The organism is Pseudomonas sp. MF6394 (assembly GCF_002018845.1).
GTDB classification, from domain to species: domain Bacteria; phylum Pseudomonadota; class Gammaproteobacteria; order Pseudomonadales; family Pseudomonadaceae; genus Aquipseudomonas; species Aquipseudomonas lactis.
The window spans coordinates 1-57,436 of record NZ_MVOJ01000004.1 but is presented as its reverse complement, the minus strand read 5'-3'; the positions used below and the strand labels follow the sequence as shown (position 1 = coordinate 57,436).

The window sequence follows — 57,436 nt, the reverse complement described above, 5'->3', positions numbered from 1 at the left end:
GTCCCACGCCCCAGCATCATTGCCTACAATTGAGCCCTTCGGGGCTCAATTGCGTTTTCAGGCAGTCAGTCGAGCCTTATCGCCGCACAACAGGAGAAAGTAGATGGATTTGAACGCTGAAATGGATCACCTGATCAAGACCTCCCAGTCTTGGATCCCCATGATCATGGAATACGGCAGCCGCGTATTGCTGGCGTTGGTCACCCTGGCCATCGGCTGGTGGCTGATCAATGTCTTGACGCAACGCGTGGGCCGCCTGCTGGCCATGCGTAACGCGGACATGGCGTTGCAACACTTCATCACCAGCCTTGCCAACATCGCGCTCAAAGTCATGCTGGTGGTCAACGTGGCCTCGATGATCGGTGTGGCCACCACCTCGTTCGTGGCGGCGATCGGTGCCGCTACCCTGGCTATCGGCCTGGCCTTGCAAGGCAGCCTGGCGAACTTTGCCGGCGGCGTGCTGATCCTGTTGTTCCGCCCGTTCCGCATCGGTGACTGGATCGAAGCCCAGGGCACCTCGGGTACCGTCGACAGCATCCAGATCTTCCACACCGTATTGCGCACCGGCGACAACAAGACGGTGATCATTCCCAACGGCAGCCTGTCCAACGGCCTTATCACCAACACCAACCGCCAGCCGACCCGCAAGGTCGTGTTTGATGTGGGTGTGGACTATGAGGCGGACCTGCAGAAGGCCCGTGAAGTATTGCTGGCTCTGGCCGAAGACCCGCGCGTACTGAAGGACCCTGCCGCCGTGGCGGTGGTGTCGACCTTGGGCGACAGTTCCATCACCGTCTCCCTGCGTTGCTGGACCAACACCCCGGATTATTGGGACGTGGTGTTTATGCTCAATGAACTGGCGCGTGACCGTTTGAAAGCGGCCGGGATTGATATTCCGTTTCCACAACGGGTTATTCGGGTGATGCAGGAAAGTGCGCCGAAATAACTTGGCGTGATGCTATCGAACTTGGCCGATAGGTCAGCTTTGATAAACTAGTTACTTAGCTTGCTAGTTGTTTTGTTGATTGAAATAAAACTGCAATAAAAAAGCCGCTCCCTGTTGAACACAGGAGCGGCTTTTTATTTAAGGCCTAAGCCTCAAGTCATCGTTGTAATTGAACCAGCAATTACAAGATGTTCAGCGGGTAGTTAGCGATCAGACGCAGTTCATCGATCGACGGCGAGCCGTAGTACACGCCATCACCGGAACGGTAAGTCGCTTGACGCAGACGCAGGCTCAGGTTTTTCGCCGGGCCGCTCTGGATCACGTACTTGGCTTCGATGTCGCGTTCCCACTCTTTGCCGTTGCTGGTGGTGCCCGTGTTGGCGCCGCTACCGGTGACATAACGGGTCATGAAGCTCAGGCCCGGAATGCCGAAGGTTGCCATGTTGATGTCATAACGCGCCTGGTAGGACTTTTCGCCTTCGGCGTTGAAGTCGGAACGGGCGATGGAGTTGGCCAGGAACACCGTGCCGCCGCCGTCTACGCCGTAACCGTAGTCGCCGTCACCGGTGACTTTCTGGGCTGCCAGGGTGAAGGTGTGAGCGCCGATGGTGTACGCGCCCTGCAAGCTGAAGGCACGGTTGTCGAGCTTGGTCACGCCGTCTTTCTCTGCACGTTGCAGGCCGGCGCCGTCGCTCTTGGTGTCGTAGATGTTGAAGTCCAGGGCAAACGATTGGTCATCGCTCAGGGCGTGGGTCCAGTTCAGGTTGCTGTAGTACTTGCGGAAGTAATCTTCGGTTTTCGCGTAGTACAGGCTGCCGGTGAATTCCGGAGTGAAGGCATACACGCCGCCGACAAAGTCGGTTTTGGTCAGGCCCAGGCTGTCATGGTAGGTCTGGTTCTGCGCGACGCTGGAAGTGAAGTGACCGCCTTCAAGCTTTAGACCCTTGATCTCGTTGCTGGTGATCGAGATACCTTGTGGCAGCTCTGGCAGCAAGCGGCTGTCGTCGGAGGCAAACACTGGAGCTGTGGTGTATTGGTCACCCACCTTCAGCACAGTGTTGGAGATGCGGAACTTGACCGCGCCGCCGCCTTTGGAATAGTCATCTTGCGAGCGACCGTCGGAACCAGTAGGGAACAGGCCGGTGCCGGCGCGGCCCTTGCCGCTGTCGAGCTTGAGGCCCATCAGGCCGATCACGTCCACACCGACACCAATGGTGCCCTGGGTGAAGCCCGATTCGTACAGGGCATTGAAGCCCAGGCCGGTTTCTTCAGCACGGCTCTTACGCTTGCCGTTGACGGTGCTGTAACCGCCGCCTGGCTCATTACGGAAGTCACGGCTGAAGTACAGCGCGCGAGTATTGATGCTGAACGTACTGTCTTCAACAAAGCCCTTGGAATCGTCCTGGGCGGACGCCATTGCGAACTGCGAGGTGCCTGCTGAAACAGCCAGGGCGATCATGCTCCACTTCATCACGCGCATCGTGATTTGCTCCTTTGGTTTTAGGAAGAGTACTGCCGTCCCACCTGTATTTTTATCTGGGCGGCTCTTTCTTTTTGTGTCGGCGCAAAGTTAGCTCACGCAGACCCTATTGACGATACTTACTCAACTATCCTTTCAGCTTCTTTACGAGGCTGTCGTAAATCGCTAGATCCATGTCGCAAATTCACAGCCTGAAATGTATCCAGGCTGACAACTTCAATGCTGTTTTCAGACTTCTTTCAAAGTTTGAACACATCCCTGATACACATTGAAACGCCACTATTTTTATCGCGAAACACCTGTGTCCAAACGGGTGCCGTTGCCGACGATAGAGGGGTGAATGCAACAAGCGTGCTCAAACCGCCGACCGAATGTCATTTTTTCGTGAAAAGTGTGATGAACCTGTAAAAACCGCATAAGCACGGGGGTTTTACGCCATTTGGGTTGGGCTTGACGCCAGGGTGTTACCCAGGTTCGGTGGCACCTGAATCCTTTACCTGGGTAAAACGTTACCGGTTGACCCTTATCGGTGGGTAATCGGCGGATCCCTTTGAGGCACAGATGGGTCATTTTGGTGCATCCCGTTGAGGCCCGGCCCAGCGTTGCTCCTCTGGGTTACTGCCTCTAAAGGGTGCATTTTTTTGCCCGACTGCCTCAAGGCCGCCAGCATTGCCCGTGAAGCCTTGGGCATTCGAAGGTATGCTGGGCACCTGTTACCGACCTGCCGAACGGAGTGCCACGTGTTCGCCTTAGATCAACGCCTGCAACAAGATACCTTGGCCATTGGGGACTTCCCGCTCTGTCGCCTGCTGCTGTCCAATGACGCGAATTACCCCTGGTTCATCCTGGTGCCACGCGTTAACGGTATCAGCGAAGTGTTTCAACTGGATGTCGCAGATCAACAAATCTTGTGGCAAGAAACGACGGCCTTGGCGCAGTTGCTCAACGAGGGCTTGGCGGCCGACAAGATGAACATCGGCGCGCTGGGTAACGTGGTCAGCCAGTTGCATGTGCATGTGATTGTGCGCAAGCGCGACGACGCCGCCTGGCCAGCCCCCGTGTGGGGCAAGCATCCAGCCCAGCCCTACACCGAAGAGCAGGTGGCCGCGATTCTCAGCCGATTGCGCGAGCTATTACCTGCCGACTTCATCTTTACCCAGGACTGAACCATGGACCTGCAAGAACGCGTTACCGACCTGGAAAGCCGCCTGGCCTTCCAGGACGACACCATTGAAACCCTCAACGACATCCTGGTTGCCCAGCAGCGGGCCGTCGAACGCCTGCAATTGCAGATGACTGCACTGCTCAAGCGCCAGGAAGAAATGGGCGGGCAGTTCGAGTCATCCGAAGAAGAAGCGCCGCCGCCCCACTATTGAATGTGCACGCAATAAAAAACCGCGACCCAGCCAAGGCTGGATCGCGGTTTTTTTTGCTGCGAAGGCTAGGAATCAGCGACGCGGCAGGGCAGCGATGACGTCTTCGGCTTGCAGGCCCTTGTCACGGTTCATCACCGAGAACTCCACGCGCTGGCCTTCGACCAGGACGCGATGGCCTTCGCCACGAATGGCTCGGAAGTGGACGAAGATATCGTCGCCCGAATCGCGGGAAATGAAGCCAAAGCCCTTGGAGGTGTTGAACCACTTGACGGTCCCGGTATCCCGGTTGGTCATGTCATAGTTTTGCGACGCGGCCGCTGGAGACGAGCGGTAGAAGCTGATGGCCAGGTGAAGAACGATGGCGACCACAGCAATCACCAGGCTGAGCAGGATGGCCGGATGGCCCCCGACTTCAGGCATGGGCGCCAGGAGGGTGAGGGTTTGTACGACAACAGTCAGCACCAGCAGCGCACTGACCAGGTTTTGCAGTTGATGACGCGTGCCTTTGTTCCAGTAAGGGATTACCGGTGCGAGCGTCAGGTTAAGAAGGCCGAACAAGGCCAGGTACAGGGCGTCGTGTTGTTCCAGATAGGGCAGGCTTTCAGGCTGCAGGCTCGGAATAAAGGACAGCAGCAACGCTGCAACGCCCGTTAGCAGGTGGACGATTTTCAACATTTTGGTTAACTCACGTTAAGACGGATCACAAGGAAGAGCTGACTGGCACGGTTCGCTTCTGAACAATGGGAGGCGTTGAGCACGTGCGCGGGTATCAGCCTATGTGACGTGCCGCAGGAATAAACGGCAGCCACACCGCGTCTATTTAACAGCAAAGGCTGTGCCTACTCAAATCAAGCATTTCGGGGTGTTGCCACGGCCAGGGCATTTCTGCGTCAAACGCTTGTCCTAGACAGGTGCGGGATTTTTCATTGGCATGCCGAGACTCTTCCCACAGGTAAACAGGCTTGCCAAGTCAGATCCCGTAGGCGGTGCGGGGCGATTTGCCGCATGTCGCTCGGGTGTGTCGGGCTGCACATGGCGCACTCTCTTGCTAGAGTGGAGCTGCACCTGATCAATGAATGCTCGTCAATTGAAGGGGAAACACATGGCAATCGATATTGGTATCAGTGAAGAAGACCGTAAATCCATCGTCGACGGACTTTCCCGCCTGCTTTCCGATACCTATGTTCTGTATCTGAAGACCCACAATTTCCATTGGAACGTCACAGGCCCCATGTTTCGTACGCTGCACCTGATGTTCGAGGAGCAGTACAACGAGCTGGCGCTGGCAGTGGACTCCATTGCCGAGCGTATCCGTGCCCTGGGCTTCCCGGCGCCGGGTGCCTATTCGATTTACGCGCGCCTGTCTTCCATCAAGGAAGAAGAGGGTGTGCCGAGCGCCGAAGAGATGATCAAGCAGTTGGTGGCCGGACAGGAAGCGGTCACGCGTACTGCGCGAGGTATCTTCCCATTGCTCGACAAAGTCAGTGATGAGCCGACGGCGGACCTCTTGACCCAGCGTATGCAGGTTCACGAGAAAACCGCGTGGATGCTGCGCTCCCTGCTCGAAAACCAGTAACGGTTAAACCCAGGCGGCGCCTTGGGCGCTGCCTGCTGGTTTCCCTGCGCTTCCTGGCGTTGTCCTACGACTAACTACTCCCCGTCTTCTGGCTGCTCTGCGCTGGCTGCTGTTTTATAGGCCCATCGTCCAATGGGAGAAACCTGTTGGCTGCTGTTTGGCAATGGAGTGTCAGGTGTATGTCACGTGGAGTGGGTAAGGGAGTGATGGAAGCCTGTGGTTTTCACAAGATAAAAGTTGACCCTTTTTCGAAGGGGTTTGATATGGGACTGGCCAAGCCACTGTCCCGGTCGGTCAGGCTCAATGGGTTTTCTACCTGCCTGCGGCTTGAACAGATCTATTGGAACATCCTGACGGAAATCGCCAGGCTCAATACCTGTTCGGTCAGTGCGTTGTTGTCCTATGTCGACCGGGAAGTGCATTTGCGTTACGGAGGCGTGAAGAACTTCAGTGGGCTGGTGAGGGTGGTGTGCGTGGTCCACGTGCTCAAAGGCCGGGGCGCCCTCACGTCCGAGGACACGCTCGCGCAGTAGTCCCGTGGTCGGCCCGTCATCCTGGCGGGCCGGGCCCTGGGCACAAAGCCGGCTGCGCTGTGTTGATTTACCAGATATAATCCCGCGCTTTGCTGCGCATGCCGGGGCTTTATGCACAGGGCAGGGCGTGGCGCTGTAACGATCTGATCGCCGAGACATCTCCATGCCCATGTACGACTATCAATGCGCTTCCTGTGGTCATCAGTTGGAAGCCATTCAGAAGATCAGCGCCGCGCCGCTGGTCGATTGCCCTGCCTGCCAGGCACCTGAGTTGAAGAAGATGTTGTCCATGCCGGGCTTCCGCCTGAGCGGCAGCGGCTGGTACGAGACCGATTTCAAGACCGGCGCCAAGAAGAACCTGGCGGGCGGCGACAAAGCAGACTGAGTTGAACTCTACGCGCAGGCTCCTGCATTATCCGTCCCCTGCTTAACTGTACGGTGACGAGGCAGGCCTGCCACCGAATTTCGAATTACGAGAAGTGAAACCACGACCATGATGCGCAGCCACTATTGCGGCCAACTGAACGAGACCCTGGAAGGTCAGGAAATCACCCTTTGCGGATGGGTTCACCGTCGCCGCGACCACGGCGGGGTGATCTTCCTCGATATCCGTGACCGTGATGGTCTGGCCCAGGTGGTGTTCGACCCGGACCGCGCCGAGAGTTTTGCCGCCGCCGACCGCGTGCGCAGCGAATACGTGGTGAAGATCACCGGCAAGGTACGCCTGCGTCCGGCCGGTGCCGTGAACAAGAACATGGCGTCCGGCGGCATCGAAGTGCTGGGCTATGAGCTGGAAGTGCTGAACGAGTCGGAAACCCCGCCGTTCCCACTCAACGAATACTCCGATGTGGGCGAAGAAACCCGCCTGCGCTACCGCTTCCTGGACCTGCGTCGTCCGGAAATGGCCGAGAAGCTGCGCCTGCGTTCGCGCATGACCACCAGCATCCGCCGCTTCCTTGACGAAAACGGCTTCCTGGACGTCGAAACGCCGATCCTCACCCGGGCCACCCCGGAAGGCGCGCGTGACTACCTGGTACCGAGCCGTACCCACGCCGGCAGCTTCTTCGCCTTGCCGCAATCGCCACAGCTGTTCAAGCAACTGCTGATGGTGGCCGGCTTCGACCGTTACTACCAGATCGCCAAGTGCTTCCGTGACGAAGACCTGCGCGCTGACCGTCAGCCGGAATTCACCCAGATCGACATCGAGACCAGCTTCCTCGATGAAACAGAGATCATGGGCCTGACCGAACAAATGATCCGCAACCTGTTCAAGGAAGTGCTGGGCCTGGAGTTCGGCGAATTCCCGCACATGACCTTCGAAGAAGCCATGCGCCGCTACGGTTCCGACAAGCCAGACCTGCGTAACCCGCTGGAACTGGTGGACGTGGCCGACCAGCTCAAGGACGTCGACTTCAAGGTGTTCAGCGGCCCGGCCAACGACCCTAAATGCCGTATCGCCGCCCTGCGCGTGCCTGGCGGCGCGAGCATGCCGCGCAAGCAGATCGACGACTACACCAAGTTCGTCGGCATCTACGGTGCCAAGGGCCTGGCGTACATCAAGGTCAACGAGCGCGCCAACGGCGTCGACGGCCTGCAATCGCCGATCGTGAAAAACATCCCTGAAGCCAACCTGAACACGATCCTTGATCGCGTCGGTGCGGTTGACGGCGACATCGTGTTCTTCGGCGCCGACAAGGCCAAGATCGTCAGCGAAGCCCTGGGCGCGCTGCGTATCAAGCTCGGTCACGACCTGAACCTGCTGACCTGCGAATGGGCACCGATGTGGGTTGTGGACTTCCCGATGTTCGAAGAGAACGACGACGGCAGCTTCAGCGCCTTGCACCACCCGTTCACCGCTCCGAAGTGCTCCCCGCAGGAGCTGGAAGCCAACCCTGCCGGCGCGCTGTCCCGTGCCTACGACATGGTGCTCAACGGTACTGAGCTGGGTGGCGGTTCGATCCGTATCCACCGCAAAGAGATGCAGCAAGCGGTATTCCGCCTGCTGGGCATCAACGAAGCGGAACAGGAAGAGAAATTCGGCTTCCTGCTCGACGCCCTGAAATACGGCGCACCGCCGCACGGTGGTTTGGCGTTCGGCCTGGACCGTCTGGTAATGCTGATGACCGGCGCCCAGTCGATCCGTGAAGTGATCGCCTTCCCGAAAACCCAGAGCGCTGCGGACGTCATGACCCAGGCGCCAGGTGTGGTGGATGCCAAGGCCTTGCGCGAGTTGCACATCCGCCTGCGTGAGACGCCGAAGGCTGAGTAAGGCTGCTGCGTGAAAGCGCGATAAAGTGGTAGGCAGTCAACAAGGCGCATCTTCGGATGCGCCTTTGCGTTTAAAAGAGGGAAATCTCGCCTGGGGCGTAATGGCGTTCAGTTAAGGCTTTTTGTAGGAGCGAGCTTGCTCGCGAAAAACTCACAGGCGCCGCGTTCAATCAGGAAGCACGCGTTATCATTGACGTTTTTCGCGAGCAAGCTCGCTCCTACAGAGGGCGATATACGCTTAACTGAACGGCATTACGCCGGGAGGCGGGATTGATAAGGTTTCTAGAGAATTCGGAGTTGTGTTATGGCTGGCCATTCCAAGTGGGCGAACATCAAGCACCGCAAAGAGCGTCAGGATGCCAAGAAGGGCAAGATCTTCACCAAGTGGATTCGCGAACTGACCGTCGCTGCCCGTCAGGGCGGCGGTGACCCAGGCTCCAACCCGCGTCTGCGCCTGGCGCTGGACAAGGCGTTGGGCGCGAACATGAGCCGCGACATTATTGACCGCGCCGTGGCCCGTGGTGCCGGTGCGGCCGATACTGACGACATGGTCGAGCTGACCTACGAAGGCTACGGCCCGGGCGGCGTGGCGGTGATGGTCGAATGCATGACCGACAACCGCAACCGTACCGCGGCAGCCGTACGCCATGCGTTCAGCAAATGCGGTGGCAACCTCGGCACGGATGGTTCGGTGGCCTACCTGTTTGAACGCAAGGGGCAGATCACCTTCGCACCGGGCACCGATGAAGACGCGCTGATGGAAGCTGCGATGGAAGCGGACGCCGACGACGTGGTCACCAATGAAGACGGCTCCATCGACGTGTTTACCTCGTTCGCCAGCTTCTATGCCGTGCGTAATGCCCTGGAAGCCGCTGGTTTCAACGGCACCGACGCGGAAATCGTGATGCTGCCGACCACCAGTGCCGAGCTGGACCTGGAGGGGGCGCAGAAGGTGCTGAAGCTGCTGGACATGCTTGAAGACCTGGATGATGTGCAGAATGTGTATTCGAATGCCGACATCCCTGAGTCTGTGGCCGAACAGCTCACTTAAGAACGATGAATATCCACTGTGGGAGCTGGCTTGCCTGCGATAGCATCACCTCGATTTGACAGAAGCACCGAGGTGCCCGCATCGCAGGCAAGCCAGCTCCCACAGGGGTTCTGTGCTGTTACACAAATGTGTGCCTGGCACATACCGTTGTAAATCCAACCCGCAGGCGTTATGACTTTAATCCTAGGTATCGACCCCGGTTCGCGCATCACCGGTTTTGGCGTGGTGCAGCAAACCCCACGCGGCTGTGTGTACGTCGCCTCGGGCTGCATCCGCACCGGTGCCGGCGAGTTGGCCGAGCGGCTGCAGATCGTTTATCGCGGCGTGCGTGAAGTCATCCAGACCTACGGCCCGGTCACCATGGGCATCGAAAAAGTGTTCATGGCCAAGAATGCCGACTCGGCGTTGAAGCTTGGCCAAGCCCGTGGCGCCGCTATCGTGGCGGGTGCCGAGGAGGGCATGGAGATCGCTGAATACACCGCGACCCAGGTCAAGCAGGCCGTGGTCGGTACCGGTGGTGCCAATAAGGAGCAGGTGCAGATGATGGTGATGCACATGCTCAAGCTCACTTCAAAGCCGCAGATCGACGCCTCGGACGCCCTGGCCATCGCCATTTGCCATGCGCACACCCGTTCCAGCCTGCTGCCTCACGGCTTGGGCGCAGCACGTAGTCGTGGCGGGCGCCTGCGTCTCTGATAGCATCAGCGCAATCGTTATTTTTGCGGTCAGGCCTTGAACTGACCCCCAAGCTTTAAGGATCTGAACCGTGATTGGACGCTTGCGCGGCACCCTGGCTGAGAAACAGCCGCCGCACCTGATTCTGGATGTGAATGGGTTGGGTTATGAGCTGGAAGTGCCCATGACCACCCTGTATCGCCTGCCGTCGGTCGGCGAGCCGATAACCTTGCACACGCATTTGGTGGTGCGTGAAGACGCGCAACTACTCTATGGTTTCATCGGCAAGCGCGACCGCGATTTCTTCCGCGAGCTGATTCGTCTCAATGGCGTGGGGCCCAAATTGGCCCTGGCCTTGATGTCGAGCCTGGAAGTGGATGAATTGGTGCGTGCCGTATCCGCCCAGGACACCTCGGCCCTGACCAAGGTGCCGGGAGTGGGCAAGAAGACCGCCGAGCGCTTGCTGGTCGAGCTCAAGGACCGCTTCAAAGCCTGGGAGGTGGTACCGAGCATGTTCGCCCTGGTACCGAACCAGCCGGATATGCCGGCGGCCCAGGTTGCCAGCGCCGAAAGCGATGCGGTCAATGCGCTGATCTCCCTGGGCTACAAGCCCCAGGAAGCCAGCAAGGCCGTATCGGCCATCAAGGACAAGAACCTGAGCGCTGAAGACATGATTCGCCGTGCCCTGAAGGGAATGATTTAAGTGATTGAAGCCGATCGTCTGATCGCGGCCACCGGCCCGCGTGACCGTGAAGAAGTCCAGGACCGGGCCATCCGCCCGCTGAGCCTGGCCGAATACATCGGCCAGCCCACCGTGCGCGAGCAGATGGAGCTGTTTATCCAGGCCGCGCGCGGGCGCAGTGAGTCTTTGGACCACACCTTGATCTTCGGCCCGCCGGGGTTGGGCAAGACCACCCTGGCCAATATTATCGCCCAGGAAATGGGCGTGTCGATCAAGTCCACCTCCGGCCCGGTGCTGGAACGGCCGGGTGACCTGGCAGCGCTGCTGACCAATCTTGAACCCCATGACGTGCTGTTTATCGACGAAATCCATCGCTTGTCGCCGATTGTCGAGGAAGTGCTGTACCCGGCCATGGAAGACTTCCAGCTCGACATCATGATTGGCGAAGGCCCGGCAGCCCGCTCGATCAAGCTCGACCTGCCGCCATTCACCCTGGTGGGCGCGACCACCCGTGCGGGCATGCTGACCAACCCGCTGCGAGACCGTTTCGGTATTGTTCAACGTCTAGAGTTCTATAGCACCGCCGATCTGGCGACCATTGTCAGCCGTTCGGCGAGTATCCTTGGCTTGCCCCTGGACCCGGAAGGCGCCTTTGAAATCGCTCGACGTGCTCGTGGCACGCCGCGAATCGCCAACCGCCTGCTGCGCCGCGTGCGCGACTTTGCCGAGGTGCGCGCCAAGGGCCACATCACCAAGGCCGTGGCGGACTTGGCCTTGAACCTGCTGGATGTGGACGAGCATGGCTTCGATCACCAGGATCGACGCCTACTTTTGACCATGATCGAGAAATTCGACGGTGGCCCGGTCGGCGTGGACAGCCTGGCCGCGGCCATCAGTGAAGAGCGCCATACCATTGAGGATGTGCTGGAGCCGTACCTGATCCAGCAGGGCTACATCATGCGAACCCCGCGGGGCAGGGTGGTGACGCGCCATGCTTATTTGCACTTTGGGCTAAACATTCCGTCACGATTGGGAGAGATGCCCGTGGTAGACGAATTCCTCGATGCAGTAGACGATTAAAAAATTGCAGGAGCGAGCTTGCTCGCGAAAAACGCCAACGATAACGCGGTATGTCTGGTTATACGTGGCGCGCTCAGGTTCTTCGCGAGCAAGCTCGCTCCTACAGGGTATTTGTCATGTGGGGTGATTTATCCGAGCTTTGTGCTGTCCCAGTGTCTGGCGTCGTCATTTGAAAGCGTTCAGGAATGAAAAAACAGTTGCCCAGCCAATTGGCAACCTGAGGAGTAAGCACTAGAGTATGCGCGCGCAAAACGGGGATCAGTCGTTCGCACATCGCTGTCGCGTTTATTACGAGGACACCGATGCCGGCGGCATCGTTTATTACGTCAATTACCTGAAATTCATGGAACGGGCTCGAACCGAGCGGCTGCGGGAGTTGGGTTTTGCCCAGTCCGAGCTGGTAGGCGAGGACCTGTTATTCGTCGTGCATTCCAGCGAGGCGCGTTACCACGCACCGGCGCGACTGGACGACGAATTGCTGGTCAGTGCCGAAGTCATCGAATTGAACCGTGCCAGCCTGCGTTTCAAACAGCAGGTCAGGCGGGCCACGGATGCAACGCTGCTCTGTGAGGGGCAGTTCCTGGTGGCGTGTGTGCGCACCAACAGCTTGAAACCTCGGGCCATTCCCGAAACTCTACGTGCGGCCTTTGCCGCCGTGAGCGGCGCGGGTCAACAATCAAAGCAGGAGATTTAGCGTGGAACCTACCGTCGTCGACCATTCCTCCATGTGGAGCCTGGTCAGCAATGCCAGTGTCGTGGTTCAACTGGTCATGCTGACCCTGGTAGCCGCATCGGTTACCTCTTGGGTCATGATTTTTCAGCGCAGCAACATGCTGCGTGCCGGTCGACGTGCCCTGGAGAGCTTTGAAGAGCGCTTCTGGTCGGGTATCGACCTGTCCAAGCTGTACCGCCAGGCCGGCAGCAACCCGGACCCGGACTCGGGCGTCGAGCAGATCTTCCGTGCCGGCTTCAAGGAATTCTCCCGTCTGCGCCAGCAGCCTGGTGTAGACCCGGAAGCGGTGATGGAAGGCGTGGCCCGTGCCATGCGCGTGGCCATCTCCCGCGAAGAAGAGAAACTTGAGCAGGGCCTGCCGTTCCTCGCCACCGTGGGTTCCGTCAGCCCGTACATCGGCCTGTTCGGTACCGTATGGGGCATCATGAACTCCTTCCGCGGCCTGGCCCAGGCGCAGCAAGCCACACTGGCCACCGTGGCCCCGGGTATTGCCGAAGCCTTGATCGCCACCGCGATCGGCCTGTTCGCCGCTATCCCCGCAGTAATCGCCTACAACCGTTTTGCCGCCACCAGCGAAACCTTGATCGGCCGTTACTACACCTTCGCCGATGAATTCCAGGCGATCCTGCACCGTAAAGTGCACACCAGCGAAGAATAAGCAGGTAATTCCCAATGGCTTTAATCGCTCGAGCTCGCAAAAAGCGCAAGCCGGTCGCCGAGATGAACGTAGTGCCCTACATCGACGTGATGCTGGTACTGCTGGTGATCTTCATGGTGACCGCGCCGATGCTCAACCAGGGCGTGAAGGTTGATCTGCCCAAGGTTTCCAGTGAAGCCTTGCCGCAGGACAACAACACTCAGGTCCTGACCATTTCGATCAAGGCTGACAAGACCTATTACTGGAACCTTGGCAGCGAAGTCGACACGCAAAAGCAGCAGGACAAGGCCCTGACCTTGCCGGCCATGACCGATGCGGTGACCAAGATCATTCGCTCCGGCAACGAAGGCGGCAAGCACACCCAGGTGTTTATCCGGGGCGACAAATCGGTCGACTACGGCTCCGTCATGGGTGCCATGGGCGGGCTGCAGAAGGCCGGCGTCGGTAACGTTGGCTTGATTACCGAGGCGCCCTGATGCAGCAACAGCGAGAGCCGTCCGCCTCGGAAAGCTACTTCTGGCCTGGCGTGTGGGCAATTGCCCTGCACGTCCTGGTGTTCGGCATGCTGTTCGTCAGCTTTGCCATGACGCCGGACCTGCCGCCAGCCAAGCCGATCGTGCAGGCGACCCTGTATCAGCTGAAATCGAAAAGCCAGGCCACCACCCAGACCAATCAGAAGATTGCGGGTGAGGCCCAGAAGTCGGCCGCGCGCCAGACTGAAGTCGAGCAGATGGAACAGAAGAAGGTCGAGCAGGAAGCGGTGAAGGCTGCTGCGGAACAAAAGAAAGAAGAGGCGGCTCAAAAGGCCGAGGAATCGAAAAAGGCTGACGAAGCCAAGAAGGCCGACGAGGCGAAAAAGGCTGATGAAGCCAAGAAAGCCGAGAAAGCTGCCGAAGCGAAAAAGGCCGAAGAGAAACAATTGGCTGATATAGCCAAGAAGAAATCGGAAGAAGAAGCCAAGAAGGCTGCCGAAGAAGAGGCCAAGAAAAAGGCCGCTGAAGAAGCCAAGAAAAAGATCGTCGAAGACGCGAAGAAGAAAGCCGCCGAAGACGCCAAGAAAAAAGCTGAAGCAGACGAGGCGAAGAAGAAAGTCGCCGACGAAGCGAAGAAGAAAGCTGCCGCCGACGCTTCCAAGAAGAAGGCCCAGGAAGCAGCGCGCAAATCCGCCGAAGAGAAAAAGGCCCAGGCCCTGGCAGATTTGCTTTCCGACACGCCGCAGCGTCAGCAAGCCTTGGCCGATGAGCGTGGCGATGAAGTCGCGGGCAGTTTCGACGACCTGATACGGGCGAGGGCAGCAGAAGGTTGGACACGCCCACCTTCGGCACGTAAAGGCATGACAGTAGTGCTGCAGATCGGCATGTTGCCGGACGGTACGGTGACTTCGGTCAGCGTGGCCAAGTCCAGTGGTGACGGTTCGTTCGACAGTTCGGCGGTTGCCGCGGTCAAGAACATTGGCCGGTTGACCGAGATGCAGGGAATGAAACCAAGTGACTTCGCTCCCTATCGTTCATTCAAGATGACATTCACACCTGAGGATCTAGCCTTGTGAGAAACCTTCTTCGAGGAATGCTTGTCGTTATTTGCTGTATGGCAGGGATAGCGGCGGCAGATGAAAAGAACATCCTGGTAACCAGCGGCAGTGATCGGGCCACCCCGATTGCAGTCGTGCCGTTCGGTTGGCAGGGCGGCAGCGTGCTGCCGGACGACATGGCCCAGATCGTCAGCGACGACCTGCGTAACTCCGGTTACTACGCGCCGATTCCAAAAGGCAACATGATCAGCCAGCCAACCCAGGCCAGCGAAGTCATCTTCCGTGACTGGAAGGCGGTCGGTGCCCAGTACCTCATGGTCGGCAGCATCACGCCGGCCGGCGGTCGCCTGCAGATCCAGTACACGTTGTTCAACGTGGCCACCGAGCAGCAGGTTCTGACCGGCAGCGTATCGGGTACCGCCGAGCAACTGCGCGACATGGCCCACTACATCTCGGACCAGTCGTTTGAAAAACTCACCGGTATCAAAGGGGCGTTCTCGACGCGCCTGCTGTATGTCACGGCTGAGCGTTTCTCTGTAGACAACACCCGCTACACCCTGCAGCGTTCGGACTATGACGGTGCACGTGCAGTGACTTTGCTGCAGTCCCGTGAGCCAATCCTGTCGCCGCGCTTTGCGCCGGACGGCAAGCGTATTGCCTACGTATCGTTCGAACAGCGTCGCCCGCGTATCTTTGTGCAGCACATCGATACTGGCCGTCGTGAGCAGATCACCAACTTCGAAGGCCTCAACGGTGCGCCAGCCTGGTCGCCGGATGGTTCACGCCTGGCTTTCGTGCTGTCCAAGGACGGCAACCCGGATATCTACGTGATGAACATGGCCTCGCGTCAGCTCTCGCGCGTGACCAGCGGCCCGGGCATCAACACCGAACCGTTCTGGGGTAAGGATGGTTCGACCATCTACTTCACCTCCGACCGTGGCGGCAAGCCTCAGGTCTACAAGGCAAATGTGAACGGCGGCGGTGCGGAACGTGTGACCTTTATTGGTAACTACAACGCCAACCCCAAGCTTTCGGCCGATGAAAAGACGTTGGTGATGATTCACCGTCAGGATGGTTTCACTAATTTCCGGGTTGCGGCCCAGGATTTGCAGCGCGGAACCGTAAAAATCCTTACAGATACCAACCTTGATGAGTCAGCCACTGTTGCGCCCAACGGCACCATGGTAATCTACGCCACCCGCCAGCAGGGCCGGGGAGTCTTGATGCTCGTGTCCATCAATGGACGCGTAAGGCTCCCACTTCCTACCGCACAAGGCGAAGTCAGAGAACCATCCTGGTCCCCTTACCTGAACTGACGCGGCGCTACAAAAAGAAGTACTTAACACACTGGGGTTCATTAGGAGTTTCACGATGGAAATGCTGAAGTTTGGTAAGTTTGCTGCTCTGGCTCTGGCTCTGTCCGTAGCCGTTGGTTGCTCCTCTAAAGGCGGCGACAATGCCGGTGAAGGCGCAGCTGTTGATCCAAACGCTGGTTACGGCGCCAACACTGGTGCGGTCGACGGCTCCCTGAGCGAAGAAGCTGCTCTGCGCGCTATCACCACTTTCTACTTCGAATACGACAGTTCGGACCTGAAGCCAGAAGCCATGCGCGCTCTGGACGTTCACGCCAAGGACCTGAAAGCTAACGGCGCTCGCGTTGTTCTGGAAGGTAACACTGACGCCCGTGGTACTCGTGAGTACAACATGGCTCTGGGCGAGCGTCGTGCGAAAGCCGTTCAGCGCTACCTGGTACTGCAAGGTGTTGCTCCAGGCCAACTGGAACTGGTTTCCTACGGTAAAGAGCGTCCAGTTGCAACTGGCAACGACGAACAGTCGTGGGCTCAGAACCGTCGCGTCGAACTGCGTAAGTAATTCGTCATGCGAACGTGCCGTCGTGCTCTAACTGTATTGGCTCTCAGCTTCGCACCGCTTGCGGTGTGGGCTGCGGTTCCTGTAACGGATAGCAACTCAGGCTATAACAATAGCGGGAGCAGTTATCCGCCAGCAGGTTATGGCACGAACGGCGCCTATGCGGGGGGAGCGGCTACGTCCGCTCCCTCGGCACAGGGCGAGCTGTTCAACCAGCTGCAACGCATGCAGGATCAATTGGCGCAGCAACAAGGCACCATTGAAGTTCTGCAAAATGAAGTGCGTCAGCTGAAGCAAGAAGGCCTGGAGCGATACCAGGATCTTGATCGTCGTATTGGAGCCGGTGTTGCACCTGCCGCTACTCCTGATAATTCTTCTGCCGGTGGCGCACCCAGTGCCGCTGCCGGTGGCGCCGCAGCGGGGGTCGCTGCTGCCGCCCCTGCTGCGAGCAGCGAGCCGGGTGATCCAGCGAAGGAAAAACTGTATTACGATGCAGCCTTCGACCTGATCAAGGCCAAGGATTTCGATAAAGCCAGCCAGGCTTTTACCGCTTTCCTGCGCAAATACCCTAACAGCCAATACGCGGGCAATGCCCAGTACTGGCTGGGTGAGGTCAACCTGGCAAAGGGTGATTTGCAAGCAGCGGGCCAGGCTTTTGCCAAGGTCAGCCAGCTGTACCCCAAGCATGCCAAGGTTCCGGATTCGCTGTACAAACTCGCTGATGTAGAACGCCGCCTGGGTCATACCGACAAGGTCAAAGGCATTCTGCAGCAGGTGGTTGCCCAGTATCCGGGTACCTCCGCGGCGCAGTTGGCCCAGCGGGACCTGCAACGCTTGTAAGCCATGCAGCCCGTTTAGAAGAAACCCGCGCTTGTCGCGGGTTTTTTCGTTAGAATCCACGCCCTTTTATGAAACACGCTTCCTGGGGTTGACGCGTTGGCGCAATCCCTTGAAGTGCCTGACGGAGGCGGACAGCCTGTTTAGCTGTTACGCCCGTGGCGACTATGCAAGACACATTACGTATTACCGAAGTCTTTTACTCGTTGCAGGGTGAAACGCGCACTGCTGGCCTGCCCACTGTCTTTGTACGGTTGACCGGCTGCCCATTGCGCTGCCAATACTGTGACAGCGCCTACGCCTTCAGTGGCGGCACCGTGCGCACCCTCGACGACATCCTGGAGCAGGTTGCCAGCTACCGGCCACGCTACGTCTGCGTGACGGGCGGCGAGCCCTTGGCGCAACCCAACGCCATCCCCTTGCTCAAGCAACTGTGTGACGCCGGCTACGAGGTCTCACTGGAAACCAGCGGCGCCCTGGACATCTCTGCGGTCGATTCGCGCGTCAGCCGCGTCGTCGACCTCAAGACCCCGGACTCCAAGGAAGCCCACCGCAACCGCTACGAGAACATCGACTTGCTGACGGCCAACGATCAGGTCAAGTTCGTCATCTGTTCCCGCGACGACTATGACTGGGCCACTTCCAAGCTGATCCAGTATGGCCTGGAGCGCCGTGCGGGCGAGGTACTGTTCTCGCCCAGCCACCACGACCTGAATGCGCGGGAGCTGGCCGACTGGGTAGTGGCGGACAACCTGCCGGTGCGCCTGCAATTGCAGCTGCACAAGTACCTGTGGAACGACGAGCCAGGGCGCTGATCAGGCGGCTGCGAGAGGCGTGTTACCCACCGAATTACCGTTCAAATGCGTTTTTTCTGATTTATTTAAAATAAGGTGTTGAATAATCCTTAGAAATCAGTATTATACGCGCCACCACACAGCGGGTCGTTAGCTCAGTTGGTAGAGCAGTTGGCTTTTAACCAATTGGTCGTAGGTTCGAATCCCACACGACCCACCATTTTTGGCGGTTTAGAAAATCCGGAAGGCCCACGTAAGTGAGGATTTCCGGGTTTTTTTTTTGCCTGAAATAAGGTCAAAGTGCGGATTGGAAAGGTGTGCACCGATACCGAACGTTTCCTACAACCAGCTCACCGGTAAATGCGGCATTGTAAGAACTCCTGCGCCGTCTCGGTCGCTTGTTTGTATACGCCTGCGCTGCGTCGATCTCGGTTCGAGAGCGCCTGTTGTCGGCGGTCGCGGCCAAACTGTTGCTGAGCTGAGAGAGTTGGCGATGCTCTTGGCCTAGCATGCCAGCCAGGACAGCGGTTGTACGGGGGGGGCGTGTTGGGTTCATGGGGGCTTAACGCGAAAGCGAGGATACCCTCCCAAACGGCCATATTGAACGCAGCAGCAAATGAGTTATTCACACGAATCGGAACTGGCAGGCCATAGAGTCAATTGCGTCAATTCAAGTACGCCTTTTCGCTGGAGGCTAAGCTTCATTGGACCCCGCACAGCTACCCTAACGCCATCTATGTGCATGCAAAAATGCCTGCAACCAAGCAATCGCTTCTGCATCCCGCAATGGGGGCGCCAAACTCGATCGTGTGGATGTCGCTGATCGCCGGCGTGGCCCTAGTGTACTTCGTGCTGTCGCAGTTGTATGGCAGTCGCTCCTTCATCAACCTGCGCCTGCTCAAGAGCTACAACTTCGGCGTGGCCAGCGCAGCGATGTTCATCTTTGGCGCGGCCACCTTCGGCCTGGTGTTCCTGGTGCCCAATTACCTGTCTCAGTTGCAGGGCTACAACGCCCGGGAGATTGGCATCAGCCTGATCGCCTACGGCATGGTGCAACTGGTACTGGCGCCGTTTATGCCACGCCTGATGCAGTGGCTCAACCCGAAACTGATGGTCGCCAGCGGCTTCTTCATCATGGCCCTGGGGTGCTACCTCGGCGCGCACCTGGACGTGGACAGCGCCGCCAACGTGATTATTCCTTCCACTGTGGTGCGGGGCATCGGCCAGCCGCTGATCATGGTGGCGCTTTCCGTGCTGGCGGTGTCTGGCCTGGCCAAGGATGAGGCCGGCTCGGCCTCGGCCTTGTTCTCCATGCTGCGTAACCTGGGTGGTGCCGTGGGCACGGCGGGTCTGACGCAGATCGTGGCCATGCGCGAGCGCTTTCATTCTGAGCGGGTAGGGGAGTCGATCACGCTGTTTTCCCCCTCCTTGCAGGAACGCCTGCGCGCCAGCATGGCCGACAGCGAGGCTTTCATCTTCAACCCGTTATTACCCGCTCAACAGCAGGTGATCAACGGCTTGATCCACACCGTGCGGCGCGAGGCGTACCTGATGGCCTACAGCGATGCGTTCTACGTGGCCTGTGTCGCGTTGATCGTGTGCGGTGTCGCGGCCCTGGCATTACGGCAGTCAGCCAAAAACGCATAACCACGCCAAGCAGGTGTTGAATGTGTACAGCTCACTGCGTTGGGTAGGCGCCCACTATCCGCCCCCCGGAAAAAAGGAGCTCTCTTATGCAACAACCCGATACCCTGGTTCGTAACCCAGTCGGCAACCCTGTCGTCGCCAGCGTCAGCGTGAACGGCGATGCTCGCAGCGTGTGGAATGTGGTCGGCGATTTCGCCGGTTTCGCGAAGTTTATTCCGGCCTTGTCTCATATCGAGATGACCGGCGAGGGCGTGCGTTCGGTACGCAAGAAGTTGTTCAAGGACGGCAACGTGGTGATTGAGCAACTCAACAGTCATGACGATCAAGCCATGACCATGACCTGGTCGCTGATTTACACCTCCCTGAACATTGGCAACCTGTGGGCGCTGATGGAGGTGGTGCCCCAAGGCCCGACCCAGAGCCTGGCGACCTGGACCATCATTGGCCAGCCCTACGCGGACGGCCAGGAAGACGTACCGGCGTTCGAAGCCTTCCTGCAAGGCTTTGCCGATGACGCGATGAAGAACCTACAGGCACTCTTCAACTGACGGGCACGCTGAAAATGTGCCTAGGTGTAGGAGCGAGCTTGCTCGCGAAAAATCCGAGGACGCCGCGTACTCTGAGCATGCCAGCGTCATCGTTGACGTTCTTCGCGAGCAAGCTCGCTCCTACAGTGGGGTGGGCATTACCCTTTAGTTGATGGCCTGATCAATCCCCGCCTGCAAGGCCTGGCTTTCACTGTGCCCACCCGCGCGCAGCGGGCCCAGGTTGAAGGCTTGGTCCTTGCGCGTGGCGTCGTCATGTTTCTGGGTCAATTCATCCTTGGCACCCAGGGCCAGGTTGACCGGTGACGTCGAAACGTTCAGCCCGACATCGGCACGGTAGTCACTGCCGGCCAGTGTGGTTGCGGTGACCTTGGAGCCACCCAGCTCGACCTTGCCATTGGGCGCACTGATCCGCGCGCCCGTGAGCTGCGTATCACCCTTGACCTGCAGGTTGACGCCCTGGCTTGCGCGAATGCCTGACGCCTGGGTGACGCTGTCTTTGACCACATGGCTGACATCCAGATACAGGGTCGGGGTGTAGCTGGTGTTGCCGCTCTTGTCGCCGAACAACACGCTTTCGGCGGTATTGGCTACCTTGCTGCCGGTGGTGTCTTTACCACTGACGGTGTAGCTGTCGCTGGTTTTTGGCCAGACCTTATCCTTGAAGCCAGACAGGCGCGTGCCCAGGGCATCGGTCTTGTCTGCCAGGTAAGCCTTGGCTTTGTCCACGCGAGTACCGAAGGCGCCACGGGGTTCTGGGTTCACGTCGTAGCTGCCACTGCGGGTGAGTTTTTCGCCCAGGCGTTCCTTGGCATTGACCACGCTGTTGACCACGCTGTCCTTGGCCGAAGCCAGGTGCCCGGTGCCCTTGTCGACGACGTTCTCCAGCTTGTCGCGATGCTTGTCGAACGCGCCTTCAGCCTTGGCTTTTACCTTGTCCTTGAGCGGGCCGGTGGTTTTGGCCAGTTTATCCACCACCCCCGGCTGGTTCTTCTCGACATCCAGCCTGGCGTCGACATTCACCTGGGTGCTGTTGACGTGGTCCTTGCGGCTTTCGACGACGAGGTCGCCGCCCACCGTGCCGCTCACCTTGTCGGCGTCGATACGCGCTCCGGCCAGATGGGTATCGCCGGCACTGTTGAGGGTGACGTCACCCGCCGTGATCACGCTGTTGTGCTGCGTGGTGCCTTGCAAGTGATCCACATCGACCTTGGCCCGCGCATTGATGCCGCGCTGGGTCTTGGGTGTCTCATGTTCACCGGCGTCGGCCAGGGTGGTTTTGCCGACGCTGCCCCCTGCGCCCAGGGTCACGCCCCAGTTGTTATGGGTTTGGGTCGATTGTGCGGACTCTTGCAGGATGCCGCCGTTTTGCGCGTCCAGGCTAACGCTGGCTGCGCTGACCTGGGTGCCCTGCAAGTGGATGGCATCGGTTGCATCAGCGCCGCTGGCGAGGCTGACCTTGCCGCTGCTGTGCAACTGCCCGACGACGGCGCTCTGGTCGTTTTCTGCCACTTTGCCAATGTTGAAGTTGGCGCTGAGGCTGCCGGTCTTGCTGCTGCTTTCGGCGCTGCTGGTCTTGCCGGCGCCGAGGGTCAGGCCGCCGCCCAGGTTGCTGCCATTGCTGACGTGGCTGTCGGTGGCGGCTTGCAGGTTCAGCTTGCCGCCGGCACTGAGGCTGATATCGCCAGCCTTCGCGCCCGTGCTGCCGATCTGCGTGCCTTGCAGGGTCATGTCAGCGCCACTGCTGAGCTGCACGGGGCCGCTGCCCCGGATGGTCGCGACCTGGGCTTGGCTGTCCTGGGTGTCCAGGCGCTTGTTATCCAGCTGCACACCGGCACCGAGGTCGACGTTGCTGCCATTGGCGCCGGGTGCGGTGCCCACCGTCAGTGAGCCGTTGCCGCGCAGCGTGCTGCTGTTTTTGCTCTGGGTGTCGGTGGCCTGGTTGAGCGCCAGCTCACCGCCGGTCTTGAGGTTGACCCCGGCCTGGCCGCCGTCGAACTGGCTGCCTTCATAACGGGCATCGCCCTTGGCCTCGATGCTCACGCCTTGGCTGGCCACATAGCTACCGACTACTGCTGTGCGGGTGGATTTGCGCACATCGCTGCTGCCGCCCAGGCCGCTGCCGCGCACGTTCACGTCTTCACCGGTGGTGGTGTAGACCCGCAGGCCAGCCTTGGCGTCCACGCTTTGCTCGCTGCTGCTGTGGGTGTTGGCCGCTGCCGTGGCAAGGTGCTCGCCGGCCTTGATGTTCAGCCCGCCCTCGGTGGCGCGGTACTGGGTGCCCTCGTCCTGCAACGTGCCGGCTGCATTGACCTGTACCGTGGCGCCACTGAACTGGCTGACCACGGCGGTGCTGTCCTGCGTTGTGCCGGTTTTGTTCGTGTGGCCGACTTCCACATCCAGGCCGACATTGGGTTGCTCGAACGCGTCCAGCAAACCGGGCTGATGGAACTTGGCCTGGGCCACACCCTCGACGGCTTTTTCAATCGGGCGGGTAATGCCTTTGTATTCCACATTGGCGCCGACGTCGGCGGTCCAGCCGTTTTCCTTGTGGGTGCTGGTCTCGGTGGAATGGGCGGCCTGGTTGTTAATCTGGCCAGCGTTGACCTGCAGCTCGGCGCCGGCCTTGGCCTGTGCACCCTCGCTGGTGAAGGTGTTGCCAGCGTTGATGGTCAGCTTGCCGGTCGCGGCCACGGCGCTGGTTTGCGCGGTGGTTTTTTCAGTGGTGTCTTGGCTGCTTTGGTGGCTGAACTGAGCGCCACTGCCTGCGCGATCAATGCCGCCGGTGTAGTAGAAACTGCCGCCGGTGGTGGTTTCGTCGACGGCTTCTGTGCGCTTGTCGTGGGCGGCCAACAGCTCGACGTTCTTGCCGCTGACGGTGGCATCGCCTGCGGTTGCCTTGAGGCCCGAACCCTGGATGCTCACATCGCCACCGGCTTTTACCACGACGCTGCCGCCCTTGAGGCTGGAAGCCTGCTGCTCGGTGGTGTCTGTCGTGCGGGTTTGCTGCTGGTCTTCATAGCTCAAGCCCGCACGGTACTGGCGGCTGACACCCTCGGTTTCCTTGGCGTAGCCATCGAAGCCACGGGTATGGGGGCGGGTGGTGTCATGGGTGGTGTTCTCGGCGGCAACGACCTTGACATCGCCTTTGGCATCCGCCTGCAGTTCGCCGCCAGCCGACACCTGCGAGCCACTGACGCGGATGTCCTGAGCGCTTTGCAGCTTGAGGTTGCTGTCCGAGCGCAGGTCGCTGGCGACCACGGTGCTGTCCTTGAGGTTCTTGCGGCTTTCATCCTTGGAGATGCCGAAGAACTTGCTGTCATTGCTGTAGCGGTTGTCGTGGGAGGTGTCCTGCACGCCGTCGATCACCAGCGAACCTTTGTCGCTGATGACACTGGCCTGCTTGCCGCCCCGGGCCTGGCTGCCGCTGATGCGCACGTCGTCGGCCTTGACGATCAGCTTGCCATCGGCGTTGACCTTGCTGCCGGTGTTCGACGTCTTGCCCTGGTTGCCGTCGCCGTTCTTGCCGAAGAAGCTGCCGCCGGTGAGGTCGCCGGAGTAGGCGTTGTCGCGGCTGCTCTGGGTACGGCTGGCGCTGGTGATTTCCACCTGCCGGGCGGCCAGTTGAATATCGCCGGGGGTTTTCAGCTCGGCGCCTTGCAATTGCAGCTTCTGTTGGCTGGTCAGCTCCAGTGTCTTTCCGGCCTTGAGGCTGCTGGTGATGCTGCGTTGTTCGCTGCTGGATTTATCCCAGTTGGCTTTCCACAGGTGCTTGCGATGGTTGCCCTGGTCGCGGGTTTCATGGGTTTCGGTGGCGGCGTTAACGTGCAGGTCGGCACCGCTGTCGACGCGCAGGGTGTTGCCCGCTTCCACATGGCTGGCTTTGATCTCGGTGTTGGCGCCGGAAGACAGCGCGGCATCCTGTTGCGCCACGACCTTGTTGCCGTGCTGGCGCGAGTCTTTGTCGGTGGTGGTGCGGTCGTAGGTTTCGTAGGTGAACAGGAAGTTGCTGTTGTTCCACTGCTCACGCTTTTCCTGGAGCTTGCGGCTTTCCAGGCTGCTGAGGGTCAGGTTGCGGCTGGCGTCGAGTTTGACGTTGCGCCCGCTGACGTCGGTGGCGGCCAGGTTCAAGTCCTTGGCACTGTGCAAGTCGATATCGCCCTGGCGGCTGTGCACGCCAGCGCGGGTGGCGTCGAGGCTGTCGGCACGCACCTGGCCGCTGATGTCGAGGTCACCGGCCGAACTGATCTTCACCCCGTCAGTGCCTTGCACCTGCACGCCGCCCACGCGCACACCGGCGCCTTCGGCGGTGCTGATGATGTTGATGCGCCCGGCCTGCATGGCGCCGAACAGGCGCGCGTCGATGCGTTGGTCCTGGGTCTTGCTGGCCGGGTCCACCTGGCGCACTTGCCCGCTGGCGAAGTCGACCTGATTGCGGCCCACCGTGAGGTTCAATTGATCGCGAGCACTGAGGCGACCTTCGCTGTCGATGCGCGGCGCGATCAGGTTGATGGAACCTTCACGGTTTTGCAGGCCCTGGCCTTGCACTGTCAGTTGGCCGTTGGCATCGCGGGTGCTCAAGGCTTGCAGCTTGCCGTCGTTGAGTTCGGGGCGGCCGACCACCAGGTTGGCATTGGGCGTGTTGATGAAACTGCCGCCATTCACCGAAATGCCGTTAGGGTTGGCCAGCACGTAATCGGCCGCCTGGCCGAAAATCTCCTGGGCGCCGTTGAGGGTCGAGGCGTTGCGGCTGATCACTTCGTTGAGGATCACGCTCGCCGCCTGGCCCTGGAACTGCGGGTTGGCCGCCAGCTGCCCGGCGAGTTGGGATTGGCCAGCCTGCAAGGCGTTGTTCAACACCACACCCTGGCGGTCGACGTTGTAGTCCAGGAACTGGTTATGGGACAGGCCACCGGCATTCGGCGCGACGATGTTGACGATGGGCACGCCACCCTGGTTTTGCAGTTGCGGCGTGCCGCCAGGCCCTTCGACGACGGTCAAGCCTGCGGCGAGCGCGAGCTGCGGCAGCAGGAACAGGCTGGCGATGGCCCAGCGCAGTTTGCCCTGGGGTGAAAGGTGGAAGCTGTGTGGAGTAGTCGGCATAAATAATCTCGCTCTGTGTTGGCTGATCCACCACGCGCGTTGTTCGTTGCAACGCTGCTGGGGTGGTCAGGTACGGCGGTGACTCAGGCTAAAAACAGGTGTTGGCTCATATCTGTACGCTAAGGCGCGTCAGCCAGACCTCCGGCTCCTGGCGAAAACCCGTGGGGGTGTTGAGGTTGCGTTGGTAATCGACGTCGAGCTGCACGTTCTTCCAGCTCAGGTTGAGCCCCGCGCTGGCGCCGCTCAGGCGTTGGCTCTGGGCGCCGTGTTCGTGTTTGACCCAGCCGTTGTCCAGGCCCAGGCGCGGGGTGAGTTTCACCGGCAAGTCAGTGTTGAGTGGCAGGCGCAAGGTGTTGCGCCATACCGCGCCAATGGCACCGGAACTACTGTTTTCGCGGTAGCCGCGCACAGCCGAGTCATCGGTAATCAGCAGTTGTTCGATGGCGGGCAATGCATCCGGGCTGTACTGCACCGACAATTGGCTTTGCCACTGCCACGGCTGCGCTGCCCATTGGCCGTTGCGCCATTGGGTGAGGTTGGCGCGGTACTTTTGAAACTGCGCCTTGGGCCGGTTTTTCTGCACTTGGTCGGCATCCCGGTCGGCGCCGAACCAGGTCAGGCCCTGGGCGTAGTTGACGTCCAGGTTCCACACCGCGCTGTTGAGCCAGAACAGGTTCAGGCCCGCTTCGGCCACGGTGAGCGTGGGGCTCTGGATGTCCAGGTGTACCTTCTGCAGGTAGCTGTCGACGTCTTTGTAGGCCAGCTGCAGGTTGGCGCTCAGTTGATGGCCCTGGTCGCGCCACAGCACGCGGTCGCTGCGCAGGCTGACCTGATCGGTGCGGCCACTGTTGTAAAACGTGGTGCGGCTGAGCTTGAACGGCGAGCGGTACTCGGCATGGCTGGCGAACAGGCTGTAGGTCCAGTAGCCGTAGGGGATGGAATAAAACAGGCTGTGGCTGCGGCTGTAGCGCGGCCCATGGTTGAGCGTGTCGCTGAAGCTCAGGTTGAGCGAGTCGTTGATTTGCAGCGGGCTGTCCAGGCTCAAGTTGATGGCATTGCGATCACGCCCGGTGCCAGCGCTGCCGAGGTTATCCACCCCCAGGCCCAGGGCCCAGCGCGAGGCACTGCTGCGCGAGCGCAGGATGATGCGCGACGCGCCCGCCGTGCTGCCTGGGGCGATGTCGGCGGTGAGGTCCACCGAGCGCAGGCGGTTGAGCTGGTCCAGGCCCTGTTCAAGGTCTCGCAGGTTCAGAGGTTTGCCGAGCATCCCGGGGAATGCCCCGCCTAATGAAACGGGCAGGCTCTGGTCGGCCAGTTCGATGGCTTCCAGGTAGCCTTCTTCGACGTGAATATCCAGCGGTTGCCCGGCGGCGGGCGCACTGATCAGGTAGGGGCGGCCGGCGATATAACCGGCCTCGACATACAGCCGGGTGATCTCGGCCAGCAGGCGGTTGATCTGCGTGACGCCCATGCAAGGCGCCACGTAGGGCTCGATATGTTTATTCAACTGGGCACGGCTGAACAGCGTGACCCCGGCCAGGCGCGTACCGCTCAAGGGCCAGCAGTGTTCATCCTTGGCGATGTCCGGGGGCAAGGCCGGTGTGGCCGCTGGTGTACCGAAGCTGCCACGTTGCATCTGGCGTTGGCGCTGCTCCAGTTGTAATTGCTGCAGGTCGCGTTGCTGTTGCTGCTGCAAGCGCAGGGCTTCCTGGCCTGGCTGCGGCGCCTCGGCGCCAGCCACGGGCAGCGCCCACAAGCAGAGCAGGGCGATGCCCAGGTTCCGGGTACAACACAAGTGTCCGGTTGAGAGCAGGTTTGGCACTCGACATCCTTAACGTAGAAATACACACGATCCATACCGTCTGAGCCAACGTTGAACTCAGCGGTAATTGCCCTACTTGAGTGAGTGGTCGACGGTTTGTTACATCGCTGTAGGATTTATTACACAAGACGTAAGAAAAATCGCGTAATTCAGTGCATAAATGCACAAATTTAGTGCGCGCCGGGGTGAGGGGACCTGATATTCCTGATTTTTCAGAGGCCGGAGAGGGGCCGGGGCGGTTTTGATTGTTGTGCGAGCGTCACCTAATCGGCGTTTCACGGCCAGGGATTGAGCACTTTGCCTGGTCACCAGATTAGGCTTTTGAATCCATTGGATATTCTGTAGCCTTGCGCAGCTTTAGCTTTACCCGTGCTTGATGAACAAAAACACTTCGTCCGGCGGCGCCCGAAGGGCTCCGGAGCCGGTGGTACACTCGACTTTCGCGCTACTGCGCCTGCAGGTCTTGCGAACATGACGCACATTTCCGAACGCCTACTGGTTCAAGCCCACCTCGACGCCAAGCAGCCCAAGGTGCTCAGCGCTGCCGAAGAGGCGAGCCTGCGAACCGCCATTGCCGCCGAGCTCAAGGCTCAGGACGCGGTGCTGGTTGCCCACTTTTATTGCGACCCGGTGATTCAGGCCCTGGCCGAAGAAACCGGTGGCTGTGTTTCCGATTCCCTGGAGATGGCCCGCTTCGGCGCTGCCCACCCGGCCAAGACCGTACTGGTAGCCGGCGTGCGCTTCATGGGCGAGACCGCCAAGATCCTCACGCCGGAAAAACGCATCCTGATGCCGACCCTGGAAGCCACCTGCTCCCTGGACCTGGGTTGCCCTGTGGATGAGTTTTCTGCGTTCTGCGATCAACACCCCGAGCGCACCGTGGTGGTGTATGCCAACACCTCGGCGGCGGTCAAAGCCCGGGCGGATTGGGTGGTGACTTCCAGCTGCGCGCTGGAAATCGTCGAGAGCCTGATGGACAACGGCGAGACCATTATCTGGGGCCCGGACAAGCACCTGGGCACTTACATCCAGCGTCAGACCGGCGCCGATATGCTGTTGTGGGACGGTGCCTGCATCGTCCACGAAGAGTTCAAGTCCAAGCAGCTTGAAGACATGAAAGCGCTGTACCCGGATGCGGCGATCCTTGTGCACCCGGAGTCACCGACCTCGGTGATCGAACTGGCGGACGCAGTGGGCTCCACCAGCCAACTGATCGCCGCTGCGCAACGCTTGCCGAACAAGACTTTTATCGTCGCCACCGACCGCGGTATCTTCTACAAGATGCAGCAGCTGTGCCCGGACAAAGTCTTCGTCGAAGCGCCCACCGCCGGTAACGGCGCAGCCTGCCGCAGTTGCGCGCACTGCCCGTGGATGGCGATGAATACGCTGGAGCGTACGCTGCAGTGTTTGCGTGAGGGCAGCAATGAGATCTTCGTGGAACCGGCGGTGATTCCGCAGGCGGTACGGCCGCTCAAGCGCATGCTCGACTTTACCCAGGCTGCACGGTTGAAACTGGCCGGCAACGCCTGATCTGAGACTGAGCACTGATCAAAATTTGGGAGGCTTGCCTGCGATAGCCATAGGTATCTACACAACGTTGTAGCCTGTAGCAGCCGACGGTAACCACGATGCGAAGCGAGCCGCTCTTGATCTTGATCTGCTTTTGATTTTAGGCGCCCCGTTAAACCACGCTGGCCGGAATTCGACAGGGATTTGGGGGGTAAACCGGCAGGGATGCCGGTTTAGCCGCCCCGCGCCATGGATGGCGCGTGGCGGCGGCCCCCCAAATCACTGGCGGATTACGGGCACACCGAGCCTGGGCGAGGTGCCGAGTGGTGGGGCAAGAGCGTTTTGCTTACTTTTGCGCTGTTCAAAAGTGAGCCGCCGTCAGGGCGGAACCCTAAGCGGCCGTTACCGCAGCAATGAATATGTACCCAATCCAACTGTGTTGACTGCCAGGCCGCCTTGCGAGCAAGCCCGCTCCCACAGTTTTGACCGCGGAGTGTCAGGTAGAGAAGTGTCGGCTGGTAGGCCGCCATCGCAGGCAAGCCAGCTCCCACAGTTGATCTGCGATGCGCTTGAGTTATTTCTTTGGCTTCGGGATCCGCACCAATTGCGTATCCGAATAGATGTCATGCCAGCTGCGCTTGTGTTTATCAAACAACGACCAGATAAACCCCAACCCCACGCACAACCACGACGCTATCGACACCACAAAACGCAACAATGCCTGCCACAGGCTGATCCGTGACCCGTCGGCGTTTTGCACGCGCACGCCCCACACCTGCATGCCTAGGGTTTGTCCCGAATGGGTCCAGAACTTGGCAAAGAACCCAAACAGCACGAACAGCAGCAGAGTCGACAGCAACGGGTCACCGTCCAGCGCGCCGGACTCGGTGAGCGTGCGCATCTTCGCTTCGCCCACGAAGGCGATCCACACCAGCTTGTAGATAAACGCTGTGACGATCAGCAAGGCAGTGCACAACAGGAAATCGTAGAACATCGCTGCCAGGCGGCGGCCCAGGCCAACGGCGGGGAACTCGCCCTGGGGGCTCAAGAGGGGTTTGGACATGGCAGGGCTCTCTGGAGAAAGCACGCAGTTTACGCAATGGCGCCCATAAAAAAGCCCCTGATGTCATATCAGGGGCTTTTTGTCGCAGGAAGGATCAGCCTTCTGCTTGGACTTCGTCAGCCTGCAGGCCTTTCTGGCCTTGAACTGAAACGAAGGTGACCTTCTGGCCTTCCTTCAGGCTCTTGAAACCGTTGCCCTGGATAGCGCGGAAATGCACGAACAGATCCGGGCCGCTTTCAGGCGTGATAAAACCAAAGCCTTTTTCGTCGTTGAACCACTTGACGGTACCGCTCTGACGTCCACCTTTATCCGACATTTTCTTCTTTCCTTTGACGCTAAAAATTAATGACAGCCCCTTTCACACGAAAGAGTACTGGGCTGGGTTGCAGGAAAGTAAGAGACGTCGAACGGGTTGTAGCAAACTACTTGAGCTACTGCCCAGGTCCAGGTTCCAAGCGACCCATGCAAACACAGTGGGCAAACTCTACGCCAACTAATATGAAAAAAACAAGCCCTTGTGCAGGCCCTTGTTTTATTGGGTCTCATGACACTTTGTTGAATGTTCTGATACCGACTTATTCGATAGAGTTATTCACTTGTTATAGGACGTCAGCTATAAAAACGCCTATCGTGAATGCACTGTTTTATGGCGGTTGCGTTACAGTTTAGTGCACGTTAACGCAACCGCGTTACTTATAGAAACAGTCAATCAACCGCGGTAGTAACGTTGCGGAACGAATGGCATTTTACTTACACGTAATGGCACCTTTTTCCCACGTACCATTGCGCAAACTTCGGTATCCAGTGCGACAAATGCGCTGTCCAGATAACCCATCGCCAGAGGGCCGCCCAAGGTTGGGCCAAAGCCGCCGCTGCACACGCTGCCGATCACAGTGCCCTGGGCATCGACGATTTCTGCGCCTTCCCGCACCGGGGTACGCTCCTGCGGCAGCAGGCCTACGCGTTTGCGCGCCACAGCGGTTTGTTGCTGGGTGAAGATGCGGTCGGCGCCGGGGAAGCCGCCGGCCCGCGCACCATCGGCACGCCGGGCCTTGGAGATCGCCCACAGCAGGCTGGCTTCGATCGGCGTGGTGTCGGTGTTCATGTCGTGACCGTACAGGCACAGGCCGGCTTCCAGGCGCAGCGAATCGCGGGCACCCAGGCCGATGGCCTGCACTTCGGTTTCGGCCAACAGGCTGCGGGCCAGGCTCTCGGCATTGGCTGCCGGCACGGAGATTTCAAAGCCGTCTTCACCGGTGTAACCGGAGCGGCTGACGTAGCAGTCCACGCCCAGCAAACGCAGGGTGGCAAATTGCATGAAAGTCATCTGGGTGACTTCAGGGGCCAGGCGCGCCAATACTTTCACGGCCGCCGGGCCTTGCAGGGCCAGCAGGGCGCGTTCTTCGAACAGCGGTTCGATGGTGCATTGGTCGCCGATATGTGTGCGCAGGTGCGCCAGGTCCTGGTCCTTGCAAGCCGCGTTGACCACCAGGAACAGCTCGTCGTTACCCAAGTTGGCGACCATCAGGTCGTCGAGGATGCCGCCTTGCTCATTGGTGAACATCGCATAGCGCTGCATGCCCACCGGCAGGTCGATGATATCGACGGGTACCAGGGTTTCCAGGGCCTTGGCGGCATTTGCGCCGGTGAGGCGAATCTGGCCCATGTGGGACACGTCGAACAACCCGGCCTGTTCACGGGTGTGCAGGTGTTCTTTCATCACGCCCAAGGGGTACTGCACCGGCATGTCGTAGCCGGCGAAGGGCACCATGCGTGCGCCCAGTTCCAGGTGCAGGGCATGCAATGGGGTTTTCAACAGGGTTTCGGTGGACATATTCAGCTCCTGAAAAACGTGCCGACGCGCTTGTGGGCGTCAGCACTCGATAATGTTGACTGCCAAACCGCCGCGGGCGGTTTCCTTGTATTTGCTTTTCATATCGGCGCCGGTCTGGCGCATGGTGCGGATGACCTTGTCGAGGGACACAAAATGCTGGCCGTCGCCACGCAGGGCCATGCGTACGGCATTGATCGCCTTCACCGAGCCCATGGCATTGCGCTCAATGCACGGCACCTGCACCAGCCCGCCAATCGGGTCGCAGGTCAGGCCGAGGTTGTGTTCCATGCCGATCTCGGCGGCGTTTTCCACTTGGGACACGCTGCCGCCCAGCACTTCGCAGAGTGCGCCTGCGGCCATGGAACAGGCCACGCCGACTTCGCCCTGGCACCCGACTTCGGCGCCTGAGATCGAAGCGTTTTCCTTGTACAAAATGCCGATGGCGGCGGCGGTGAGCAAAAAGCGCACCACGCCGTCTTCGTTCGCGCCGGGGATAAAACGCATGTAGTAATGCAGCACGGCGGGAATGATCCCGGCCGCGCCGTTGGTGGGCGCAGTGACGACGCGCCCGCCATTGGCGTTTTCTTCGTTGACTGCCAGCGCATACAGGTTGACCCAATCGAGCACCGACAGCGGGTCGCGCAGCGCCGACTCGGGGTTCTTGCACAACTGCCGGTGCAAGGCCGCTGCCCGGCGCTTGACCTTCAAGCCTCCGGGCAAGATGCCTTCGTTGCGACAGCCGGCATCGACGCAGTCCTGCATGACCTGCCAGATCTTCAACAAACCGCTGCGGGTTTCTGCTTCCGGGCGCCAGGCGCTTTCATTGGTCAGCATCACCTGGCTGATAGACAGGCCATAGGTGGTGCAATGGCCAAGCAAGTCCTTGGCGTGTTTGAACGGGAAGGTCAGGGGCGTGGCGTCTTCGACGATACGGTCGGCGCCCGCCGCGTCTTCATCCACCACGAAACCGCCCCCGACCGAGTAATACTCGCGGCTGCGAATCTGGATACCGGCGGCGTCAAAAGCGCGGAAGATCATGCCGTTGGGATGATAGGCAAGGGGTTTGCGAATCATCGCCAGGTGTTCTTTCTCGTTGAACGCAATGCTGTGTTCGCCGAGCAGGTTGAGGCGCCCGTCGCTGCGCATCTGCGCCAGGCGTGCAGCCACGGTTTCGGTATTCACGGTGTCCGGGTGTTCGCCTTCCAGGCCCAGCAACACGGCCTTGTCGCTGCCGTGGCCTTTGCCGGTGGCGCCCAGCGATCCGTAGAGTTCCACCTTGATGCCGGTGGTGGCCTCCAACAGGTTGTCACGCTTGAGCCCCTCGACGAATCGAGCGGCGGCGCGCATCGGGCCGACGGTGTGGGAACTGGAGGGGCCGATGCCAATCTTGAACAGGTCGAACACGCTAAGGGACATGGTTGTTCTCCGGTTTCTTATTATTTTCTGAAAGCCGACTCGGTCAAATGTGGGAGCGGGCTTGCTCGCGAATGCGGTCTTTCAGATGTTGATTATTTGACTGATCCACCGCATTCGCGAGCAAGCCCGCTCCCACATTTTTGACCGGGTGCATTCTCAGGTTATGCGTAGCTCTCGATCGACGGGCACGCACACACCAGGTTGCGATCACCAAACACGTTGTCGACCCGGCCAACCGGCGGCCAGTACTTGCCTTCGATCAACGACGCCACCGGGTACACCGCTTGTTCACGGCTGTAAGGGTGGCTCCATTCGCCCACCAGTTCCGCTGCCGTGTGCGGCGCGTTCTTGAGCGGGTTGTCGTCTTTGTCCAGGGTGCCGTTTTCTACCGCGCGGATTTCTTCGCGGATGGCGATCATGGCGTCGCAGAAGCGGTCCAGTTCTTCCTTGGATTCACTTTCGGTCGGCTCGATCATCAAGGTGCCGGCCACCGGGAACGACATGGTCGGCGCGTGGAAACCAAAGTCGATCAGGCGCTTGGCCACGTCGTCCACGCTGATGCCGCTGCTGTCTTTCAACGGGCGCAGGTCGAGGATGCATTCGTGGGCCACCAGGCCATTGCTGCCGGTGTACAGCACCGGGTAGTGCTCTTCCAGGCGGCGGGAAATGTAGTTGGCATTCAGGATCGCCAGCTGCGACGCACGCTTGAGGCCGGCGCCGCCCATCATGCTGATATACATCCAGGTGATCGGCAAAATGCTGGCGCTGCCGAACGGCGCGGCGCACACCGCGCCTTCTTTGCGTTCCATGGCTGCGTGGCCGGGCAGGAACGGTGTGAGGTGCGACTTGACGCCAATCGGGCCAACGCCTGGGCCGCCACCACCGTGGGGGATGCAGAAGGTTTTGTGCAGGTTCAGGTGGGACACATCGCCGCCGAACTTGCCTGGCGCGCAGAGGCCGACCATGGCGTTCATGTTGGCGCCGTCGATGTACACCTGGCCGCCGTTGTCGTGAATGATCCCGCAGATTTCGCGGATACCTTCCTCGAACACACCGTGGGTGGACGGGTAGGTGATCATCAGCGCGGCGAGGTGCTCGCGGTGCTCGATGGCCTTGGCGCGCAGGTCTTCGATGTCGACGTTGCCGCGGGCGTCGCAAGCGGTCACCACCACGCGCATGCCGGCCATGTTGGCGGTGGCCGGGTTGGTGCCGTGGGCTGACGACGGGATCAGGCAGATGTCGCGACGTTCTTCGCCACGGCTCTGGTGATAGGCGCGGATGGCCAAGAGGCCTGCGTATTCACCCTGGGAACCGGCGTTCGGCTGCAGGGAGATCGCGTCATAACCGGTGGCCGCGCAGAGCATGGCTTCCAGTTCGCTGGTCAGTTGCTGGTAGCCGGCGCTTTGCGCAGCGGGGGCGAATGGGTGCAGGGCGCCGAACTCGGCCCAGGTCACCGGGATCATTTCGCTGGCGGCGTTGAGCTTCATGGTGCACGAGCCCAGCGGGATCATGGTGCGGTCCAGGGCCAGGTCCTTGTCGGCCAGCTTGCGCAGGTAGCGCATCAGCTCGGTTTCCGAGTGGTAGCGGTTGAACACCGGGTGGCTGAGGATCGGCGACTGGCGCAGCAAAGCGCTCGGCAGGGTGCTGTCGGTGGTGGTAAAGGCCGGCAGGGTTTTGCCGTCGGCGAAGATCGCCCACAAGGCCTGGATATCGGCCTGGGTGGTGGTTTCGTCGACCGACAGGCCAACGCGCTCGCCGTCTACTACACGCAGGTTGATGCGCTGGGCGCGGGCCTTGTCGTGCAGGGCGGCAGTGTGAGCGCCGGTGTGGATTGTCAGGGTGTCGAAGAAATGTGCCTGCTCGACCTTCTGGCCCAGGGCCGTCAAGCCCTTGGCCAGGATCGCGGTCAACTGGTGAATGCGCTGGGCGATCTGGGTCAGGCCTTTGGGGCCGTGGTACACGGCGTACATGCTGGCGATGTTGGCCAGCAGCACTTGGGCGGTGCAGATGTTGCTGGTGGCTTTCTCTCGGCGGATATGCTGCTCGCGGGTCTGCATGGCCAGGCGCAGGGCCGGCTTGCCGAAGCGGTCGACGGAAACGCCGACCAGACGGCCTGGCATGTCGCGCTTGAACGCATCCTTGGTGGAGAAGTACGCCGCGTGCGGGCCACCAAAGCCCAGTGGTACGCCAAAGCGTTGTGCGCTGCCAATGGCGACGTCGGCACCGAATTCGCCCGGCGGCGTCAGCAGGGTCAGGGCCATCAGGTCGGCGGCCACGGCGACCAGTGCGTTGGCGGCGTGGAAGCGTTCGGTCAGTTCGCGGTAGTCGAACACGTCGCCGTTGCTGGCCGGGTATTGCAGCAGGGCGCCGAAGAACGGGCTGACATCGGTCAGTTCGCGCTCATCGCCCACCACCACATCGATACCCAGTGGCTCGGCACGGGTGCGCAGCACGTCGAGGGTTTGTGGGTGGCTGTGCACCGACGCGAAGAACGCGTTGCTGCTTTTGTTCTTGCTCAGGCGCTTGCAGAAGGTCATGGCTTCTGCGGCGGCGGTGGCTTCGTCGAGCAGGGAGGCGTTGGCGATCGGCAGGCCGGTGAGGTCGCTGATCAGGGTCTGGAAGTTCAGCAGGGCTTCCAGGCGGCCTTGGGAAATCTCGGGTTGGTACGGCGTGTAGGCGGTGTACCAGGCCGGGTTTTCCAGCAGGTTGCGCAGGATCGGCGACGGCGTGTGGCAGTTGTAGTAGCCCTGGCCGATGTAGGTCTTGAACAGTTGGTTCTGGCTGGCAATGGCCTTGATCTTGGCCAGGGCTTGGGCTTCGCTCAGGCCGTCTTCCAGGCCGAGTACGCTGGTGCCCTTGATGCTTTCCGGGATCACGCTGGCGCTTAGCGCTTCGAGGGAATCAAACCCCAGGCTGGCGAGCATCTGCTGCTCATCTTCCTGGCGCGGGCCGATGTGGCGGGCGATGAATTCGTTGGCGGTGGTCAGATTAACGGTCATGGCGCGCTCCTCAGGCTTCAGCGTTGGCTTTGATCAGGCGGTCGTACGCATCCTGATCCAACAGCTTAGCCACTGCATCAGCGTCGGCGGGTTTAAAGCGGAAGAACCAGCCTTCGCCCATCGGGTCTTCGTTGACCAGTTCCGGGCTGCCATCGAGCTTGTCGTTGACTTCCAGGACTTCACCGTCCAACGGCATGTACACACCGCTGGCGGCTTTGACCGACTCCACGGTGGAGGCTTCGGCGCCCTTTTCGTAAGCCTGCAACTCCGGCAGTTGCACGAAAACCACATCACCCAGCGCGTTTTGCGCAAACGCGGTGATACCTACGGTGACGCTGCCATCGGCTTCGGCGCGCAGCCATTCGTGATCTTCAGTGAAACGCAACTCGCTCATGGAAACTCCTCAGGGCCAGAATCGTCTGGTGGACGGGATTGGAATAATGGGGAGTTGCTTAGCAATATCGCGGCCAATGTTATTAAATCGTTATAGATCAACGGGTTAATAAATTTCGCGAGAAGGTTGGCTGAGTACGCTGTAGCGATTTCGCTACAGTCCGGCGCGTGAAAAAAAGCCTATGCGGATCAAAGCCTTGCATGGCGCGCAAAAAACAGGGTTGTAGCGATATCGTTACGCTGTAGCGCTTTCAGTACACGGAATGTCGTTCTCAGGCCAAAACTGTAATGCGCCCCACTGTAGGAGCGAGCTTGCTCGCGAAGATCGTCAACGATGACGCGGGCAGCCTGGATGAACCTGACGCCCTTGGGTTTTTCGCGAGCAAGCTCGCTCCTACAGTGGATAAAGCATGGCTTAGGGTTTGTTGGGAATGCCGTACTTGCGCAGGCGGTGGGCGATAGCCGTGTGGGAGGTTTGCAAGCGGCTGGCCAGTTGGCGGGTCGAGGGGTAGCGGCTGTAGAGACTTTCCAGCAGGCTGCGCTCGAAATCTTCCACGGCCTGTTCCAGGCTGTCGACTTCACCATCGTTCTGGCGCGCCACGGAGGTGCCGGCGATGTCCAGGTCGCCGATGTCCACCAGGCTGCTTTCGCAGATGGCGGCAGCGCGGAAGATCACGTTTTGCAACTGCCGCACGTTGCCCGGCCAGTGGTTGCCCAGCAGGGCAGGATAGGTACCCGGTGCCAGGCGGCAGACCGGGCGCTGGATCTGCGCGCAGGCTTGCTGCATGAAGTAACGCGCCAGCAGGAGGATGTCCTGGCCGCGTTCACGCAAGGGCGGCACGGCGACATTGAGCACGTTGAGGCGGTAGAACAGGTCTTCGCGAAAGGTGCCTTCGCTGACCATTTTTTCCAGGTCGCGGTGGGTGGCGCTGAGGATGCGCACATTGACCTTCACTTCGCGGTCGCCACCCACGCGGCGAAAGCTGCCGTCATTCAGAAAGCGCAGCAGCTTGGCTTGCAGGTACGGCGACATTTCACCGATCCCATCGAGGAACACCGTGCCCTGGTTGGCCAGCTCCATGAGCCCCGGTTTGCCACCGCGTTGCGCGCCGGTAAAGGCGCCGGGCGCATAGCCGAACAATTCGCTTTCGGCGAGGTTTTCCGGCAGTGCCGCGCAGTTCAGTGCCAGGAACGGCGCACTGTGACGCGTGCTGATGGCGTGGCAGGCGCGGGCCACCAGCTCTTTGCCGGTACCGGTTTCGCCCTGGATCAGCAGCGGTGCATCCAGCGCGGCCACCCGTTGCGCCCGCGCCTTGAGCGTGCGGATCGCCGGGGACTCGCCCAGCAGTGCATCAAAGCCTTCGGCATGGTCATGGTGCAGCGCCGACAGTTGTTCGCCGATGCGGTTGGGCTGGTAAAGGGTGAGCAGGGCGCCGGCGTCGGTGATTGGCGTGGCGCCCAACAGCAGGGTCTGGCCGTTCACGCTGATCTCGCGCAACGGCAATCGAAAGCCCTGCTCCAGCAGGGTCTCCAGCAAGGCCGCGTCATCGAACAGCTCGGCGATGCTTTCGCCGGCCGGTTCACGCCCGTACAAGGCGATCAACGCCGGGTTGGCCAGCAGGATTTTGCCGGCGCTGTCCAGGGCCAGTACCGGGTCGGTCATGGCCGCCAGCAGGGCGTCGAGTTGCAAGTGGCGGCGCTGGCCCGGAAGAATGTCGACCACCTTTACCGCTTGCACGCCGTGCACGCTGAACAACGCGTCGCGCAGCTCTTCGAGCACGTCGGCGCTGAGGGTTGGCGCGTCGATATAGACGTTGGGCGGCACCATCTCCACCGCATCCAGATTGAGATTGCGCCCACCGAGCAAGGCCAGGACTTCCTGGGTGATGCCGACGCGGTCGATGAAGCTGACGTGGATACGCATGGGGCGATTGGCAATTCTGAAGAGCAGAGGCGGCAAGTATGCCTTGGAGCGAGTGGAGATCAAAATGTGGGAGCGGGCTTGCTCGCGAATGCGGTGGGTCAGTCAGCAGATTATTGACTGTTCCACCGCATTCGCGAGCAAGCCCGCTCCCACAGGGGGTTTGCGGTGTTTTTATTCCAGGTGTTCGGGTTTGACCGGGTCGCCGGATTTCATCCCCAACTGCTGGCGCACATCCTCAAACATCAGATCGTAATGCTTGTGCTGTGAACCGACGCTGCTATGGGTCTTGGGAATGCCGTATTTTTCGACAATCTTGGTCACATTGCTGGCGAAGTTGTAGGCCTGGTCCTTGGGCAGGAAAAAGGTCTCTTTCATGGCCTTGCCCTGGATGCTGCCATGCAGGGTGAACTGCATGCCTTTGCCTTCGCGGTCATCCGTGACCACTTCATAGTCCAGGCACAGGTCGTAGCTGACATCGTCCTTGTTCAGCGCGTGTCGCTCGATATGCAGGTGGCCGGGTTCAAAGATAGCCATAGGCGTTTCTCCTCAACTTCACAGGTAGGTGATGCCAGGTTTGGCCGTGCTGATGCGCGTGCCGGCGCTGCCCTGGACGATGGCTTCGATGTCCGAGAGTGAACCGATCACCGCGGTTTTGCCAGTCTGGCGAGCGAACTCGCAGGCGGCCTGGACCTTGGGGCCCATGGAGCCGGCGGCGAAGCCGAGTTTTTCCATGTCGTCCGGGTGGGCTTGGCCGATGGCCTTCTGGGTGGGCTTGCCGAAGTCGATAAAGGCGGCGTTGACGTCGGTGGCGATCACCAGCAAATCGGCCTCCAGTTGCGTGGCCAGCAAGGAGGAGCACAGGTCTTTGTCGATTACGGCTTCAATGCCGCGCAGCTTGCCATCTTCGCCATACATCGTCGGGATGCCGCCACCACCGGCGCAGATCACGATGGCTTTTTTCTCCAGCAGCCATTTGATCGGGCGGATTTCGAAGATGCGTTTGGGGCGCGGGCTGGCGACCACGCGGCGGTATTTGTCGCCGTCGGGCGCGATGGCCCAGCCTTTTTCGGCGGCGAGTTTCTCGGCTTCGGCTTTGGCGTACACCGGGCCGATGGGCTTGGTGGGGTTCTGGAAGGCCGGGTCCTTGGCGTCCACTTCCACTTGGGTGAGCAGGGTGGCGAATGGCACTTCAAAGTCCAGCAGGTTGCCCAGTTCCTGTTCGATGATGTAGCCGATCATGCCCTCGGTCTCGGCGCCCAGCACGTCCAGCGGGTAAGGCGAGACGCTGGTGTAGGCCGCTGCCTGCAATGACAGCAGGCCGACTTGCGGGCCATTGCCGTGGGCGATCACCAGTTCGTTGCCGGGGTGGATCTTGGCGATCTGTTCGGTGGCGATACGGATGTTGGCCCGTTGATTGTCTGCGGTCATGGGTTCACCACGACGCAGGAGGGCGTTGCCGCCCAGGGCTACGACGATGCGCATATAAATGTCCTTCTAGAAGCTCTATGTAGCGAACACAGAACCAAATGTGGGAGCGGGCTTGCTCGCGAAAGCGGTAGATCAGTGACTACACGTGTTGACTGGCACACCGCTTTCGCGAGCAAGCCCGCTCCCACAGTTTTGATCATTTTCCGACAGTGAGAGCGGTGTTGAGGGTTTAGATATCTGCCAACGCCGACACCAGGATCGCCTTGATGGTATGCATGCGGTTTTCCGCTTGCTCGAAGGCGATATTGGCCGGCGACTCGAACACCTCTTCGGTCACTTCCACACCATTGGCCAGGTGCGGATAGCGCGCTGCGATGTCCTTGCCGACCTTGGTTTCACTGTTGTGGAACGCCGGCAGGCAATGCATGAATTTCACCCGAGGGTTGCCCGAGGCTTTCATCATCTTGGCGTTGACCTGGTACGGCAGCAGTTGCTCGATGCGCTCGTCCCACGCTTCCACCGGTTCGCCCATGGACACCCAGATATCGGTGTGGATGAAGTCCACGCCCTTCACGGCTTCTTTCGGGTCTTCGGTGATGGTGATGCGTGCGCCGCTTTCCTCGGCAAAGGCCTGGCACTCTTTGATGAAATCTTCATGGGGCCACAGCGCTTTCGGCGCGCCGATGCGCACGTCCATGCCGAGCTTGGCGCCGATCATCAGCAGCGAGTTGCCCATGTTGTAGCGGGCGTCCCCCAGGTACGCGTAGCTGATGTCATGCAGCGGCTTGTCGCTGTGTTCGCGCATGGTCAGGGTGTCGGCGATCATCTGGGTCGGGTGGAATTCGGCGGTGAGGCCGTTGAACACCGGCACGCCCGCGAACTTGGCCAGTTCTTCGACGATTTCCTGTTCAAAGCCACGGTATTCAATGGCATCGAACATCCGGCCCAGTACGCGGGCGGTGTCTTTCATGCTTTCTTTGTGGCCGATCTGCGACGACACCGGGTCGATATAGGTGACGTGGGCGCCTTGGTCATGAGCCGCGACTTCAAAGGCACAACGGGTGCGGGTCGAGGTTTTTTCGAAGATCAGCGCGATGTTCTTGCCCTGCAGGTGCGGACGCTCGGTGCCGGTGTATTTGGCGCGTTTGAGGTCGCGGGACAGGTCCAGCAGGTAATGCAGCTCGCGGGTGGTGTGGTGCATCAGCGACAGCAGGCTGCGGTTGCGCATATTGAAAGCCATGATGGAATCTCCTTAGTAGTCGATAGGGTCGCGGATGATCGGGCAGGTCATGCAGTGGCCGCCGCCACGGCCACGGCCGAGTTCACCGGCGCTGATGGTGATCACTTCCACACCGGCCTTGCGCAGTAAGGTGTTGGTGTAGGTGTTGCGGTCGTAGCCAATCACCACGCCCGGTTCCACGGCCACCACGTTGTTGCCGTCATCCCATTGCTCGCGTTCGGCGGCGAAGCTGTTGCCGCCGGTCTCGACCACGCGCAGGGCCTTGAGGTTGAGGGCTGCGGCCACGGTTTCGAGGAAGTTGGTTTTCTCGCGCTGGATGTCGATGCCGTGGGGCTTGCTCTCGTCAGGGCGCAGAGTGAACGGCACGATCTGATTGACCACTTCGGGGAAGACGGTGACCAGGTCGCGGTCGCAGAAGCTGAACACGGTGTCCAGGTGCATCGCCGCACGGGATTTGGGCAGGCCGGCAACGATGACGCGTTCCACGGCTTTGTTCTGGAACAGGTTGCGCGCCAGTTGGCCGATGGCCTGGTGGGATGAGCGTTCGCCCATGCCGATCAACACCACGCCGTTGCCAATCGGCATCACGTCGCCGCCTTCGAGCGTCGCGGCGCCATGTTCCTGGTCGGGGTCGCCGTACCAGATCTGGAAGTCCGCGTTGGTGAACTCAGGGTGGAATTTATAGATGGCGCTGGTCAGCAGGGTTTCCTGACGTCGCGCCGGCCAGTACATCGGGTTGAGCGTCACGCCGCCGTAGATCCAGCAGGTGGTGTCGCGAGTGAACTGGGTGTTGGGCAGCGGCGGCAGGATGAAACTGGCGTGGCCGAGAAAATCGCGGAACATCTCGATGGTCTTGCCACCGAAGCTGCTCGGCAGGTCGTCGGCCGATACGCCCCCAATCAGGTATTCGCTGATTTTGCGCGGCTCCAGGCTGCGCAGCCACGAGCCGACTTCGTCGACCAGGCCCAGGCCTACGGTGTTGGCGGTGATCTTGCGCTCCAGGATCCAGTCCAGCGCTTCGGGGTTGGCGACGATGTCGGTGAGCAGGTTGTGCATTTCCAGCACATCAATGTCCCGCTCGCGCATCTTGGTGACGAAGTCGAAGTGGTCGCGCTTGGCCTGGGCCACCCACAGCACGTCATCGAACAGCAGTTCGTCGCAGTTGTTGGGGGTCAGCCGCTGGTGGGCCAAACCTGGGGAGCACACCATGACTTTGCGCAGTTTGCCGGCTTCGGAATGTACGCCGTACTTCACTTTTTCCGTGGTCATTACAGATCCTCCAGTGAACAACAATTACAGGGTCAGGAAGCCGTCGTAGAGCCCATAGGCCGCCACCAGGGCGCCAATGACCACTGCGGCGAAAATCAGCTTCTCGACGGGGGTGAAAATCGGTTTGCCCAGTTCACGCTTGGCCTTGGCGAACAGGATCGCGCCGGGGGCGTAGAGCAGGGCGGAGAGCAGCAGGTATTTGGTGCCGCCGGCATACAGCAGCCAGATCGCATAGATCAGGGCGATGGCGCCGATGAACAGGTCTTTCTTGCGCTCTTTGAGGGCGTTCTCGTAGGTCTCGCCGCGCACCGCCAGCAGCAGGGCATAGGCCGCCGACCACAGGTAAGGCACCAGAATCATCGAGGTGGCGAGGTAGATCAGCGACAGGTAAGTGCTGGCGGAAAACAGCGTGATCACCAGGAATATCTGCACCATTGCGTTGGTCAGCCACAGCGCGTTGACCGGCACATGGTTGGCGTTTTCCTTGCGCAGGAACTCCGGCATGGTGTGGTCTTTGGCGGCGGCGAACATGATCTCCGCACACAGCAGCACCCAGGACAGCAGCGCGCCGAGCAGCGAGATGATCAAGCCCACGCTGATCAGCACCGCGCCCCAGTGGCCCACCACATGCTCCAGCACGGCGGCCATCGATGGGTTCTGCAGCTTGGCCAGTTCCGGTTGGGTCATGATCCCCAGGGACAGCACGTTGACCAGCATCAGGAACAGCAGCACGGTGATAAAGCCGATCACGGTGGCTTTGCCCACGTCGCTGCGTTTTTCGGCACGGGACGAGAAGATGCTCGCGCCTTCGATGCCGATAAATACCCACACGGTGACCAGCATCATGTTGCGCACCTGGTTCATCACGCTGCCCAGGTCAGGGTTTTTCACGCCCCAGATGTCAGCGGTGAAAATGTCCAGCTTGAACGCGAACAGCGCGATGAGCACGAACAGCAGCAGCGGCACCACCTTGGCGACGGTGGTCACCAGGTTGATGAACGCGGCTTCCTTGATCCCGCGCAGCACCAGGAAATGCACGGCCCACAACAGCACTGACGCAGCGATCACCGCCGTAGGCGTATTGCCTTCGCCAAAGACCGGGAAGAAATAACCCAGGGTGCTGAACAGCAAGACGAAGTAGCCGACGTTGCCCAGCCAGGCGCTGATCCAGTAACCCCAGGCAGATGAAAAGCCCATGTAGTCGCCGAAACCGGCCTTGGCGTAGGCGTATACCCCGCCGTCGAGATCAGGCTTGCGGTTGGCGAGGGTCTGGAACACGAAGGCGAGGGTCAACATACCGATGGCGGTAATCACCCAGCCAATCAACACCGCACCGACATCGGCGCTGGCGGCCATGTTTTGTGGCAATGAAAAGATGCCGCCGCCAATCATCGAGCCGACGACAAGTGCGACCAGGGCGCCTAATCGAAGTTTTCCGGGAGTTTCAGACATTGCATGACTCCAATGCAGGAGAAGAGAGACCACAGAATAATTCCGTGCGCTAATCAAACAGCTGACTCAGATCACGTCATTGGCACATTCCATTGTGAATTAACGACTTAGGGTGAGATTTTGCGGGCGAAGAAATCCCGCAAAGGCGCTTGCTAGAGCGTTATCTGCTTTGTGGTTAATCATTTGGTCGAGGGCATGGGTGTTGACGCTAGTTCTTATTTGCGGATGTGCAAATTTTTTGTACGTTGTTTGACTATCGCTTCATAATTGACGTATTTAAATTCTAAATAAGCCTAAACTTCGTGCCTTTACATATCCTTATGTTATGACAACGTCATTAATCTGAATTACGTGTGTGCGCAGTTGTCGCCCAACCGTTTATTTTGAGGAACCTGCATGTCCCAACCCGCCCAGAAACTTCGGCTCAGTGCCCTGATCGCCCTGGTGGTGGGCTCGATGATTGGCGGTGGGATTTTTTCATTGCCGCAGAACATGGCCGCCCGTGCCGAGGTGGGCGCCATACTGATCGGCTGGGCAATCACCGCTATCGGCATGCTGACCTTGGCCTTTGTGTTCCAGACGTTGGCGAACCGTAAGCCCGAACTGGATTCCGGGGTGTATGCGTACGCCAAGGCAGGGTTCGGCGACTACATGGGTTTTTCGTCCGCCTGGGGTTACTGGATCAGTGCGTGGATGGGCAACGTCGGTTATTTCGTCTTGTTGTTCAGCACCCTCGGCTACTTTTTTCCGGCGTTCGGCCAGGGCAATACCCCGCTGGCCATTGGCTGCGCGTCGCTGTTGCTGTGGGCCGTGCATTTTCTGGTGATGCGCGGCATCAAAGAGGCGGCGTTTATCAACCAGGTGACGACGGTGGCGAAGATTGTGCCGCTGCTGATGTTTATCGTGATCGCTGCGGTTGCATTCAAGGCGGATATCTTCACCCGCGATATCTGGGGCCTGGGCAACCCGCAGATGGGCAGCGTGGTCGAGCAGGTGCGCCACATGATGCTGGTCACGGTGTTTGTCTTTATCGGCATCGAAGGCGCCAGTGTTTACTCGGCACGGGCACAGAAACGCTCGGACGTGGGGCGCGCCACAGTGATTGGCTTCGTGGGCGTGCTGGCCTTGCTGGTGCTGGTGAACGTGCTGTCCCTGGGCATCATGAGCCAGCCGGAGCTGGCGCAGTTGCAGAACCCGTCCCTGGCCGGTGTGTTGGAGCATGTCGTCGGGCCTTGGGGCGCGGTATTGATCAGTATCGGCCTGGCGGTTTCGCTGCTCGGGGCGTTGCTCTCCTGGGCCTTGCTGTGCGCGGAAATCCTCTATGCCACCGCTCAGGACAAGACCATGCCGGCGTTCCTGAAGAAGGAAAACGCCAATCAGGTGCCGGTCAATGCCTTATGGCTGACCAACGTGATGATCCAGGCATTCCTGGTGATCACGCTGTTTTCAGCCAGCACCTACACCACCCTGATCTACCTGGCGTCGTCGATGATCCTGGTGCCTTACCTGTGGTCGGCGGCCTATGCGGTGCTGTTGAGCGCGCGCGGCGAAACCTATGCCGGCTGGCAGCGCCGGCGCATGAAAGATCTGCTGGTGGGGCTGATTGCCCTCGGTTACGCGATCTGGCTGCTGTATGCGGGGGGCTTGAAGTACTTGCTGCTGTCGGCGCTTTTGTACGCACCGGGCGTGATCCTGTTTGCCCTGGCCAAGCGCGAGCAGGGCCAACCCTTGTTTACCACCGTGGAAAAAGGCATTTTCAGCGGCGTGATCGCGGGCGCCGGGTTGGCCGCGTATGGGCTGTATAGCGGGGTATTGTCACTGTGAGGTTGGCGTATCAACCGCCCTACGACTGGGCGGCGATGCTGGGGTTTTTATCGGTGCGAGCGATTACCGGCTTGGAAACCGTGGTCGCTGGCGTGTATCGACGCAGCATCAGTGTGGCAGGGATACATGGCTGGATCAGTGTCGAACCGGGGGCGGGAGACTGGCTGGAGGTGACGGTCGACTTTCCCGAGCCTGGCGCCATGCCTGAGATCGAGCGGCGCTTGCGCAGGATGTTTGATCTGGATGTCGTGCCTGAGGTGATCAACGCGCAATTGTCGCAAGACCCCCTGATGGCGCAACTGGTTGCGGCCCGCCCTGGCCTGCGGTTGCCTGGCACCTGGGATGGGTTGGAACTGGCGATTCGTGCAGTGCTGGGCCAGCAGATCACCGTGGTGGCGGCGATTCGTCTGGCGGGCAAGCTGGTGGCGCAGTATGGCCAGGCGCTGCAAACCCCGCACGCTGGTATCACTCACCTGTTTCCGACACCTGAAGTGCTGGCGGCGGCGGACCTGGCTACCCTGGGCATGCCCAAGGCGCGGGGGCGTACCTTGTCCGGTGTGGCCCAGGCGCTGTTGGATGATCCTCAGCTTTTCCAGCCCAAGGCCAGCCTCAAGGACGGCGTGGCACGGCTGGTGGCGTTGCCGGGGATCGGAGAGTGGACCGCGCAGTACATCGCCATGCGCCAGTTGCGCGAGGCGGATGCGTTTGCGACGGGGGACATCGGGCTGATCAATGCTTTGGCGGCTTTGGAAGGTGGGCCGGTGTCGGCCCGGCAGTTATTGGCGCGGGCCGAGGCTTGGCGGCCGTTGAGGGCGTATGCGGCGCAGCATTTGTGGACGTCGTTGAACCGCAATGATTAGCGGCGCCTGTCTAGGCCTCTTCGCGAGCAAGCCCGCTCCCACATTTTGATCGCATTTCAAAGCATTTACTCGGTCAAGTGTGGGAGCGGGCTTGCTCGCGAAAGCGGACGTGAAGTCACCACTGAGGCCGGTGCGAGCCCAGTTCCACCGCCGGCAAATCCCACTGCAACGGCGTGCCACTGATGCTCAGTGGCGCGAGTAGCCGATGGGCCTGGCCCCAGGCTGTCTGCTCCACGACCAGGCCTTGGTCATTAATGTCTTCCTCGCGCAATGCCGCTTGCTGTGCCACTGGCCCGGCCTCCACCAGTAACTTCGCCGTACGCGCCAACGACAAACGCGCCGACCCGCCGCGTCCGGAGTCCAGGCGCTCGGTCAACGCCCGGATCGCACTGGCGGCCATCAAGTAGCCGGTGGCGTGATCCAGCGCTTGTACCGGTAGCGGCAGTGGTTTATCCGTCTGTTTCCAGGCCATGCCGGCCTCGGCAATCCCGCTGCTCATCTGCACCAGGCTGTCAAAGCCACGACGATTACGCCATGGGCCGTTCCAACCGTAGGCGTTTAGGCTGACGTCGATCAGGCCGGGGGCGATGTGTTGCCGTTCGCCAAGGGTATAACCCAGTTGTTCCAGGGCATCGGCGCGGTAACCGTGGAACAGGATGTCGGCGTCCTTGAGCAACGCTTCGAACACCTGCCGGCCTTCCTGGCTCTTTAGGTCAAGGCGGGCGCAGCGTTTGCCCAGGGTCATTTCCGGGACCACGCCAGGTTCGTTCCAGGTGGGCGAGTCGATGCGCAGTACGTCGGCGCCCAAGCCCGCGAGGAAACGACTGGCCACCGGGCCGGCTAGCACCCGGGTCAAATCCAGCACCTTGATGCCGGCCAGTGGGCGCGCTGCGGAACCAAGCCAGGGTTTGTCGATGCCGGGTTCGAAGACCTGGCGTTGGATCAACGCCTCGGCGTTCACTGCCAAGCCTTGAGGATGCTGCTGCCAGGCTTGCCAGCTACGCATCTGCGCCGCACAACCGCCCGCATCGACAATCGCCTGTTCCAGTTCGGCGGCTTTCCAGGTTGCGACTTTGCTCGCCATGGCTGCGCGATCAGCGGCAGGCCCCAGTACCCGCTCGGCCGCTGCACGATGATGGGGCGCGTTGGTGTGCAAGCGAATCCAGCCATCGGCGCTGGCGTAGTCACCCGCTACCGGGTCCCACAAAGGCGGCACTTGCCAACCCACGGGGCGAATCGACGAGGAGAACCACAACGAGGCCAGGCGCCGATCCACGCTGACGCTGGGCAGGCGCCCGGTTTGTTGCTCAATCAACTGCGCGACGGCCTGGCCAGCGGCGCCGATGCTGGCGGCCGCCAGGTCAGTCACGGCAAAGGTCGAAGGCAGGGCGCCGGCCTGGGTCTGGGGCAATGGGGCGTGCGGTAAAGCGAGCGCGGCTTGGATGGGAGTCAGCAGGTCAGTCATCAAAGGCCCTCCGTAAGAGAAGGGCCACTATAGAAGATCATCCCACCGGTGTGGCAACCCCAGGGATCAAGGGCAGTTCGATGCTGGCGATAAAACCGCCCTCGGGATGGTTGGCCAGGATCAGGTTGCCGCCATGGCGTTCGGCGGCGCGACGGGCGATGGCCAGGCCCAGGCCATGGCCTTGGGCGGTTTGGCCTGGCGCACGGTAGAACGGCTCGCCCAATTGGCTCAGGTGCTCGGCTTCAACGCCGGGGCCGTGGTCGCGTACGCTGATCAGAATGCGCCCGCCTTGATGCTGGGCCTGCAATTCAATCGGCTCGCCCACCGGGTTGAAGCGCTGGGCATTGCGCAGCAGGTTGTCCACGGCGCGTTCGATCATGGTCGGCCAGCCTTTGAGCTGCAGATCATTGGCAGTCGTCAGTTGCACCACTTGCTCGGGGGCACTGAGTTGGGCGTCCTTTTGCAGCGTTTTAAGCAACGGGTTGAGGTCGATGTCTTCGGCGCTGGCGTTGTCGGCGTCGACCCGTGCCAATACCAAAATTTCGCTGATCAAGGCTTCCAGGCGATCGCATTCGCGAGTCAGGCGCGGCCAGAGTTTTTCCCGTTCTTCGGGGCTGGCGCGTTCGGCCAGGGCCAGGGCGATACGCAAGCGCGCCAGGGGCGAGCGCAGTTCGTGGGAGACGTCGCGCAGCAACTGGCGCTGGCTGCCGATCAGGCTTTGCAAGCGCGCGCCCATGCGGTTGAAGTCGTTGGCCAGCACGCCGAACTCGTCACGCCGGTTGGCCAGTTGCGCCAGGCTGTTCTGTTGATAGGTGGTTTGCCCCAGGTCATGCACCGCCCCGCGCAGACCGCTGAGCGGGCGGGTAATGGACAGGGTCACCAGCAGGCTGAACAGGGTCAGTACCACCAGGGTAATCGCCAATGCACTGAGCGGCCACAGCAGGCTGCTGCGGTGCCAGGCGTCCAGCTCCGGGTGAGGAATACGGTAAATCAGCAGATAGGTATCGCCGGTTTTGGCGCTGGTGTACTCGGCGGTCAGGCGCCGCCAGGGCAGGTGGCCGTCCTGGCTGTCGTTCTGGCGGGCTTCGAACGCGGCGGCGCGGCGCGGGAAGGTGCCGCGCACCACCGGGTCGCCGCTTTCGTTAAGCACTTGCACGTCGATGTGGTACTGGCGTTTGCGCTGCTGCAACAAGTCCTGGGCGGCATCTTCGCCCTGGGTTTCGTAGAGCTGCGTCCACTCCTGGGCCAGGTTGTTGAGACCAGGGTGGCGGCTGAGAATCCAGGCGTCCTGGTTGAGCATGTGCCCAAGCAGGATCGATAAACCGGCCACCAGGGCGATGGCCAGCCAGAAACTCGCCAGAATACGCCAGAACAATGAACGCACAGGAAACCCTCAAACAGGAAAAGCCCAGCGGCGTGAACCACTGGGCTGGGGGTGAAGCTAGGCCATTATTGCGCTTTTTGCGCTTGCTGGGCTTTCCAGGCCTGGAACTCTTTCCATTCGGCGCGGCGCTCGGCTTGCTTCTTGACGATATCGTCGTACTTCTTCTGCTGGTCGGGCTTGAGCACGGCACGGATATCGGCCTGGGTTTTCTGCTTGCCGGCGGCGATTTCGTCCTGCATCGCCTTCTGGTCAGCGGCCGGGAGTTTGTCCAGGTACTTTTGGGTCAGGTCTTTGCGGGCGTGCCATTGGTCACCCATCAGCTTGCGGATCTGTTCACGCTGTTCCTTGCTCAAGTCCAGCTGGCTGAACGGGCCGCCTTTGCCACGCGGACCGTGTTCACCGTGGCCTGGGCCACCCATCATGCGGCTTTCAGGCCCACCCATCGGGCCTGGGCCTTCCGGCATTGCCATGGCAACGGTGGGCAGGGCAGTGGCGAACATCAAAGCGATAAGGGTCTTGCGCATGGTGATTCTCCTGTCTCTATTCCGGTGAGTCCGGATGTGAGTAGGTTACGCAGAGCAAGGTCAGCGGCGGTCAGGGGAGGGTAAAGCTTCGGTAAAGACGGGTTTGATAGGAACTGACAAAACCCTTGAGGCTGATGAGAACAATGGTGGGGAGTTGGCTTGCCTGCGATAGCCATAGGTATCTACACAACTGTGCAGTTCGCCGCAGCCGCTGGTAACCACGATGCGAAGCGAGTCGCTCTTGATCTTGATCTGCTTTTGATCTTAGGCGCCCCGTCAAACCACGCTGGCCGGAATTCGACAGGGATTTGGGGGGTAAACCGGCAGGGATGCCGGTTTAGCCGCCCCGCGCCATGGATGGCGCGTGGCGGCGGCCCCCCAAATCACTGGCGGATTACGGGCACACCGAGCCTAAGCGAGGTGCCGAGTGGTGGGGCAAGAGCGTTTTGCTTACTTTTGCGCTGTTCAAAAGTGAGCCGCCGTCAGGGCGGAACCCTAAGTGGCCGTTACCTAAATAACGGATATGTACTCAGTCTGATCTCAGATCCCGGTCGGCTGTCAGGCCGCCTTCGCAGGCAAGCCAGCTCCCACATTTGAATCGCGGCGCGTTAGTTAGATCGGCGCCGGCTGTCAGGCCGTCACGGGAGCAAGCTCCCTCGCCACAGGTTCAGCGTCGCACCACAGTTGTGTAGATACCTATGCTGCGATAGCGGTGTGTCAGTCACGTTTATGCTAACTGGCCCACCGCTATCGCAGGCAAGCCAGCTCCCACAGGGTTGAGTGTGGTGTTTAGAGGCTGTAGTAATAGCCACGACTGCGCAACGCCACGATCCGTGGCCGGCCATCGGGGTGTGGGCCGATCTTTTTGCGCAGGTTGCTGACGTGCATGTCCAGGCTGCGGTCATACAGGGTCAGCTTGCGGCCCAGGGCGATCTGCGCCAGTTCCTGTTTGTCCAGGGGCTCGCCGGGTTGGCGCAGCAGGGCTTCGAGCAGGCGGCTTTCGGAGACGGTAAGGGCGAACTCTTGTTCATCGATGCTGACCACACCGCGCACCGGGCTGAAGCACAGGTCGCCCAGTTCCAGCTGGGTGGACACCGCGGCGGGGTGGCTGCGGCGTAATACGGCACGTAGGCGCGCCGTCAGCTCGCGGGGGTCGCAGGGCTTGGCCAGGTAGTCGTCGGCGCCCAGTTCCAGGCCGAGGATGCGGTCCAGGGGTTCGCCCCGGGCCGAGAGCATCAGCACCGGCAGCTCCGGGTGGTCGTTGCGCAATTGCTTGAGCAGCTCCAGGCCGCTGCCGTCGGGCAGCATCACGTCGAGCACAACGGCCGCAGGCGCACTGTCGGCCAAGGCTTTACGGGCGCTCAAGCCGTCGTGGCAGGCGCGCACCTGGAAACCTTCCTGGCTCAACCAACTGGTCAGCAGCTCACAGAGCTCCTGGTCATCATCTATCAGTAACAGCTCGCTCATGACTCACTCAATTTAGCCATTGTCGGCGGCGAAGGCCCCACCGGTGACGCCGTGAGCCATTATGAGTACGCCGATACGATTAGGTTCGACGCAGCCGGGCTTAAGGCAAGACTTGCTTGAACGGCTTGATCACCACATCGGCGTAGACGCCTGCTGCAACGTAAGGGTCTGCCTTGGCCCAGGCCTCGGCGTCGGCCAGGGAGGCGAACTCGGCCACGATCAGGCTGCCGGTGAACCCGGCGTCGCCCGGGTCATTGCTGTCGACGGCCGGGTGCGGGCCGGCCAGTACGATGCGGCCTTCAGCTTGCAGCTGTTTGAGGCGCTCGACATGGGCCGGGCGTACGCTCAGGCGTTTTTCCAGGGAGTTGGCAACGTCGGTGGCAATGATGGCGTAGAGCATGTCAGTCCTCGGTTTTTGGTGTGGTAGCTGCGGTGTCATGCAGGTGACGCGACAGGTAGATACCCTGGCCGATCAAAAACAATACGGTCATGCCCAGGCTGCCGAACACTTTGAAGTCGACCCAGTAGTCCTGGAAGGTAAACGCCACGAACAGGTTGGCGGCGCCGCAGAACAGGAAAAACACGATCCAGGCCACGTTCAGGCGTACCCACACCGGCTCCGGCAAGGTCAGCGCATGGCCCATGATCCGCTTGATCAGCAGGCGGTCACCAATGAAGTGGCTGCCGATGAACACCAGGGCGAACAGCCAGTTCACCACCGGGGCTTTCCATTTAAGGAAGGTTTCGCTGTGGAAAGCCAGGGTCAGGCCGCCGAAGACCAGGCAGGCGATAAGGGTGAGCCATTGGCTTTTTTCCAGCTTGCGCTGGGAGATGAAGATGGCGCCGTAGACCACGATGGAGCTGACGATCAGTACGGCAGTGGCACTGTAGATGCCCCCGAACGATAGCTCGTGGCCGGCGATTTCGATGACCCTGGGGTCGAGTTTGGTAACGATGAAAAACAGCAACAGCGGGATGAAGTCGATGAATTGTTTCACAGTAAGAGCCAGAAGCTGGATGTGGCGGCATAATAACAAACATCCTTGGTTGCGATAGCGCCAGCTGACTTGAGGTTACACACTCCCGTGAATGTTGATTTGCACTGCCACAGCACGGCCTCCGACGGCGCCCTGGCGCCCGCGGTACTGGTTGCGCGTGCGTTTGAAAAAGGCGTGCGAGTCCTGGCATTGACCGACCACGACACCCTCGAAGGCCTCGATGAAGCCCGCCAGGCCGCGCAGTCCCTGGGCATGCAGCTGGTCAATGGCGTGGAATTGTCCTGCACCTGGGGCGGCGCCACCATCCATGTGCTGGGCTACGGTTTTGATCAAAAGGCCCCACCCTTGGTGGCGGCGATTGCCCAATTGCACGATGGCCGCTGGCTGCGGTCCGAAGAAATAAGCCGCAAGCTCAGCCTTAAAGGCATGCCGGGTGCCCTCGACGGTGCCCGTGCTATCCAGCAAGAGCTGGGCGACAGCGGCAACGCACCGGCCCGTCCGCACTTTGCCGACTGGATGGTGCGTGAAGGCTATGTGAAGGATCGTGCCGAAGCCTTTCGCAAATGGCTGGGCGCCGGCAAGTTGGGCGACGTGAAGCTGCATTGGCCGACCCTGGAAGACACTGTCCAGACCCTGCGGGCCTCCGGGGCCTGGGTCAGCCTGGCGCATCCCTGGCATTACGATTTCACCCGCAGCAAGCGCCGCAAGCTGATCAGCCACTATATTGGAGCGGGTGGCCACGCCATCGAGGTGGTCAACGGGCATCAACCCGCCGAACAGGTCGGCAGCCTGGCGATCCTTGCCCGCGAATTTGGTCTGCTGGTCAGTGCCGGCAGTGACTTTCATGGCCCAGGCGGCTGGTCCGAGATTGGCGAGTATCGCCAGGTTCCGCAAGATCTGCCGCTGTTGTGGGGGCGATTCAAGCATGACCCCATTATTGCCACCGTCTGAACAGGTAGAGTACGTGAGCCAATTCTTCCAGATTCATCCGGAAAACCCTCAGGCGCGCCTGATCAAGCAGGCCGTGGAGATCATCCGTGCCGGTGGGGTAGTGATCTACCCGACGGATTCTTCATACGCCATTGGCTGCCAGATCGGCGACAAGGGCGCGGTCGAGCGGGTAAGACGCCTGCGCCAGCTGGACGACAAGCACAACTTTGCGCTGATCTGCAGCGACTTGTCCCAGCTCGGGCTGTTCGCCAAGGTCGACACCGGCACGTTCCGCCTGCTCAAGGCCCACACGCCGGGGCCCTACACGTTCATTCTCAACGCCACCCGCGAAGTGCCGCGCCTGTTGCTGCACCCCAAGAAGCGCACCATCGGCCTGCGCGTGCCGGAACACCCGATTGCCCTGGCGCTGCTGGCCGAGTTGGGCGAACCGCTGATGAGCGTGTCGTTGATCCTGCCCGGCGAAACCGAGCCGTTGTACGACCCTTACGAAATGCGCCGATTGCTGGAAAAACACGTCGACCTGATCATCGACGGCGGCTACGGCGGCAATAAGGCCTCCACGGTGATCAACCTGGCCGACGGTGAGCCAGAAGTGGTGCGTGTGGGTTGTGGCGACCCGGCTCCGTTCATGGTCGAGGCCTGAATGTCGGCCGTGGAAACCGCTGATCCCCAGGCCGGCGCCCAGCAGGAACTGCCGTTTGCCATGGTGTACGGCCAGGCGGTCATGGAAATGCCCCTGGACTTGTACATCCCGCCGGACGCCCTCGAGGTATTCCTTGAAGCCTTCGAAGGCCCGCTGGACTTGCTGCTGTACCTGATCCGCAAGCAGAACATCAATATCCTCGATATCCCGGTGGCAGAAATCACCCGCCAGTACATGGGCTATGTCGAGCTGATGCAGTCGGTGCGCCTGGAACTGGCCGCCGAGTACTTGGTGATGGCGGCCATGCTTGCCGAGATCAAGTCGCGCATGCTGTTGCCGCGCTCGGAGACGGTGGAAGCCGAAGAGGATGACCCACGCGCCGAGCTGATCCGCCGCCTGCAGGAGTACGAACGCTTCAAGGCTGCCGCCGAAGGCATCGACGGCCTGAGCCGTGTGGGCCGTGATGTGGTGGTGCCCAAGCTCGACGCCCCCGAGGCACGCGCGCGCAAATTGCTGCCAGACGTGAGCCTGGAAGAATTGCTGATGTCCATGGCCGAGGTGCTACGCCGTGGCGATATGTTTGAGAGCCACCAGGTCAGCCGTGAAGCGCTGTCTACCCGCGAGCGCATGAGCGATGTGCTGGAGCGCCTCAAGGGCGGTGGGTTTGTGCCCTTTGTCGAGTTGTTCACCGCCGAAGAAGGGCGCCTGGGCGTGGTGGTGACCTTTATGGCGATCCTTGAGCTGGTCAAGGAGTCCTTGGTCGAGCTGGTACAGAATGAGCCTTTTGCGGCTATCCACGTGCGGGCGCGAGCCGAATAACGAGCTGAATCGATGAATCTGACTGAACCCCGCGAACTGGCCCCTTTGCTGGAGGCCTTTCTCCTGGCCTCGGGTAAACCGCAATCTTTGGAGCGCCTGTTCGAGCTTTTTGAAGAAGCCGAACGCCCGGAGCCGCCGGTCTTCAAGAAGGCCTTGGAGATCCTGCGCAAGTCCTGCGAGGGCCGTGCCTTTGAACTGCGCGAAGTGGCGTCGGGTTACCGCCTGCAGATCCGTGAGAAGTTTTCGCCGTGGGTCGGGCGGTTGTGGGAAGAGCGCCCGCAGCGCTATTCCCGGGCGATGCTGGAGACCATGGCGCTGATCGCCTATCGCCAGCCCATCACCCGCGGCGAGATCGAAGACGTGCGTGGCGTGGCGGTGAACAGCCATATCGTCAAGACCCTGCTGGAGCGCGAGTGGATCCGCATCGTCGGCTACCGCGACGTGCCGGGCAAGCCGGCCATGTTCGCCACCACCAAGGTGTTCCTCGATCACTTCAACCTGAAAAACCTCGACGATCTGCCGCCCCTGGCCGAACTGCGGGAAATGGAAGCCGAGCCGGTGCTCGACTTCGACGACGCGCCGGTGCCGCAAAGCCTGCAGGAACTGGCCGACGCCAGCGCCGAGCCGGAGGAGCCCAAGGACGAGACCAGTTTCCATACGCTGTTGCTGGAACTGGACGACATGGAGCAGGGGATCAAGACCGACTTCGACGATTTGCTGCGTGATGGTGCTGCAGAGCCGCAAACCCAGGTGAACGTTGAATCCGAGCCAGAGGTCCAAACCGAGGAAGATATTCTCGGCGTGGCCGAGGCCCGGGAGAAACTCCTGGCCGCCGTCGCCGCTCTTGAACAGCCGTCCCTGAGCGACGAAGAAGACGAAGCCCGGGCGCTGGCCGAGGCCATCGAAAACGAACGCCGCCAACTCGAAGACTGACCCGGTATTTCCAAACACCGCAATACCCCATGTGGGAGCGGGCTTGCTCGCGAATGCGGTGTATCAGCTTGCAGATGCATTGGTTGAACTACTGCATTCGCGAGCAAGCCCGCTCCCACATTTAATCAGCGTCGCCTGGGGAAATGTATGAGTTCGACCAAAGACCCGTGCATCAGCATCTGCAAATTCAACGACGACATCTGCGTCGGCTGTGGCCGCAGCAAGCGTGAAATCCGTGCCTGGAAGAAACTCGACAAAGCCGACAAGCGCACGGTTCTGGCCGAAGCCGAGCTGCGATTGCTGGCCCTGGGGGCCACCGGTCGGCGGAAAAGCAAATGAGCTGGGCGTTATCGGCTAGTCTGTGATGCGCAACACGCGCCATGCGCGTATGATTCGCGACCCCTTGCCGACCTATTCGGCCAAGGCCCCGCTTTCAATACCCTCAGGCCACGCCTGAATCGACCCACCGGGAGGTGCTTACGATGAATGACCAAGACCAGAAAGACCAGGAAATCGGCCCAGCAGGCGAAAAACTGCAAAAGGTGCTGGCGCGTATCGGCGTGGGCTCGCGCCGCGACGTGGAAGCCTGGATCACCCAGAAGCGCATCAAGGTCAACGGCGTCGAGGCCACCCTCGGCCAGCGCGTCGACCTGCACGATGCAATCACCATTGATGGCAAGGTCATCAAGCGTGAAGAGGCCGCCGAATCGGTGCGCCGCGTGATCATGTACAACAAGCCCGACGGCGAGATCTGCACCCGTGACGACCCCGAAGGCCGTCCGACCGTGTTCGACAAGATGCCCAAGCCTAAAGAAGGCCGCTGGATCAACATCGGCCGCCTGGACATCAACACCACCGGCTTGCTGATGTTCACCACTGACGGTGAGTTGGCCAACCGCCTGATGCACCCGTCCTACGAGATGGACCGTGAATACGCCGTGCGTGTACGTGGTGAAGTCGATGACGAGATGATCGAACGCCTCAAGGCGGGCGTGGTGCTGGAAGACGGCCCGGCCAAGTTCACCGACATCAAGCAGGCGCCGGGTGGCGAAGGTTTCAACCACTGGTACCACTGCGTGGTGATGGAAGGCCGTAACCGTGAAGTGCGTCGTCTGTGGGAATCCCAGGGGCTGGTGGTCAGCCGCCTCAAGCGCGTACGTTTCGGCCCGGTGTTCCTGAACTCCGACCTGCCGATGGGCCGCTGGCGCGAAATGAGCCAGTACGAAGTCGATATCCTCAGCGCCGAAGTGGGCCTGACGCCGGTTGCCATGCCGCAGATGAACGCCAAGAGCAAAGACAAGCTTGAGCGTATGCAGCGTAAATCGTCGCGCCCAGTGCCGCGTACCGAACGTGTTGCCCGCACCCTGCGCCCTGCGCTGGATGCACCGGCCACCGGCGGTCGTATCTCGCGTCAGCCGCACATTGAAGGCGAGCGCCGCCCTACCGCGCCAGCGCGTCAGGAAGGTGAGCGTGCGCCACGTACGCCACGCCCTGCGCCGGCGGGTGGTCGCAGCAACCGTGGTGAATCGGATCGCCCGGCCGACAACGCCAGCACCAAGCGTCCAGCCAAGCCAGCGGCGAACAAGCGCCCTGGCCCGAAACTGGTCGCGGACGAGCCGTCGGGCAAGCGCCGTGGCGCACCGGCCGGTTCCGGCCAGCGCCCTGGTTTTGGTCGCAAGAAGCCGCAGTGATGCGTTAAACGCTGCACAAAAACGCCAACCTTAGGGTTGGCGTTTTTTTATCTCAACTGTGGTAACCCAATTCAATGTGGGAGCGGGCTTGCTCGCGAAGGCGGTGTATCAGTTGACGCATGCATCGGTCTCTTATACACATCT

General features: G+C 60.5%; 51 protein-coding genes, 1 tRNA gene and 2 pseudogenes. 32 read left to right on the top strand and 22 right to left on the bottom strand.

Annotated elements, in window-relative coordinates; all coding sequences use genetic code 11:
* Positions 1–103 precede the first annotated feature (103 nt).
* The gene (locus tag MF6394_RS06295; protein WP_032895503.1) at positions 104–946 is read left to right on the top strand and encodes a mechanosensitive ion channel family protein; all 843 of its coding nucleotides are present in this window, start codon (positions 104–106) and stop codon (positions 944–946) included.
* A 181-nt stretch (positions 947–1,127) separates the two neighbouring features.
* Here MF6394_RS06295 and MF6394_RS06290 read toward each other — a convergent pair whose 3' ends face one another.
* The gene (locus tag MF6394_RS06290) at positions 1,128–2,426 is read right to left on the bottom strand and encodes an OprD family porin (RefSeq protein ID WP_047711672.1); all 1,299 of its coding nucleotides are present in this window, start codon (positions 2,424–2,426) and stop codon (positions 1,128–1,130) included.
* 740 nt (positions 2,427–3,166) lie between these two features.
* On the opposite strand from MF6394_RS06290, the gene MF6394_RS06285 reads away from it, so the two are divergent.
* On the top strand, positions 3,167–3,592 hold the full coding sequence (locus tag MF6394_RS06285; RefSeq protein WP_078466342.1) for an HIT domain-containing protein: 426 nt from the start codon (positions 3,167–3,169) through the stop codon (positions 3,590–3,592).
* Between the two features lie 3 nt (positions 3,593–3,595).
* Positions 3,596–3,802, top strand: a complete 207-nt coding sequence (locus MF6394_RS06280) for a SlyX family protein (protein ID WP_003193876.1) — start codon at positions 3,596–3,598, stop codon at positions 3,800–3,802.
* A gap of 72 nt (positions 3,803–3,874) precedes the next feature.
* On the opposite strand, the gene MF6394_RS34925 is transcribed toward MF6394_RS06280, so the two are convergent.
* Positions 3,875–4,477, bottom strand: a complete 603-nt coding sequence (locus MF6394_RS34925) for a cold-shock protein (protein WP_003193875.1) — start codon at positions 4,475–4,477, stop codon at positions 3,875–3,877.
* Positions 4,478–4,904: 427 nt separating this feature from the next.
* Between MF6394_RS34925 and MF6394_RS06270 the strand changes: the two genes are divergently transcribed.
* From MF6394_RS06270 to MF6394_RS06180, 20 genes and pseudogenes are all read left to right on the top strand, one after another.
* Positions 4,905–5,378, top strand: a complete 474-nt coding sequence (locus MF6394_RS06270; protein WP_003193874.1) for a Dps family protein — start codon at positions 4,905–4,907, stop codon at positions 5,376–5,378.
* A 179-nt stretch (positions 5,379–5,557) separates the two neighbouring features.
* Complete coding sequence (locus MF6394_RS06265) at positions 5,558–5,911, top strand: ribbon-helix-helix domain-containing protein (RefSeq protein ID WP_047711670.1); 354 nt, start codon at positions 5,558–5,560, stop codon at positions 5,909–5,911.
* A gap of 163 nt (positions 5,912–6,074) precedes the next feature.
* Positions 6,075–6,296: an FmdB family zinc ribbon protein gene (locus MF6394_RS06260; RefSeq protein WP_003193872.1), complete on the top strand. Its 222-nt coding sequence runs from the start codon at positions 6,075–6,077 to the stop codon at positions 6,294–6,296.
* 108 nt (positions 6,297–6,404) lie between these two features.
* Complete coding sequence (gene aspS, locus MF6394_RS06255; RefSeq protein ID WP_032895509.1) at positions 6,405–8,180, top strand: aspartate--tRNA ligase; 1,776 nt, start codon at positions 6,405–6,407, stop codon at positions 8,178–8,180.
* Positions 8,181–8,483: 303 nt separating this feature from the next.
* The gene (locus MF6394_RS06250; RefSeq protein WP_078466341.1) at positions 8,484–9,230 is read left to right on the top strand and encodes a YebC/PmpR family DNA-binding transcriptional regulator; all 747 of its coding nucleotides are present in this window, start codon (positions 8,484–8,486) and stop codon (positions 9,228–9,230) included.
* A 171-nt stretch (positions 9,231–9,401) separates the two neighbouring features.
* On the top strand, positions 9,402–9,926 hold the full coding sequence (gene ruvC / locus MF6394_RS06245) for a crossover junction endodeoxyribonuclease RuvC (protein WP_019821257.1): 525 nt from the start codon (positions 9,402–9,404) through the stop codon (positions 9,924–9,926).
* Positions 9,927–9,996: 70 nt separating this feature from the next.
* Entirely contained in the window at positions 9,997–10,608 is a 612-nt protein-coding gene (gene ruvA, locus MF6394_RS06240; RefSeq protein WP_003193868.1) for a Holliday junction branch migration protein RuvA, read from the top strand.
* Positions 10,609–11,667 carry a Holliday junction branch migration DNA helicase RuvB gene (ruvB, locus tag MF6394_RS06235; protein WP_003193867.1) on the top strand — a complete coding sequence of 353 codons (1,059 nt, stop codon included), beginning with the start codon at positions 10,609–10,611 and terminating at the stop codon, positions 11,665–11,667.
* Between the two features lie 18 nt (positions 11,668–11,685).
* Positions 11,686–11,772, top strand: a pseudogene (locus MF6394_RS35135) (outer membrane lipoprotein carrier protein LolA); the annotation flags it as partial.
* A 133-nt stretch (positions 11,773–11,905) separates the two neighbouring features.
* The gene (gene ybgC / locus MF6394_RS06230) at positions 11,906–12,361 is read left to right on the top strand and encodes a tol-pal system-associated acyl-CoA thioesterase (protein ID WP_003193866.1); all 456 of its coding nucleotides are present in this window, start codon (positions 11,906–11,908) and stop codon (positions 12,359–12,361) included.
* 1 nt (position 12,362) lies between these two features.
* The gene (tolQ, locus tag MF6394_RS06225) at positions 12,363–13,058 is read left to right on the top strand and encodes a protein TolQ (protein ID WP_003193865.1); all 696 of its coding nucleotides are present in this window, start codon (positions 12,363–12,365) and stop codon (positions 13,056–13,058) included.
* Between the two features lie 23 nt (positions 13,059–13,081).
* Positions 13,082–13,534 (top strand): protein TolR, encoded by a 453-nt coding sequence (gene tolR / locus MF6394_RS06220; RefSeq protein WP_161793227.1) that lies wholly within the window; start codon positions 13,082–13,084, stop codon positions 13,532–13,534.
* Positions 13,534–14,607: a cell envelope integrity protein TolA gene (gene tolA / locus MF6394_RS06215; RefSeq protein ID WP_003193863.1), complete on the top strand. Its 1,074-nt coding sequence runs from the start codon at positions 13,534–13,536 to the stop codon at positions 14,605–14,607. The genes tolR and tolA overlap by 1 nt, the downstream gene beginning before the upstream one ends.
* Before the next feature lie 17 nt (positions 14,608–14,624).
* Positions 14,625–15,905: a Tol-Pal system beta propeller repeat protein TolB gene (tolB, locus tag MF6394_RS06210; protein ID WP_032874245.1), complete on the top strand. Its 1,281-nt coding sequence runs from the start codon at positions 14,625–14,627 to the stop codon at positions 15,903–15,905.
* 55 nt (positions 15,906–15,960) lie between these two features.
* On the top strand, positions 15,961–16,461 hold the full coding sequence (gene pal, locus MF6394_RS06205; protein ID WP_003193861.1) for a peptidoglycan-associated lipoprotein Pal: 501 nt from the start codon (positions 15,961–15,963) through the stop codon (positions 16,459–16,461).
* 6 nt (positions 16,462–16,467) lie between these two features.
* Positions 16,468–17,298, top strand: a complete 831-nt coding sequence (gene ybgF, locus MF6394_RS06200; RefSeq protein WP_032895511.1) for a tol-pal system protein YbgF — start codon at positions 16,468–16,470, stop codon at positions 17,296–17,298.
* Between the two features lie 164 nt (positions 17,299–17,462).
* Positions 17,463–18,110 carry a 7-carboxy-7-deazaguanine synthase QueE gene (gene queE / locus MF6394_RS06195; RefSeq protein ID WP_078466340.1) on the top strand — a complete coding sequence of 216 codons (648 nt, stop codon included), beginning with the start codon at positions 17,463–17,465 and terminating at the stop codon, positions 18,108–18,110.
* A 123-nt stretch (positions 18,111–18,233) separates the two neighbouring features.
* Positions 18,234–18,309: transfer RNA gene (locus MF6394_RS06190), tRNA-Lys, on the top strand.
* 584 nt (positions 18,310–18,893) lie between these two features.
* A pseudogene (locus tag MF6394_RS06185) lies at positions 18,894–19,736 on the top strand (MFS transporter); the annotation flags it as partial.
* A gap of 86 nt (positions 19,737–19,822) precedes the next feature.
* Positions 19,823–20,284, top strand: a complete 462-nt coding sequence (locus MF6394_RS06180; protein ID WP_078466339.1) for an SRPBCC family protein — start codon at positions 19,823–19,825, stop codon at positions 20,282–20,284.
* Between the two features lie 144 nt (positions 20,285–20,428).
* Here the strand turns inward: MF6394_RS06180 and MF6394_RS06175 are convergent, their stop codons facing one another.
* Together MF6394_RS06175 and MF6394_RS06170 are read right to left on the bottom strand one after the other, a co-directional pair.
* Positions 20,429–25,384, bottom strand: a complete 4,956-nt coding sequence (locus MF6394_RS06175; RefSeq protein ID WP_078466338.1) for a hemagglutinin repeat-containing protein — start codon at positions 25,382–25,384, stop codon at positions 20,429–20,431.
* 106 nt (positions 25,385–25,490) lie between these two features.
* Complete coding sequence (locus MF6394_RS06170) at positions 25,491–27,206, bottom strand: ShlB/FhaC/HecB family hemolysin secretion/activation protein (protein WP_078466337.1); 1,716 nt, start codon at positions 27,204–27,206, stop codon at positions 25,491–25,493.
* 471 nt (positions 27,207–27,677) lie between these two features.
* Here MF6394_RS06170 and nadA point away from each other — a divergent pair, with 471 nt between their 5' ends.
* Entirely contained in the window at positions 27,678–28,736 is a 1,059-nt protein-coding gene (gene nadA, locus MF6394_RS06165; protein WP_003193840.1) for a quinolinate synthase NadA, read from the top strand.
* Between the two features lie 553 nt (positions 28,737–29,289).
* Here nadA and MF6394_RS06160 read toward each other — a convergent pair.
* The 12 genes from MF6394_RS06160 to arcD (MF6394_RS06105) all read right to left on the bottom strand — a co-directional run bounded on the left by MF6394_RS06160 (position 29,290) and on the right by arcD (MF6394_RS06105) (position 43,733).
* Entirely contained in the window at positions 29,290–29,778 is a 489-nt protein-coding gene (locus tag MF6394_RS06160) for an RDD family protein (RefSeq protein WP_014719703.1), read from the bottom strand.
* 94 nt (positions 29,779–29,872) lie between these two features.
* Positions 29,873–30,094, bottom strand: coding sequence for a cold-shock protein (locus MF6394_RS06155; protein WP_014719702.1), 222 nt, complete (start codon positions 30,092–30,094; stop codon positions 29,873–29,875).
* 393 nt (positions 30,095–30,487) lie between these two features.
* Positions 30,488–31,612 carry a glycine cleavage system aminomethyltransferase GcvT gene (gcvT, locus tag MF6394_RS06150; protein WP_078466336.1) on the bottom strand — a complete coding sequence of 375 codons (1,125 nt, stop codon included), beginning with the start codon at positions 31,610–31,612 and terminating at the stop codon, positions 30,488–30,490.
* A 39-nt stretch (positions 31,613–31,651) separates the two neighbouring features.
* Positions 31,652–33,028, bottom strand: coding sequence for an L-serine ammonia-lyase (locus MF6394_RS06145; RefSeq protein WP_032895533.1), 1,377 nt, complete (start codon positions 33,026–33,028; stop codon positions 31,652–31,654).
* Between the two features lie 161 nt (positions 33,029–33,189).
* On the bottom strand, positions 33,190–36,027 hold the full coding sequence (gene gcvP, locus MF6394_RS06140; RefSeq protein WP_069558608.1) for an aminomethyl-transferring glycine dehydrogenase: 2,838 nt from the start codon (positions 36,025–36,027) through the stop codon (positions 33,190–33,192).
* A gap of 10 nt (positions 36,028–36,037) precedes the next feature.
* Positions 36,038–36,421, bottom strand: coding sequence for a glycine cleavage system protein GcvH (gene gcvH, locus MF6394_RS06135; protein WP_044273368.1), 384 nt, complete (start codon positions 36,419–36,421; stop codon positions 36,038–36,040).
* 414 nt (positions 36,422–36,835) lie between these two features.
* The gene (locus MF6394_RS06130; RefSeq protein ID WP_078466335.1) at positions 36,836–38,344 is read right to left on the bottom strand and encodes a sigma-54-dependent transcriptional regulator; all 1,509 of its coding nucleotides are present in this window, start codon (positions 38,342–38,344) and stop codon (positions 36,836–36,838) included.
* Positions 38,345–38,515: 171 nt separating this feature from the next.
* Positions 38,516–38,878: a DUF5064 family protein gene (locus MF6394_RS06125; RefSeq protein ID WP_047711663.1), complete on the bottom strand. Its 363-nt coding sequence runs from the start codon at positions 38,876–38,878 to the stop codon at positions 38,516–38,518.
* A gap of 18 nt (positions 38,879–38,896) precedes the next feature.
* Positions 38,897–39,826: a carbamate kinase gene (gene arcC, locus MF6394_RS06120; protein ID WP_014719696.1), complete on the bottom strand. Its 930-nt coding sequence runs from the start codon at positions 39,824–39,826 to the stop codon at positions 38,897–38,899.
* Between the two features lie 175 nt (positions 39,827–40,001).
* Positions 40,002–41,012, bottom strand: coding sequence for an ornithine carbamoyltransferase (locus tag MF6394_RS06115; protein ID WP_047711662.1), 1,011 nt, complete (start codon positions 41,010–41,012; stop codon positions 40,002–40,004).
* 12 nt (positions 41,013–41,024) lie between these two features.
* Positions 41,025–42,281 carry an arginine deiminase gene (gene arcA / locus MF6394_RS06110; protein WP_014719694.1) on the bottom strand — a complete coding sequence of 419 codons (1,257 nt, stop codon included), beginning with the start codon at positions 42,279–42,281 and terminating at the stop codon, positions 41,025–41,027.
* 24 nt (positions 42,282–42,305) lie between these two features.
* Positions 42,306–43,733 carry an arginine-ornithine antiporter gene (gene arcD, locus MF6394_RS06105; protein WP_032895542.1) on the bottom strand — a complete coding sequence of 476 codons (1,428 nt, stop codon included), beginning with the start codon at positions 43,731–43,733 and terminating at the stop codon, positions 42,306–42,308.
* Between the two features lie 396 nt (positions 43,734–44,129).
* On the opposite strand from arcD (MF6394_RS06105), the gene arcD (MF6394_RS06100) reads away from it, so the two are divergent.
* Positions 44,130–45,557 carry an arginine-ornithine antiporter gene (gene arcD / locus MF6394_RS06100; RefSeq protein ID WP_044273371.1) on the top strand — a complete coding sequence of 476 codons (1,428 nt, stop codon included), beginning with the start codon at positions 44,130–44,132 and terminating at the stop codon, positions 45,555–45,557.
* Positions 45,554–46,417, top strand: coding sequence for a DNA-3-methyladenine glycosylase family protein (locus MF6394_RS06095; protein ID WP_047711661.1), 864 nt, complete (start codon positions 45,554–45,556; stop codon positions 46,415–46,417). The genes arcD (MF6394_RS06100) and MF6394_RS06095 overlap by 4 nt, the downstream gene beginning before the upstream one ends.
* A 115-nt stretch (positions 46,418–46,532) precedes the next feature.
* On the opposite strand, the gene MF6394_RS06090 is transcribed toward MF6394_RS06095, so the two are convergent.
* The 6 genes from MF6394_RS06090 to MF6394_RS06065 all read right to left on the bottom strand — a co-directional run bounded on the left by MF6394_RS06090 (position 46,533) and on the right by MF6394_RS06065 (position 52,255).
* A complete protein-coding gene (locus MF6394_RS06090; protein ID WP_078466334.1) occupies positions 46,533–47,882 on the bottom strand; it encodes a CoA transferase in 1,350 nt (449 codons plus the stop codon).
* Positions 47,883–47,919: 37 nt separating this feature from the next.
* Positions 47,920–49,266, bottom strand: coding sequence for a sensor histidine kinase (locus tag MF6394_RS06085; protein WP_078466333.1), 1,347 nt, complete (start codon positions 49,264–49,266; stop codon positions 47,920–47,922).
* 65 nt (positions 49,267–49,331) lie between these two features.
* Entirely contained in the window at positions 49,332–49,790 is a 459-nt protein-coding gene (locus MF6394_RS06080) for an LTXXQ domain protein (protein WP_032895550.1), read from the bottom strand.
* Positions 49,791–50,579: 789 nt separating this feature from the next.
* A complete protein-coding gene (locus tag MF6394_RS06075) occupies positions 50,580–51,257 on the bottom strand; it encodes a response regulator transcription factor (protein WP_003193803.1) in 678 nt (225 codons plus the stop codon).
* 100 nt (positions 51,258–51,357) lie between these two features.
* Positions 51,358–51,657, bottom strand: coding sequence for a YciI family protein (locus MF6394_RS06070; RefSeq protein ID WP_032895552.1), 300 nt, complete (start codon positions 51,655–51,657; stop codon positions 51,358–51,360).
* A 1-nt stretch (position 51,658) separates the two neighbouring features.
* Positions 51,659–52,255, bottom strand: a complete 597-nt coding sequence (locus MF6394_RS06065) for a septation protein A (RefSeq protein WP_044267795.1) — start codon at positions 52,253–52,255, stop codon at positions 51,659–51,661.
* Positions 52,256–52,342: 87 nt separating this feature from the next.
* Between MF6394_RS06065 and MF6394_RS06060 the strand changes: the two genes are divergently transcribed.
* From MF6394_RS06060 to rluB, 6 genes are all read left to right on the top strand, one after another.
* Positions 52,343–53,206, top strand: coding sequence for a PHP domain-containing protein (locus MF6394_RS06060; RefSeq protein ID WP_078466332.1), 864 nt, complete (start codon positions 52,343–52,345; stop codon positions 53,204–53,206).
* A gap of 13 nt (positions 53,207–53,219) precedes the next feature.
* Positions 53,220–53,849, top strand: coding sequence for an L-threonylcarbamoyladenylate synthase (locus MF6394_RS06055; RefSeq protein ID WP_003193796.1), 630 nt, complete (start codon positions 53,220–53,222; stop codon positions 53,847–53,849).
* A 60-nt stretch (positions 53,850–53,909) separates the two neighbouring features.
* On the top strand, positions 53,910–54,668 hold the full coding sequence (locus MF6394_RS06050) for a segregation and condensation protein A (protein ID WP_171905498.1): 759 nt from the start codon (positions 53,910–53,912) through the stop codon (positions 54,666–54,668).
* 12 nt (positions 54,669–54,680) lie between these two features.
* Entirely contained in the window at positions 54,681–55,601 is a 921-nt protein-coding gene (gene scpB, locus MF6394_RS06045) for an SMC-Scp complex subunit ScpB (protein WP_069558756.1), read from the top strand.
* Positions 55,602–55,748: 147 nt separating this feature from the next.
* On the top strand, positions 55,749–55,940 hold the full coding sequence (locus MF6394_RS06040) for a DUF1289 domain-containing protein (RefSeq protein ID WP_044267786.1): 192 nt from the start codon (positions 55,749–55,751) through the stop codon (positions 55,938–55,940).
* Positions 55,941–56,083: 143 nt separating this feature from the next.
* Positions 56,084–57,292: a 23S rRNA pseudouridine(2605) synthase RluB gene (rluB, locus tag MF6394_RS06035; protein ID WP_044267783.1), complete on the top strand. Its 1,209-nt coding sequence runs from the start codon at positions 56,084–56,086 to the stop codon at positions 57,290–57,292.
* Positions 57,293–57,436: the final 144 nt, after the last annotated feature.

What these genes read in the sequence shown, in the direction of transcription:
- MF6394_RS06295 (WP_032895503.1), top strand. Translation starts at nt 104, where the DNA reads ATGGATTTGAACGCTGAAATGGATCACCTGATCAAGACCTCCCAGTCT.
- MF6394_RS06290 (WP_047711672.1), bottom strand. Translation starts at nt 2,426, where the DNA reads ATGCGCGTGATGAAGTGGAGCATGATCGCCCTGGCTGTTTCAGCAGGC.
- MF6394_RS06280 (WP_003193876.1), top strand. Translation starts at nt 3,596, where the DNA reads ATGGACCTGCAAGAACGCGTTACCGACCTGGAAAGCCGCCTGGCCTTC.
- MF6394_RS34925 (WP_003193875.1), bottom strand. Translation starts at nt 4,477, where the DNA reads ATGTTGAAAATCGTCCACCTGCTAACGGGCGTTGCAGCGTTGCTGCTG.
- MF6394_RS06270 (WP_003193874.1), top strand. Translation starts at nt 4,905, where the DNA reads ATGGCAATCGATATTGGTATCAGTGAAGAAGACCGTAAATCCATCGTC.
- MF6394_RS06265 (WP_047711670.1), top strand. Translation starts at nt 5,558, where the DNA reads ATGTCACGTGGAGTGGGTAAGGGAGTGATGGAAGCCTGTGGTTTTCAC.
- MF6394_RS06260 (WP_003193872.1), top strand. Translation starts at nt 6,075, where the DNA reads ATGCCCATGTACGACTATCAATGCGCTTCCTGTGGTCATCAGTTGGAA.
- aspS (WP_032895509.1), top strand. Translation starts at nt 6,405, where the DNA reads ATGATGCGCAGCCACTATTGCGGCCAACTGAACGAGACCCTGGAAGGT.
- MF6394_RS06250 (WP_078466341.1), top strand. Translation starts at nt 8,484, where the DNA reads ATGGCTGGCCATTCCAAGTGGGCGAACATCAAGCACCGCAAAGAGCGT.
- ruvC (WP_019821257.1), top strand. Translation starts at nt 9,402, where the DNA reads ATGACTTTAATCCTAGGTATCGACCCCGGTTCGCGCATCACCGGTTTT.
- ybgC (WP_003193866.1), top strand. Translation starts at nt 11,906, where the DNA reads ATGCGCGCGCAAAACGGGGATCAGTCGTTCGCACATCGCTGTCGCGTT.
- tolA (WP_003193863.1), top strand. Translation starts at nt 13,534, where the DNA reads ATGCAGCAACAGCGAGAGCCGTCCGCCTCGGAAAGCTACTTCTGGCCT.
- tolB (WP_032874245.1), top strand. Translation starts at nt 14,625, where the DNA reads ATGCTTGTCGTTATTTGCTGTATGGCAGGGATAGCGGCGGCAGATGAA.
- pal (WP_003193861.1), top strand. Translation starts at nt 15,961, where the DNA reads ATGGAAATGCTGAAGTTTGGTAAGTTTGCTGCTCTGGCTCTGGCTCTG.
- ybgF (WP_032895511.1), top strand. Translation starts at nt 16,468, where the DNA reads ATGCGAACGTGCCGTCGTGCTCTAACTGTATTGGCTCTCAGCTTCGCA.
- queE (WP_078466340.1), top strand. Translation starts at nt 17,463, where the DNA reads ATGCAAGACACATTACGTATTACCGAAGTCTTTTACTCGTTGCAGGGT.
- MF6394_RS06180 (WP_078466339.1), top strand. Translation starts at nt 19,823, where the DNA reads ATGCAACAACCCGATACCCTGGTTCGTAACCCAGTCGGCAACCCTGTC.
- MF6394_RS06175 (WP_078466338.1), bottom strand. Translation starts at nt 25,384, where the DNA reads ATGCCGACTACTCCACACAGCTTCCACCTTTCACCCCAGGGCAAACTG.
- nadA (WP_003193840.1), top strand. Translation starts at nt 27,678, where the DNA reads ATGACGCACATTTCCGAACGCCTACTGGTTCAAGCCCACCTCGACGCC.
- MF6394_RS06160 (WP_014719703.1), bottom strand. Translation starts at nt 29,778, where the DNA reads ATGTCCAAACCCCTCTTGAGCCCCCAGGGCGAGTTCCCCGCCGTTGGC.
- MF6394_RS06155 (WP_014719702.1), bottom strand. Translation starts at nt 30,094, where the DNA reads ATGTCGGATAAAGGTGGACGTCAGAGCGGTACCGTCAAGTGGTTCAAC.
- gcvT (WP_078466336.1), bottom strand. Translation starts at nt 31,612, where the DNA reads ATGTCCACCGAAACCCTGTTGAAAACCCCATTGCATGCCCTGCACCTG.
- MF6394_RS06145 (WP_032895533.1), bottom strand. Translation starts at nt 33,028, where the DNA reads ATGTCCCTTAGCGTGTTCGACCTGTTCAAGATTGGCATCGGCCCCTCC.
- gcvP (WP_069558608.1), bottom strand. Translation starts at nt 36,027, where the DNA reads ATGACCGTTAATCTGACCACCGCCAACGAATTCATCGCCCGCCACATC.
- gcvH (WP_044273368.1), bottom strand. Translation starts at nt 36,421, where the DNA reads ATGAGCGAGTTGCGTTTCACTGAAGATCACGAATGGCTGCGCGCCGAA.
- MF6394_RS06130 (WP_078466335.1), bottom strand. Translation starts at nt 38,344, where the DNA reads ATGCGTATCCACGTCAGCTTCATCGACCGCGTCGGCATCACCCAGGAA.
- MF6394_RS06125 (WP_047711663.1), bottom strand. Translation starts at nt 38,878, where the DNA reads ATGGCTATCTTTGAACCCGGCCACCTGCATATCGAGCGACACGCGCTG.
- arcC (WP_014719696.1), bottom strand. Translation starts at nt 39,826, where the DNA reads ATGCGCATCGTCGTAGCCCTGGGCGGCAACGCCCTCCTGCGTCGTGGT.
- MF6394_RS06115 (WP_047711662.1), bottom strand. Translation starts at nt 41,012, where the DNA reads ATGGCTTTCAATATGCGCAACCGCAGCCTGCTGTCGCTGATGCACCAC.
- arcA (WP_014719694.1), bottom strand. Translation starts at nt 42,281, where the DNA reads ATGACCACGGAAAAAGTGAAGTACGGCGTACATTCCGAAGCCGGCAAA.
- arcD (WP_032895542.1), bottom strand. Translation starts at nt 43,733, where the DNA reads ATGTCTGAAACTCCCGGAAAACTTCGATTAGGCGCCCTGGTCGCACTT.
- arcD (WP_044273371.1), top strand. Translation starts at nt 44,130, where the DNA reads ATGTCCCAACCCGCCCAGAAACTTCGGCTCAGTGCCCTGATCGCCCTG.
- MF6394_RS06090 (WP_078466334.1), bottom strand. Translation starts at nt 47,882, where the DNA reads ATGACTGACCTGCTGACTCCCATCCAAGCCGCGCTCGCTTTACCGCAC.
- MF6394_RS06080 (WP_032895550.1), bottom strand. Translation starts at nt 49,790, where the DNA reads ATGCGCAAGACCCTTATCGCTTTGATGTTCGCCACTGCCCTGCCCACC.
- MF6394_RS06075 (WP_003193803.1), bottom strand. Translation starts at nt 51,257, where the DNA reads ATGAGCGAGCTGTTACTGATAGATGATGACCAGGAGCTCTGTGAGCTG.
- MF6394_RS06070 (WP_032895552.1), bottom strand. Translation starts at nt 51,657, where the DNA reads ATGCTCTACGCCATCATTGCCACCGACGTTGCCAACTCCCTGGAAAAA.
- MF6394_RS06050 (WP_171905498.1), top strand. Translation starts at nt 53,910, where the DNA reads ATGGTGTACGGCCAGGCGGTCATGGAAATGCCCCTGGACTTGTACATC.
- scpB (WP_069558756.1), top strand. Translation starts at nt 54,681, where the DNA reads ATGAATCTGACTGAACCCCGCGAACTGGCCCCTTTGCTGGAGGCCTTT.
- MF6394_RS06040 (WP_044267786.1), top strand. Translation starts at nt 55,749, where the DNA reads ATGAGTTCGACCAAAGACCCGTGCATCAGCATCTGCAAATTCAACGAC.
- rluB (WP_044267783.1), top strand. Translation starts at nt 56,084, where the DNA reads ATGAATGACCAAGACCAGAAAGACCAGGAAATCGGCCCAGCAGGCGAA.